Genomic DNA, 56,886 nt, shown 5'->3' with positions numbered 1-56,886 from the left:
GCAGGATTTAGGAATAAAACTCTTTGCCGTGCATCGGCTCGATACGCCGACCTCAGGGCTGTTACTGTTAGCCAAACATCCTGCGGCGGCGCGGCAGTTAACTGAGCTTTTTAGCGCCCATCAAGTACAGAAATACTATCTTGCGCTCGCCAAAGGCAAGCCGAAGAAGAAGCAAGGCTGGGTGATTGGCGATATGGCTAAATCCCGCCGCAGCATGTTTAAGTTGCTGCGAACCAAAGAAAATCCCGCAATAACCCAATTCTTCTCCACCAGTGTTGGCGAAGGGCTTAGGCTTTACTTACTCAAACCCCACTCGGGGAAAACCCACCAGTTAAGAGTCGCGCTTGCAAGCCTTGGGGTACCGATTTTAGGCGATGCCCTCTATGGCTCGGATGTCGCCGACCGCTGTTATCTGCACGCCTATTGTCTGCATTTTCGTTACCAACATGAGGATGGTCACTGGCAGGATTATGCGTATCTCGATATGCCCGAGCGGGGCGAGGTCTTTAGTATGCAGGGTGTGACTGAGGCGCTTAAACAGTGGCAAGCCCCTGAGTCACTAGACTGGCCCGAACGTTAGGCTTGTGGTGTTAGGGCTTGGCAGATCCTGTCTCGCCCCTCTGATTTGGCGCGATACATGGCATGGTCGGCTTCGATTAAGAGTTTGTCTGGCTCACAGCCTCGGTAAATGGTGGCGTAACCAATGCTGGCATAGAGTTGGATCTCCTGCCCTTGGCATTGCAGCGGATTTTCCCTCAACACCCTATGTAACTTATCTGCGACGGTTCTGGCGGCGGACGCGCTGGTGGCGGGCAGTAATACCAGAAATTCTTCTCCACCTTGGCGGCATAGGACGTCATGTTCCCTCAATACAGTGCTAAATAGTCTTGCAGCCGTAAGTAGGGCAAGATCGCCTACGGCGTGGCCATATTGATCGTTGATTTGTTTGAAATGATCGAGATCGAGCAGTATCAGGCTGTAGGGCTCAGCATTTTTTTGCCAGCGTTGATGGATAACCGTAAGCCGCTTTTGCATCGCCCGCCGATTCCATAGCCCAGTCAGTTGGTCTCGCTCGGCTAATACTCTGATTTTGCTGACAAGGCGTGTTATCGCATTGCCAATCATTACTATGTTGATGATAAGGGCGAGGACAACATAAAACCACAGCACGGGTGTTGCCTCCTCGCGATAGATGGCGATAAAGACATGGTTTTCGTTTGATGAAAGCAGGGCAATTAAGAAGCGAAGAGTGAAGATAATGACCATGGCGACTAATGGCAGCACCATTGCCGTGGCGACTTTGCTGCCAGCATCTGGCTTGATAGCAATAAAGTTATCTCGAGTCAGCATCACAAAGGTAAGGGCTGCATTGGCAGAAAACAGCATGGCCAGCACTGGCTCTGAGTGTGAGCTCGGGGGAACCGTTAACATCAATACTGCGGTGATAGTAAGAATGGTTAGATCGAACTTAGTGCTGTGCTTCAAGCGAAAGAGATACTGGGTCCCCCAACGCAGCATGATAAATCCCAACAAGATGATGATATCGGAGCAAAACCAATAGAGATAACTGTTTGATTCTGTCCGTTGGGTATTGAGTATGATGCCAAACAGCACAAAAAGGTTGGCGAGGGAAAACCGCATGCTGGCTAGGGTGGCGATTTTTAACGGTTGAGCGATTAATCCCCAAGCAATAGCGGCGGTGCCCGTGAGCAGGCAGATAAACTTAATCAGTAAAAGGGCTTGAGGATCCATGGTTAGGGTTCATTTTTTCCTTTAACTATAGATGGCTTTTTCAGTTTGTGCGGACGTATATACGACTCAAACAAAACTGTGGACGATGAAAAAGTTGCAAACCTGCACACTAACTGCGAAGTTAGTTAAAGATATGGTCAATTAAGGACAGCCTGCTATGGATACAAACAAATTACTCTTAGTCATCATTGCGATTCTATTACCTCCAGTCGCGGTATTTTTAAAGGCGGGTGCGGGCAAGGACTTATTAATCAACATAGTATTGTGTTTATTTTTCTGGTTCCCCGGTTTGTTACATGCACTCTGGGTGGTGACGAAAGATTAGTAAATCCTCAATAAAAAAGCGCAACCAAGGTTGCGCTTTTTTATACGGTAAATTGGGTGTGCTAATTAGAAAGCCACTGTATAACCGAGTGTTGCGGTGCGACCCATGCCTTTGAAATAACGATCATTAGTACCCATAGTTTGTGAGTAGTAGTTGAAATAATCCTTATTAAACAGGTTTTGTACGCCTAAGGTTAAGGTGCCAGTGTAGAGCGGCATTGAGAATGACGCATCGACAGTGGTGTAGCCATTAAACTCGGCATATTTCTCGCCTGTGGCATCTTCGAAATCACGGTCCATAAAGTAGTTTGCCTGTACGCGCGTCGACATTTCGTTATCGAAATTATGGGTCCAGAACAGGTTGATACGATTCGGTGAAATGTTGGCACCATCGAGATCGGTATCCGTTTTGTTGTCATCATTCGAATCATATTCACCGCGCTGAATCGCTAAATTCATGCCCAGATCGTCGTTGCTGGTCAGGTAGGCGGTGATATTGGCTTCGATACCGTCAATCACGCTCTTCTCACGTTTAACGTCGTAGAAACCGTCACTGTTTAAGGCTAAACGGGCGCCGTAATCGGTGGCCGAACGGTAGTAGGCAATCTTAGCGCTCAAGAATTCACCTTGGTAATCGGCGCCAAACTCCACGTTATCCGTCACAATTGGTGCAAGGGATAGAGAGTCGCTGATACTTGGGTTCGCTCCAGGGAAGCTGTTACCGTCGCGCAGAATGCGGCCGATATCCGGCATACCAAAGCCTTGGTTATAGCTAGTGTAAACGCGGATATCTGGAGTGATCTTGTAGGATACACCTATGTTGAATAGGGTCTCGTCGAAACTCGCTTCGCCCCCTTCAATTTGTTTATTTCCCGCGCCGTAGAGCGTCTTGTAGTCATCGACATTGAGCTTAGCGTGCTCGTAGCGTACGCCGGTCGATAGGGTTAGATCGGTAATTAAATCATAATCTAACTGCAAATAGGGCGCGAAGTTGTCATAGGTGCTTTCAGGCACCCACGACAGGCCCGTCTGTACTAAATCTTGCTCTGTGGTATCGCGGAACAGGTCGATACCATAGGCGGCGTCGATACCCGTATCGGCAATATTTTTGGCAATTAACGAGGTCTTTAATCCCCATTTGACCGAAGAGTTACGCGATTGCTCATAGTACCAACTCTCGCCTTTAGGGCCTTCGCATTGTACTAGGTTGTCGTTATTGGCAAATGCAGGATCGTAGAACGTCTTGTTACAGCCACCGCCATACACGGCCTCAAAATCTTGATTAAACAACTGAATACTCAGCTGTTGACCAGCAATATTCTCGTGAGTGTAAGTGAGGCTAGTCGTCGTGACTTGGTTGTTGGCCGCTTCCCAAGGTTGTTTTTCTTCGATTGCGCCCGTTGGTTTGCCAGTGGTGATATCGCCTTTCACTGGCATCCAATCGCCATTGTTCTCCATGTTGTAATGGTTAACCATCAGCTCTAAGCGCGACTCGGCAAAGTTATGGCCGAGTTTGATAAAGAAGTCTTTGCTCTGGCTGTCCATGGACTCGCCTTGAGTCGTGTCCACGCCAATCACATCGTGGTTTGCATCGTAGTACACGCCGTTATTGCGATAGCTCACCGAGCCCAACATATCGATCAGCTCGGATTCGCCCGAAAACGCATAGCTGGCACCAAAACTCACACCATTCGATTTGAGCGAGTCGGGCACAGTAACATCGAAACTGACGACGTGTTGGTTATCACCCGTTGGTTTTTTGGTGATGTAGTTGATGATACCGCCCTGTGCGCCTAAGCCGTGCATCGCATTGGCGCCGTGGATAATTTCAATACGCTCGATCATCGCAGGGTCGATAGTTTGTCCCGAACGACCACCACTACGCAGTGGGTTGGATTGGGGGACTCCATCGATCATTATTAATGGCGGACGGCCACGCAGGGTTTCGCCCGTGTTGCTCATCTTCTGGCGGCTGGGTGAAAAGCTAGGTGCTAAGTTGCCGATAATGGTCGATAAATCTTTAGTGGTGCGGAACTGCTCTTCGAGTTGCACGCGGTCGATAATGGTCACTGTATTGGGAATGGAGCTTGGCGATTTATCCATGCGGCTCGCGGTGACAGTGATTTTTTCGATGTCTTTATTCTTATTCGTTCCCGTATCTGGGGCTTCTTGAGCCACTGCGGATTGGGTGAGGGCGGCAAATACGGCGAGGGCAACAAACGAGGTTTTGAACGTCATATAACTTCCTGCTAAGGGCGAGTGAATTTGCTACACCGATATCCTTGGCATCAGACTATTCCGTTAAACAACATTGCAAATGATAACGATTTTTATTGCCGCTGATTTTAAGGAAGTGAATTGGGCTTGTCTAGTCGAGTTGTAAATAAAATGCGTGGAAAAAGTGGCACTTTCTTGAACTTGTGACTCGGTTATCAATATAGGTGCATTTAGATTAAGGGTTTGCACGTAGGCTGAACCGCCGATTTGTTGCCGAGTCGAAGGAAGAATATAATGGCGACCTTTTTCTCGCCTTGGTGCCGATATGAACCGTAAAAAGAAGATTAACCAAACGCTTAAACAGAAGGCGAAAAAAGCCAATGCCAAGTTGCATAGCAGCAATAAGCCTAAATACGTTTCTAAAGCCGAGCGGGCGGCGCAGACCATCGCGGCGGAAACCGAGGTGACTCAACCCGTTGAACAACCCGCTGAGCTCATTGCCAACGGGAATGCTTAACCGACCAACCTTTTACTTAGGGTCTAAATAGTCGATTGGATTTAAGTAAAACGCCTTTTTATATCCTTGGGTTGAAGTGTCGATTAACCAAGGTCTGGGTAGCATGCTTAAAATGGAATAGTGCAAATGGGGCGGTTTGCCTTGGGCGTTCCCCGTTGTGCCGACAGTACCTAGCACATCCCCGCGTCCCGCAAATAACCCTGTCGATGCGTTAAGGCTATCGAGGTGGGCAAAATAGTGGATTTGCCATTTTGGGCCAAGTCCTACCACCACCTTGCCACCCTTAAAAAACTCCCCTTTATACAGAAGTAACAACGGCGTTGGTGCGATTACGGGCGTATTGGCCGAGGCAAATATATCAATTCCTTTGTGGGTGCCTGAGCTGCCCCAGGGTTCATACCAAAAGGTTTGGCTATTCCAATCCTTATTGCTGGCGCCTTTGACTGGGATGATGGGCTGTTCTGGCACTAGGCATCCTGCAAGAATAAAAAGCAGCATGGCGAGCGTGATAAATTTGAGCTTCATTTTGACCTCCGTATAACGCTGCTAGTGGAACTCACTGAATTCATGCCAATTCGCGGGGTACTGACTGCGCTCGGCCTCACTGAGTGATAACCAGTAAGGCCGCCAAAACGTATCGCACCAAAACTCAATATTGCCCTGCAAACTACCGAGTGTATCAGGATCGACATGAGGAAAGCTTTCCCACGGTGCTGGTGGCGCGGCCTTAAAGCCGATTAGTCGTTGCAGCAGCGCGATATCATTGCTGATGAGTAGCACGCAGACTCCTGCAAAATCAGCATATTGATGTAGAAAAACATGGCTTGGTTCTTGGGCATGGTGCAACAGCTTACTCGATGCTGCATCCTTTTCAACAACAGGCGCGAATGCCATCTCGGCGAGCAGGGCATCGAGTCGTTGTTTATCTTGGTTACTCAACAAACAATGTATTTGATAGGCGGCGAGATCGGGCTGCATCGCGGGGGTGACGATGGGATAAACTTGATGGCTGGGCAAAAGCAGGTGAGGTAAGGGCTCATTAAAAATCGCTCGGAGATCCGCAGTCTGTGAGTCTGTATTCGCCTTAGGGCCGAGGTGTCGTTTTAGCCAGTCGAGTAGTCCCATTTTTGTTCTCCTAACCTTAGCGTTTAAGTGGAGTCGCTTGTTGGTTTGCTTGGGTATTTCCCTCAGTACTTCCTTCAACACTCTCCCCTACGCTCTCCTCAACCTCTCCCGCCACAATCATGGTCGCAGGAGCTTCCCAGCGTAGCCAACCCTTAGTGAGCGGGGCATCGATATACCACAGGCCTTCACGTTGCACTAAGGGGAAAACCTCCCGTGACGGCGCAAAAGGCCCGGGGTTTTGCTGGGCAATTTCGATACTGGTCTCAGTGACGCTGGCGACAATCGCGACATGGCCGTAGGGATTAAACATCCATGGCGCGAATACCAGTAAGTCGTCAGCCATAGGTTTGCTTTGGCTGCCATTGGTATATTGCCGTAGGGCGCGTTTTTCATTCCAGCTCGCATCGGGCAACAGGTCATTGAAGAAGTCTTTGGCATGACCGAAACTGTCGGGCATTTTGTGCTGATAACGCAGGTAAAAGTAACGTTTAACGAACTCTACGCATTGGTATTTGATACCCAGGTTATAGCCGTCGAGGGAGAGGTTGCGCCCCTCGTTAGTGTTGACGCCGCCGTTATAATAAATATCGACGCCATTGAGTGAGTCGAGCACATCACCCACTTGATAGTCCGTATTTAAGTTATAACGAGTTAGACCGTGGTAGCCGAGATAACCAAGGCCGCAGATTAGGCTCGCTGCGAGTATCAATAAACGAAAACCTTTCACCATCTTTAGTACGACATTCTCAAAAGATAAATTGATTCAGCAGGATACAAGGTCGGATTGTATGCTTATGTCGCTAAAAACGTCTAGGCGTACTGACTGCTTGCCGGGAGCTTAATGCTTTCGTTGTACTTAAACCTTAGCGGCGCACTGATTAAGCGCCGTTAAGGAGATACTTCTATGACTATTTGTTGGAGGCGAGCTTGACTGGAACCACTTCAAACTCGGGTCTGTCTTTGGGCAAGAATGACTTCCACCACCCTTGATTGAGCGCTGGGCTGTGGGCTAGCTCATTGAGGTTAATCCCCTGACCAAATTCAGGAGTCAGCAGGGGGACGGCATAGGCTTTCGCCGCCGCGGCAATCCGCTCTAAGGGTTCGTACCAACTGTGCAGCGCTAAGTCGAAACTGCTGTTATGGATAGGGATAAGGTATTGACCTTGAAGATCTAAATGTGCCCGCAGCGATTGCTCAGGTTGCATGTGGATATCGGCCCACATCTCATCGTAGGCGCCAGTTTCGACTAAGGTGAGGTCGAAGGGGCCCAGTTTATCGCCAATCTTTTTAAAACCATCAAAATAGCCTGAGTCGCCACTGAAAAAGATATTTAATTCAGGGGATTGAATAGCCCAAGAGGCCCACAGGGTTTGATTTCTGTCTTTCAGTCCTCGGCCCGAAAAATGTTGTGCGGGCGTGGCGGTAAAGCGCACACCTTGATGTTCGGTTGCTTGCCACCAGTTGAGGGCGACGATTTTTTCCTTCGGGATACCCCAAGCAATCAAATGGTTATCGACACCTAGTGGCACAATAAACTTCTGAGTGCGCGCAGCGAGCGCCACTACGCTTTGCTTGTCTAAGTGATCATAATGATCGTGGGACAAGATAATCCCAGCGAGTGGCGGAATGTTCTCGAGCTCAATGGGCAGAGCGTGAAAACGTTTTGGACCAAACCATTGGCTTGGTGAGGCGCGCTTTGAAAACACAGGATCGGTTAACCAATACTGGCCGTTTAGCTGTAACAGCACAGTCGAGTGGCTGATTTTATACAGCATAGGCGTTGCCCCCGCCGTAGCAGGCAGTTGCATGGGCTGAATAGGTAGCGCTTGGCTCGGAGTCTTATCGGGAATACGTTCAGTGACGTAACGCCATAAAATAGCAGGTAAATTACCTTCACCACTGTGAGCGTTTGGCGCTTCATTACGAAAGCGTTGATCCTGAGTTGGGGCAGTTTGAATGGTGTTGGGATCTAAGGTCATAATAACACTCCCGAGTAACAGTATGGCCAAGGTGATTTTGAGTCGCATCGTAAACTTGATAAAAGTAAACTACACAGTGTAGTTTACTCAAGGCTGTGCAAAAGTAAACTCAATAGTGTAAAATCTCGGCAAATATTTTGATGGCATACCACAATGGCAGAAAAAGCAGTAAAACTGACACATTCCCAACTGAAGCGTTTGGCGATCCTCGACGCGTCACAGGAAGAATTTATGGTCAATGGTTTTGCCGGCGCCAGCATGGATAGAATTGCCCAGCGTGCCAATGTCTCCAAGCGCACTGTTTACAATCATTTCCCCAGCAAAGAAGTGTTATTCGAGGCGACAACCGGTGACCTGTGGGCGCGCACTAAGGAAGCGGCGACCTTAGCATTTAATCCTGAGCAGAGCCTCGAATCACAATTGCAACAGATTGCACGCCGCTGCTGGGAGTTGTATCAGCAGCCGGATTTCCTGAGGGTGGCAAGGGTAGTGATGGCCGAGTTTATTCGTTCACCGATTCAAGCGACCGAGGCCATGGAACGATTAGCTAAGCAAGAAGGTGGATTAGAAGCGTGGCTTGCCGGGGCCGTGGCTCATAAGGCATTAAAAATCGATAATATTCCACTGGCGGCAACCCAGTTTTGGGGCATGTTTAAGGCCTTCGCCTTTTGGCCGAAATTGTTCCATTTGAAAAATCACGATGAGCAGCGGCAAGAGATCATTGATGCCAATATCCGCATGTTCCTCGCCATGTATCGCGCTTAACTTTCATTTATTTCTAGCATAAGGCCGATAATGTTCTCACGTTATCGGCCTTATGTGTTTTATCACTTCAAACCCTGCCTACAGTAAGGTGGTCGCCAGCAGGTAGCCGACGGTCGATGCTGTGCCCACGCCTATCAATCCTGGAATAATAAAGCTGTGGTTAATGATGAACTTACCAATTTTGGTGGTCCCTGTTCGGTCGAAGCCGATACAGGCCAAATCGCTTGGATAAGTGGGTAGCACAAAGTAACCATAGCTCGCGGGTAAAAAGGCAATCAACAACTTAGGATCGACGCCTAAGGCCAAGCCCATGGGCGCGATAGCCGTGAGCGCCGCCGCTTGGCTGTTGACCAGTTTTGAGATTAAAAACAGCACTAAGGCATAGGTCCAAGGTTGGTTTTGCACCACATGGGAGAGGTTTTCCTTCAGTACATCCATATGGCTGATAAAGTAAGTATCACTCATCCAAGCCACGCCAAATACCGAGAAAATCGCTACCATGCCAGCCTTAAATACTGGGCCGTTGGCAATTTCTGTGGGTTTGACTTTGCAGCTCATTAAGATAAAAGCACCAGCGATCAACATCATCATCTGGATCACTAAGTTCATCGATAGCGGCGCCAGTTTGCCCTTCACCTCAAACACAGGGCGCAGTTCGCTAAAGGAGCCGAGTAACACTACGGCGGCGATAGCGGTGAAGAAAATCCCCGTCGCCCAATAGGCTTCCTTAGGAAAGGTTTGATCCAGTAGAGTCTCGCTCTTGTCGTAGATAAACGCCCTTTGTTCGGGATCTTTAATTCGCGCCTGAAACTCTTCGTCCTTATCTAAATCTTTACCACGACGCAGGCTCCAGAGTGCCGCTACTAATACGCCGCAAAGAGAAGCTGGTACAGACACCATTAAAATTTCTAGCATGCTGTAGGCATGGCCGACACCATGCTGCGCCGCCAAAATCGATACCATAGAAACCACGGCGACCGATACCGGAGAAGCGCAAATCGCCATTTGCGAGGCGACTGATGCCACTGCCATCGGGCGTTCTGGGCGAATATTTTTCTTCAGGGCGATATCGGAGATGATCGGGAACATGGTGTAAACCACATGGCCAGTTCCGCATAAAAAGGTTAAGGTCCAGGTGGTGAGCGGCGCCAGAATGGTGATGTATTGTGGATGGCGGCGCAGTAAACGCTCGGCAAACTGCATCATCACATTTAAACCACCTGCGGTTTGTAACACCGAGGCACAGCCGATCACCGCAAGAATGGTGAGCATCACCTGTACGGGCGGTTTTCCGGGCGCGAGACCAAACACAAATGTCAGTAAAAATAAGCCAATACCACTTATCAGTCCTAGCCCCATACCGCCATAACGGGTACCGAGCAGTAAACAGCCGAGTACGACAATAAACTCCATTAAAATCATTTGATTCACCCCTGCGGAACCTGCCGCGCGATTTGCATTAGGACTAGCTTTATTTGGCGCTATTGTGCGAGGGGAATGGATTTGAGAACTTGCGCTGGCGCAAGGTGTAAATAAAAAGTGGCATTGGATTTTTCATAAATTTGAGCTAGCGCTAGAAACGCGCGAGTATAAGTTGCATTCTTGTTAACTCGGATACGCTAAAGACGCGAGTAGCCAAGTAAAAACGCGTCTATCAGTACTTGCTCCGGTAAAAATAACCATAACAATTTCCAAGGATGTCCAAGTGAAACCTGCCACCTATAACACCGAAGCTTTCGATGAGTGGATCCGCAGTCGCTTTGTGGAACTCAACTCCCAGCTCGAACAGCTTTATTACCAGCAGACCGATCGCGCCAATGTGCTAGATATCGGCACCGAGCTTAAGCAAACATTAGAAAGTGAAGGGCGTGAGCTGATTAAGGCGCTGCTCGATGAAGGTAATACTGATGAAGGCTTCGACAGTGCCTTCGATCTGCTAGGAAATGTCGGCCTGTATATGGCTGCCTGTCGTCGCCACGAGATTACCGAGCCTACGCGGGAAACCACTTCGCCACTGGTCGAGGCTTCGGCGCTCGCTATGCATATCGGCGCCTCCATCGGTGTGACGCCACGCTTTGCTACTGCTCATTTGACCACCCATAACCGTGCCCACAATGGTATCTACAAACGCTTTACCGATTTGTCCGACGAGAAGCTGTTTGTGGATTACAACACTAAGGGCATCTTGGCTTATAAGCGCGCCAGCGATGCCTTATTAAAAATTCAGCCCTTGGGGATCTCTCATCCTATTAGCCACGATTTACTGCGGGTGGCCAAGCAGGCATTGCAGGATGTGATTGAGTCAAACCAGCAGTTATTCAAGCGGTTAGATACCGACCGCTTCTTCTATTGTGTGCGCCCCTATTACAAACCCTATCGGGTTGGCTCAGTGGTGTATCGCGGCGCCAATGCTGGCGACTTTGCCGGAATTAACGTTATCGATTTAACCCTAGGTCTATGTTTTGCCAACGAATCGGCCTATTCGCAAATGCTGGTGGATAAGTTTTTATACATGATGCCAGAGGATCAACAAATCCTGCGGGAGTGTATGCGCCGTCCGAATTTGATGGATGACTTTTTACAGTCAAAGGCCAGCGTGCAGCAGGACTGGTATCAGGAAAACCTTAAGCTGTTTATCGAAGTCTGTGAATTGCATGGCGAAACCGCCATTCAACACCACAATGAGTTGGTGACTAAATACATTGCCGAGCCTTCGGTGAATATGGAGCAGCAACATTTAGCCAAGGTCACCGCCAGCGGCCCACCGTTGCATGTACTTCTCGGCTCCCTCGAGCGCTTAAGGGATAGACGCGCCGCGGTGTTGCGACACGATATTCGTACCCGTTATCACGATCTGAAAAAACTCAAAGACAGTTTAAGGTAAGGCCATGCTGCTAAACGTAAAACAAGACTTTTGCCTCGCAGGCCCAGGCTATCTGCTCAACCATTCAGTGGGGCGGCCACTCAAATCGACCGAGCAGGCGTTCAAGCAGGCATTTTTTGCGCCTTGGCAGGAGTCTGGCCGCGAGCCTTGGGGTCAATGGTTGGGCGTTATTGATAACTTTACCGCGGCGCTGGCGAGCCTATTTAATGGTCAGCCGCAGGACTTTTGCCCGCAGGTGAATCTATCGAGCGCTTTGACCAAAATTGTGATGTCCCTCGATAGATTAACGCGGGATGGCGGCGCCGTGGTGCTGATGAGCGAGATTGATTTTCCCAGCATGGGGTTTGCCCTGAAAAAGGCATTGCCCGCAAGCTGTGAACTGCGCTTTATTCCCAAGGGCTTAGATGTCACCGACCCCAATGTATGGGACGCGCATATTTGTGCCGATGTCGATGTAGTCTTTGTCAGCCATGCCTATTCTAATACTGGTCAGCAGGCGCCATTGGCGCAGATCATTCCCCTTGCCCGTGAGCGTGGCTGCTTGAGTCTCGTGGATGTAGCGCAATCGGCTGGGATTTTACCGCTGGATTTAGCCAAGCTACAGCCGGACTTTATGATTGGTTCGAGTGTGAAATGGTTATGCTCAGGCCCTGGGGCTGCGTATCTGTGGGTCAATCCGGCTATTTTGCCCCAGTGTCAGCCGCAGGATGTGGGTTGGTTTAGCCATGAGAATCCCTTCGAGTTTGATATCCATGATTTCCGCTATCACCCAACTGCGCTGCGGTTTTGGGGCGGTACGCCTTCTATCGCGCCCTATGCGATTGCTGCCCACAGCATTGAATATTTTGCCAATATTGGCTCGCAGGCGATGCGTGAACATAACTTGCAGTTGATGGAAAGTGTCGTCCAGACATTGGAGCATGAGTTGGTCTCGCCACGGGAAGCCGATAAGCGCAGTGGCACCTTGATCCTGCAATTTGGCGAGCGCCAAGCACCCATCATGGCGGCGTTGGCGGAGGCGAATATCAGTGTCGATGCCCGCAGTTTAGGAATACGCGTATCGCCGCATATCTATAACGATGAGGCCGATATCGCGAAGTTGCTAGAGGTGATAAAAGCCCATCGTTAACGGATTGAACAGGGCTTGCTCGAAGCGGCTACGAATGGGGTGCGCTAGGCGACCTAGTTGCACCCCTATGCCGATATGACATTACCCCTTAGCCTCACGGGTTGAGGCTAAGGTAATTTATGGCTGGCGAATATGTTTAAATACTGTAGTTATAGCGGCAGAACATAGACCGTGGGGTGCGAAGCTCTGGATTGCTTGGGGTGATCGCCAAATCGACGGGTAGCATCACTGCATCTACTACCAGTGAGCCGCCCATATCCACCAGTGTCAGTGGGACAGTAAACAGCAGTAGAGGCGGAGCGGATATCGCGGATATCACCACACACTCCTCGCCATTATCGACAGCTGTTTGCACACTCGAAAATGAGTGGCCCCAGGTTGAATCTGTTCCCATTCTCGATGTTACCGCTGCGCATCCACTGAGATACCCGCATACAACTAACCAAGCCAACCAACGCATAACCACTCCATTGTTTATGTTTGAAAAACCGCATCGCTTCCATGTGGCTGACTCGTTTGATCGACTCAGCGTTTTGGTATTGCGGATTTTACTCGGCACAAATGTGCTCTGTTTCAATGGTTTGGCATTCTAATCAGATGAGTTTCGTTGTCAATTATTCGGCAATTACAGCCCTATGGCTCAAGCCTTTTACGGTTGAGGCGTTCAACAATCTGGCTAGCATTTAGATCGTGGACGACGTTTATCACGGTGGAAGGTGCGTCGGTAATGGCGCCTATCACCACCAGAATGGGGATGGTTTCCATTGGTAATCCTAAGGTAGTGACGATAAAAATCTCCCCAAGGAAGGCGCCGCCCGGCACGCCACCAATGATGAAGGCGGATAGGACGGAGATGAGTATGGTTACCATAAACACATCGACCGTGAAATCTAAACCGAGCAGAGAGTAGATAAACACAATCTTCAGTGCGGTGATAATGGATGCGCCGCCCTTATTCAAATTCACCAGCAGCGGCAGGCTGATATCGGCGATTTCGGGTTTTATCCCCATCTTCAGGGCGGCCCTTAAGGTAACTGGCAGGGTTGCGAGGGAGGAAGTCGTACCTAATGCGGTCACTGCGGGTTCGAGGGCGTGGCGCCAAAATTGTCTAATTCCGTGCATGCCGCCGCCTAGCCAGGCATAAAAGGTGGAGCCGACGGTGAGGTAGATAAAACAGGCTACTAAAAATAATCCCACGGCGCGGGCAAAGGTCACCACAAGCTGCGGATCTTGACTCGCCATGGTGGAGGCAAAGTAAGCGCCAAGGCCGACGGGGGCGGCCAGCATAATAATGGCGACTATCTTCATGATGACGGTATTAAAACTGTCGAGCAGTGCCGAGACTTTACGGCCATCTTCACCCGATTGACCTATGGCGATTCCGGCAATCACCGACATGATAATAAGCGCCAAGATATTGGATTTGGAGAGTAATCCAGAAAAGTCATTGGTGGTCAGCAGCGCCACAAAATCCATCTTCCCCGAGGTGTCGCTAACGGTTTGATTAAGATCGAGGGTCACGCCTTGGGCTGGATCAAACATCAGTGCCAGTAAGGTGATGCCGACGGCGGGAATAATCGCCATCAGAATCGAGACGCCCATAATCGACACTAAAATCGCCCCAAGCTTTTTTAAGTCCGTCATGCGGGCAATCGATGAGGTTACGCTGATCGCCACTAAGGGCACGATAATCATAAACAACAGATTTAAAAAGATTTGCCCTAGGGGCTTGAGCTTGAGTGCCAAGGATGGCCAATAGATGCCGATCATGCCGCCAAGTAATAATGCACTGAGCAGCACAATTGAGTCTTGATAGGGTTTAAGTTTTTGCCACATAGCTAAGCGCCTATTGTTATTTTTATCATTGTGTTGGAGAGTCAGTAGGAACGCCCAAATGAGAGGAGTCAATCATGCAGCATGGACATGCTCAAGCTAGCGAGTCATTCGCATAAGCGCAAGAAGGGATTGGAAATAAACTCTTTTTTGGTTTGGGGTAACGGTTAACAAGCGTGCTTGAGCCTATTCAGCATCTGATTTCGGACGATGTGACTTTTGTTAACGCGACAGCTTCTGTTTAGGTGTATTAGCCGCACGGCGAAAGCACGTCAGTAGAAAGGTGTATTTACCTAGTTAGGCTCGTTTGTAACGTTGTGCCTCGTTCGTTTATTGATTAGCTTACGCAGTCTGGGTTTTATGCAAACACCCAAGGCCAAAATTACTAGTTAATCAGGATGAATCAAATGCTAAAAAAATGGATTGCGATATTGTTACCCGTTGCCGTATTAGGCTTGAGTGGCTGCGCCTCGGTCAGTGATACTGATACCGATTCGACGGTAGCAAGCAGCGCCGAGAAGAAAGTCAGCAAAAAAGATTGCAACAAAGTCATGACCACGGGGTCGCGCCTTGGTCGTTGCAGATAATTACTGTTTATCAATGCACTATGGGATTGTATTCATTATTTATTTTTAATGCTTAGAGAGCATTATACTCAGAACGATAGAAAGTGCTAAACAAGGTGCTTTCTATATTTTGTTCACTTTTTATTTTCATTTTTATAGCAAGCCAAACCCTGGAAATAACCATAGTGGATCCTAGAGTTCATAGGTTTTGTAGCGTGATTGGGATTGGTTAAGATATATTGCTGATTGAGTTTAGTGTATTAAATCTAATCGCGAAATTTTAAATGAATAGCTTTGTAATATTTTTATGAGTTACGTTGTTTAAGTAATCTATTAATATTCGTGTTAGTTGTTTTCATATGTCGCAAGTTAAGCTATTGCGTGTACAGTTTGATAACTCATGAGTGCTTTTATTCGATAGTGCACTACAAGCCGCACAGGTCATATGATCACGATAGTGTTGGTCAAAAAACGCAGTGGTTCTCGCCTCTAATGAATCAAAAAGCGCAAGGGTTAAGGGCTTTTGCCATTTGTATCGTTCCATCAGGTTTGCTAAATGTCGATAACAGGTTTCTCGGCGATTAGATAAATACTCAGGGGCTATGAGCTGACTTTCAAATTGTGTCAAAGATCCTGTCAAATAAAAGGTAATCCCTTGAACAAGTTCTTTTATTTCTAATGGGGTTGCGACTAACTCACCATTTTCAACCGCTAAATTTAATGCGTCTGTAAACCAACCCCAAAAGGCATTAATGCGTTTTTTAAACCGCTCCACTTTTTCATCACTCGCGAGTTTCCAAACCATTGTATTGACTGACACCGAACGCAGTGTAAAAAAGCTACTACTACGCTTAATGGTTTCAAAGGTAAAAAAAATGGGTAAGAGCACTTTCTCTTGTGCTGTTAAATCTGGATTCTTATGGATAAAAATGGGTAAGTGATTTGATGTCGCACTTCTTAAGAATAAACAAACCAACACATCTTCTTTACGTTCAAAAAACTTATATAAGGTTCCTGTAGAGCATCCAACCTCATGAGCAAGTTGAGAAAATTTAAAAGACACAACACCTTGTGACTCAATCAGCTTTTCTGCTGCATCCAATATCTGATTACAACGCAAAATAGATAGTGAGTCAGTGGGGCATTTCATTTACTTATTCCTGTATACCGAAAAGTAAATTATGGATTGCGCACAAATATGAGACATAGCCAATAAACGAATAATCGGGATTAAGCTCACATCACAGAGTTTTAAATTTTAATCTTTGTGATTTACTTCAAAATCACATTTAATCAACAGGAATTTGTCATAAGTTAAATTTTGTTCATTTAACCTGTATTACCTCCGGTCAATTCCCAAAGAAAAAATATTCACGAGATAACTCACGAATAAAATTGTCACTGAAAAAAAGTCGTGACTCACTTCTCCTTAGACGCCGTTCATAACCTCTATCTTGTTTGCAACAGACATAGAGGGTTAACAAAATGCATGATAGAAGAAGTTTTTTAAAGCTAGGTGCTGGTGCTGCGGTAGGCGGTATCGCAGCGGTATTGCCAAGTTCAGCATTAGCCACTGAATGCGCCTCAAACATTAAATGGGATGAAACTCGTGATGTTATTGTCGTGGGGTCAGGTTTTGCGGGGCTGTCATCCGCACTAAATGCTAAGCGACAAGGTCTAGGCTCGATACTGGTATTAGAAAAAATGCAGGTGATCGGTGGCAACTCAGCGATCAACGGGGGCTGGTTAGCTATCCCTAAAAACCCAATCCAATTAGCTCAAGGGATCAACGATGACTCACCCGAAGAGCTAGTAAAAGATCAAATTATCTCCGGCCGCGGTATGCAAAATACCGACATGCTACGACAAATCGCTAATCGTGCCCTAGATGCTTATCAGCTGTGTATTGATACAGGGGTAAAATTCCGTGAGGGCTTTAACCAACAAGTGGGCGGCCACAATAAAGCGCGAGCTATCCGTACTCTGCATGGCGTCGGTGGCGATATCACCACAAAACTCTATGAAGCTGGTAAAAAAGAAGGCGTTGAGTACCGTCTGCAACATTATGTTGAAGACTTCATCATGGATGGCCAAGAGATTGTTGGCTTGAAAGTGCGTCAAAATTATCGTTTCCCGGATCTCAAAACCGGTAAAACAATCTACATCAAAGCCAATAAGGCCGTTATCCTTGCCCACGGTGGTTTCTCACGTAACTTAGTACTACGTGAACTGGTCGACCCTGCATTAGATAAAACCTTAGATTGTACCAATGCCCTAGGCGCAACGGGTGAAGTCACACTAACGGCTATGGCCCACGGTGCTTTCCCGGTTCATATGAGCTTTATTCAAACAGGTCACTGGGGCTCGCCAGATGAAGGCGGCTTTGGCTGGTCAAATGCTCTGCTCTCGATTGGTTTCCATAAAGGAATTTCAGTCAATGTGTTAGACGGTAAGCGTTTTATGAATGAACGCGCCGATAGAAAAACCTGCTCCGACGCCATTATGAAAAATCGTAACCCTGATGGCTCACCCGCCTATCCTGTGGTGTTTTTTAACCATGACGATCATGTTGGTGCAGAAGAAGTGACCCGCGCAGTGCGTGACCAAATCGCTTGGAAAGTCGATAGCCTTGAGCAATTAGCTAAGCAATTCAATATTCCACTTGCACCGCTCAAACAAACTGTTGCCGAGTACAACAAGCAAGTGCCACAGCGCATTGACCCCTTGTTTGGCCGCATGATGGATACGGCTGTCGAGCTTAAACCGCCGTTTATTGTGTCGCGGATTTGGCCAAAAGTGCACTACTGCATGGGCGGTTTAAAAACCGATTTAGGCGCGAGAGTGCTGCATAGTCAAACCCTAGCTCCGATGAAAAATCTCTATGCCGTTGGTGAAGCAACTGGCGGTACTCACGGTGGAACCCGTTTAAGTTCAACAGCTTGCCTGGAGTGCTTAACGATGGGAATTATCGTTGCTGAAACCATCAAATCTGACATGCAGGCTTAAATCATGATGAAAACATTACTACTCACACTGGTTGTTGCAACACTGTTCACTGGCGCAGCCAATGCCGGAGACCTTGTCAAGATGAAAGGCAGCACCCAAGGCAGAACCAACCACGAATTTATCTACCAAGATGGCTGTAAAGGATGCCACCAAGGCTCGGGTAAACAAAATGCCACCGATGCAGCCTGCGTTGAATGTCATGGCGAAATCACCAGTATTCCGGTTGATGAGTCCAAACTTGCCATCCCTGAAGCCCATCCACATAAATCGCTGCACTACAACGAAGGCGCCAGCTGCTTAGCCTGCCACGGCGAGCATGAGAAAAAGGCTCCCGTGTGCGCTGAGTGTCACCGTACTTGGTTCAAAGAAATGTAATTTAATTTTATAATACAAAAACTTAAGAAAGGTAATGATGATGAAAAAATCCACCCGGTTTATGTTGTCCATGGTGGCAACCGCTATCGCACTATCTCAAACTAACGCCTTTGCCGCAGTGCAAGAAGATGGCATCAATATTGGCGGTGCTGTGCGCGTTAACTATGGCTATCGTGATTATGATGAAAAATCGAAGGATAAAGGCGGCGACTTTAACTTCGACATGGCGGCAATTAAATTCGATGGAAAAAAAGGCGATTTCGGTTTAGCGGCAGAATACCGTTTTACCTCAGGCACTAACTACATCAAGTATGGTTATGGCTACTACAACATTGACCCAGACTGGCAACTGCAATTTGGTATCAACAAAGTACCCTTTGGTAACCGCGAGTTTATCTCTAACAGTTGGTGGTTTGGTCTGCCTTACTATTTAGGCTTTGAAGATGACCACGACATCGGCTTAAAAGCGACCTATGAGAAAAACGGCTGGCACACCGATTTAGCGTTTTATAAAAATGCCGAATACGGCCCAACTGAAAACAAGCGTTATTCAACTGACTTGTATACCGGCACCATCAACGGCACGGAATACAATAACGAAGAAACAAACCAACTCAACGTGCGCCAAACCTACACCGCTGAATACGAAGGTGGCGCAACCACCTTTGGTGGCTCAGTACAGGTCGGCCAAATCTATAACAGCAAAACCGGCAATAATGGCGACCGCTATGCTGTAGCCCTGCATTTAGACAGCAGTTACAACGGCTGGAACCTACAAATGCAAGCCATGCAGTATGAATACAATGCTGCAGATGCTATCGACGACAACAAAATTGGCGTATCGGTGGTGAGCTGGCAATACGAAATCGCCTCAAAAGGCCAAGCCTATAACATCAACATTGCCAAAACCGTTAACACAGATTGGGGCAGCATTAAGTTTTATAACGACTTTGGTTTAATGACGCCTGATGTTGATGACGATAGCTACGACAACAGCATGCAAAACGTCACCGGTATGGCGATTTCTGCTGGCCCAACGTACACCATGATTGACTTTGTCATGGGTAAAAACATGACCTTCTCAACCGCCAATAACGACCACGTTGGCCTACCAGAAGTCGGTAACGATTGGGATAAACGTATCAACATCAACTTTGGTTACTACTTCTAGTATTTGCGCAGTTTAGGACGTCCATCCTCCCTGCCGTTTTAGACTGCTATACCTTTTTGGCCCTATTCGTTAGGGCTTTTTTTTTACGTTTTCCCCATAGAGTGAACGATGAAACTACAATCTTTACCTACACTTGCCGTTTATTTTATCTGTTCATCCTCCCTGTATGCTGCCGATGTACAGTTAGGCGGATTTATTAAGGCCAACACCCGCTTTGTTGAAGGCAACGTGGCCTTTCAAGACAGTTGGACAGGAGGAGGCGAGGTTGTCGAACACAGCAAACGCACCCAATTTGGCGCCCAAGAAAGCCGCTTTAACCTGTCGCTCAACACCGATGAAGCCAAAGCCTTTGCCGAAATCGATTTTGTCGGCTCCAGCCAAGGGAATCCGATTATCTCCAACTCCTACAGTCCACGGCTTAGGCATGCCTATATCAGTTATCAAGGCATCACCGCCGGACAAACTTGGTCAACCTTAGTCAATACCAGTACCTTTGCCGAAACTGCCGATTTAGGCGGGCCATTAGTTGGACAAGCCATGGTAAGACAAGCACTTATCCGCTATTGCACCGAACAATGGCAGTTCGCCCTCGAAAATCCCTACAGTTACGGCACCCAAGCCGAAACGGATGGGCAAACCAAGGCTACAACAGCAAAACCTAACTGGATTGATACCAGTCATGATTACATCCCAGACATGATTGCCCGCTACAACCAATCAGGCGAATGGGGCAATGTGTCTCTCTCTGGCTTAGTGCGTTATTTAGATCCAGCGGGCACGTCGCAATGGGCTGGTGGGCTCTCCCTTGCTGCCAAACTCTTTACCTTTGGCCAAGATGATCTACGCCTACAATTGCACTATGGTCACCTAGGTCGTTATGTTGGCACCGATGCCGCGCGCGATATCATCCAAGGAGAATTAGAAACCACGACGTCGGCCATGTTTGCCTACCGACATTTTTGGACTGACTACGCCCGCTCGACAATCTTTTTTGGGCGCACCAGTACAGAGAGGGAACAAACGGATCGCAGTCACTTTGGTGTGAATCTGTTTACCAACTTGACCCAAGCACTCACTCTAGGTATTGAAGTTGGCCGCTATCAAATTGAGGATAACAACAGCTCTGCCCATCCCAATGCGCAGCAGGGAAAGTCCAACTACGCGCAGTTAAGCATACAATTGCAGCTCTAAAACGGCTCGGACGGTAAGATTATTCGCGAGTAAAGTCACGAATAAGTTTGCCACTCAAAACATGCCGTGATCCAATTCACCTTTACCATTAACCAATCACTTTATTGTTAGTCACGTAACAACATAACCAACAGAATATCGCCATTAAGCGATGTAAAAATAGGATTGGAATGATGAAATTAAAAATGCTTTTCGGATTAGCCGCACTGACTTCAACAGCTGTTATGGCTCAAGGCCCACAATGTAATCACGCGCAACTACCCTATCAACAAATGACGCCAGTGCCGTACGACAGCACGCCCTATGTGCCGCAAAACACTATGCCAGAGCAATGCCGTAACCCCGAAATCGAGGCCTACATTGCCGATTGGGAAGCTGGCAAAATCGACTTTAACACCATCAAACCCAATGACAGCATTGCCGCAGACCAACGTTTTTGTAAAACTTTGGATGACCACGGTAACGTGCTCGAAGCCAAAAACTGCGATCCTAAAAACTCACCTGTGGGTTATATCTGGAAAGAGCTATCAGATAGCCCTGTCGTAATTGGTATCACTAATGGGTTGAAATCAGACCATGAGCCACATTTCCATGGTCAACCAGAGTGTTACTACGTAGTCAACGGCACCAGCAAGACACTGGCAAACAATAAATTTGAAACTCTGGCCAAAGGTCAATATTTCTATATTCCTGGTGCCCATATCCACAATACCCCAATCCTCAATAAAGAAGGTTTAGGTGTATTTTACTGGTATCCAAACAACGCCCACTTTGATGGATTTAAATACTACTGGCGTAAAGATGTTAAAAATCTACGGGTGGCCGAAGAAGCCTTTGACCGCGTAGATGCCATCCGTAAACGCGATTTAAACCTAGGCCCATACGGTACCAACGAACAATTTTTCAAAAACTAGTTAGCGTAATTCAACCTAAGCACAGATAAAAATGAATTTGTATTAACTCACGATTTGGTAGGTGTTGTTGAGTCGCGCTTAGCTGGCTTATCGTGATATTCACATCTGAAGCTTGATTGATTTTCCGAATAAAAAACGGTCCACTTGGGGACCGTTTTTTGTTTGTGGCATTTGCTCAACCCGCTTTAAGGGAAGGCTGACACAAGTGATTGATGCCTTTTAGCCTGTTATCACCAACTCAGTTGATAATTGAGGGCAAAGGTGCGACCGCGGCCATGGTAGTCGAACATAGACTCAGGACCGTAGGTCGGACTGTAGAAGTACATCGCTCTTTGGCCCCACAGGGTGCTGTAGTCTTTATCGAGCAGGTTTTCGATGCCGTAGCTCAAGGTGCCGACCGGTAAATCGATAGAGCCCAGTAAATCCAGCGTCGTGTAGCTATCAAGCTCACTCGCTAGGCCATCGTTGGTTTTGAAGCGATAGTCAGATTCGGCGCTGAAACTGTGCTCAGCCTGTAAACGGATCTTCTGTGTGTCGCCGCGCCAGCCAATAAAGGCGGTGGCCTTAGAGGGCGAGGCATAAGTGACGGTTTCATCGATCCAGTTATTCTCATCCTTCACTTCACTGCGCACCAGATGCAGATTGGTGCCGACTTGCCAGTCGGAGCTGATATCAAAGTTCAGTTGTGCCTCTAGGCCATAGCTGCGCTTGTCTTGGTCTTTGACATTGATGGTCAGATCTTTGCTGTTGACCTCAATGACCTTGTCAGACACGGCATAATAGACGCTGGCTTGCGCCTGCCAACGGTCTGCAAGATAACGCCATCCCAGCTCCATGGAGTCGGTCTTGATCCCATCAAGGCGAGTATCATTGATATTGATGCTGTTTTGCAACTGTAAGTAACCGTCGGCATCGGCCTTGTAGGTGCCGCGGCCATAGTATTTCGATAGGTCTGGCAGTTCAAAGCCTTGGGAATAGGCAAGCCAGAGTTGTTGGTCTTGGCTTAACTTAGCCACCAAGCCGAGGTTGATTAAACCTATGTTATAGTCGGTGCTGCCGCCTTTAATGGCATCGGCTCCTGTGGCTTTGCCAGAGGCGATCGCCACCTGTTGGTTATAACCGATAAAATCATCAACACTGTTTTCCATGTGTTGATAACGATAGCCTGCGTTTAGCACCAAAAAGCTATTCATCTCCCAACTGCTTTGGACAAATGCAGCAATGGATTCGACCGAAAAGTCGACATAACGGCCGGTAGTGAACAGCTCGCGCATCACTAAGCCGCCGTGTTGGTTGGCGGCATCGAGGTCGAAGCTCATTTGGCTCGAATCAAAACTTTCTTTATCCCAATCCAGTCCCCAAGTGAGCGTGAGGCTATCGACGGGCTTGGATTCAACGACCGCCTTCAAACCATAGATGCTGGTGTTTTGGGCCGATGCTGAGAAGTTGTAGACGCCGCTGGTTTCATTGACATAGGGGAACGGGTGGAAGTCCAGATTCTCTTTGCGATAAAAGCCTTGTAAATACAGGGTTTGACCAAGAAACTCATTCTGTGAGTAGGACAGATTCAGCAAAGTGCGCTCGGTGGCGGGGCTGCGGTCAGCGTCTAATCCCTTACGGGTTTCGAGCACTGAGGCATCGCCAGTGACGCCGGAGAAGTTCTCACCCATATACAGACCATGTTCATCGTCTGAACCGTTGCGATAGTATTGCGCCATGGCGCTGAGGTTAGCGTCATTGGCAAGCTGCCAATCCATATTCGCCATTAAATCATAACCTTGGGTGTACTGCATTCCGGTTTGGGTAATGTCCAGCATCACAGGGTTGCTGCTGCCATCAAACCATTGGCCGTTTTCCTGCCAAGCGGCACTGAAGCGCCCTTTAAGCGAATCGCTGCCTCCGGTCACCGCCAGCGCGGTGCGGTAATCTACATCCTCACTGCTATTAAAGCCGGACTTGAATCCCGCTTCGGCTTCGAAGGTATCACTGCTGTCAGCTGCTTTTTTAGTGACAATATTTATGGCACCGCCCAGTGCGCCACCGCCATAGATAGCCGACGCGCCAGCAAGCACTTCGATGCGGGCAATATTGAATGGATCGATACTGTCGAGCTGGCGGCTGATACTGCGGGAGGTGTTCATCGACACGCCATCGATTAGGACCACCATGGCGCGACCGCGAATATTCTGGCCAAAGTTGGTGCGCCCTTGGCTGGATACATCCATCGACGGCACTAAGGCGGCGAGCATTTCCTTAATACCTTTGCCGCTATCGGTTTGCTCGCGAATGCTGGCTTCATCAATGATCCACACAGTGCTGGAGAGATCGCTGATTTGGGTCGGTGAGCGGGTGGCGGAGACCACCATGCGCTCCATATCGTTTTCAGCGGCTGTTGCCACATTAACAAGCCCCAGTTGGCAGATAACTGCGGCGGCGACTAGGTTTATCGGCCCCATAGACTTAGGCATAGTATTCTCCATCAAAAACAACAGGTACATGAGAAGCCAAAAGGACTGCACTGTGGTGCCATTTCCTCGCGACCCAGAAAGCGTTTTTAATGGTTTGAATTCAATGCGCTAACTGAATATGAATGGAGAGTATTCCGTGTTTGGCTCCAAAAAAGACGCATTATTATAGTTGCAATCGAGAATCGTTCTTAATTGAATTTACAAAGCCTTTACTTTTTTACGCACCCCAAATCACGAGGCGACAACAAATGGACAGATACAACGAGAGGTCGGGGTTTATGGTTGTAGAGGGGTTGAATAGGCAGGGGAATACTTGGGAGTCACAGAGCGATAGAGACAAAACAGCCCCGACAGAAGACCGTCGGGGCTGTTAGATTTTGTGCTGCTAATCGATGCCGTTAGCCATTACAGGCTGTAGTACATCTCGAACTCTAATGGGTGAGTTGTACGGCTTACACGCTCAGCTTCTGCAGATTTCAGTGCAATGTAAGATTGGATGAAATCTTCGCTGAATACACCGCCGCGAGTTAAGAACTCGTGGTCAGCTTGCAGGTTTTCAAGCGCGTTTTCTAATGAAGTCGCTACTTGTGGGATTTCAGCCGCTTCTTCAGCTGGCAGATCGTACAAGTCTTTATCCATAGCTTCGCCTGGATGGATCTTGTTTTGGATACCATCGATACCCGCCATCAGCAGCGCTGCGAAACCTAAGTATGGGTTTGCATGTGGATCTGGGAAGCGAGTTTCGATACGACGGCCTTTAGGGCTTGGTACCACTGGAATACGAATTGAAGCGCTGCGGTTACGTGCTGAGTAAGCTAACATCACTGGCGCTTCAAAGTGTGGTACTAAACGCTTGTAAGAGTTAGTGCTTGGGTTAGTGAAAGCGTTCAGCGCGCGAGCGTGCTTGATGATACCACCGATGTAGTACAGTGCAGTTTCACTTAAACCAGCGTATTTGTCGCCTGCGAACAGGTTCACACCGTCTTTAGACAGAGATTGGTGAACGTGCATACCGCTACCGTTGTCGCCAACGATTGGCTTAGGCATGAAAGTCGCAGTCTTACCGTAGGCGTGAGCCATGTTGTGTACTACGTACTTCAGAATTTGGATTTCGTCCGCTTTCTTAGTCAGAGTGTTGAAGCGAGTTGCGATTTCGTTTTGACCCGCAGTCGCCACTTCGTGGTGGTGAGCTTCAACGACTTGACCCATTTCTTCGAGCACTAAACACATAGCGCTACGTAAGTCTTGTGATGAGTCAACAGGAGCTACTGGGAAATAACCGCCTTTCACGAATGGACGGTGACCAGTGTTGCCACCTTCGTAGCTAGTGCCAGAGTTCCATGCCGCTTCTTTAGCGTCGATTTTCACGAAACAACCAGACATGTCAGTACCGAAACGTACGTCGTCGAACAGGAAGAATTCTGGTTCTGGTCCAACTAATACAGTGTCAGCGATACCGGTAGAGCGTAAGTATTCTTCCGCTTTTTTCGCGATAGAACGTGGGTCGCGGTCATAACCAGTCATAGTGCCTGGCTCGAGAATGTCACAGCGGATCAGTGCAGTGGTTTCTTCGGTGAATGGGTCTAATACAAACGTGGTTGGGTCTGGCATCAGCACCATGTCTGATTCGTTAATGCCTTTCCAGCCAGCGATTGACGAACCGTCAAACATTTTGCCGTCTTCGAAGAAATCAGCGTCTACCTGATGAGCAGGGATAGATACGTGCTGCTCTTTACCTTTGGTGTCGGTAAAACGTAAATCAACAAACTTAACTTCTAATTCTTCAAGTTGCTTTAAAACTGATTCAACTGACATTCTCAAGTCTCCGGTAGGGTAAAGGGATGTCCCTTCTATAATCTTTTAACTCAAGTCGCGCTTGAGCCAAACTTACAAGCTATGTAGCGATATCTATGCCAACAATTTAAGGTGTTGATAATAAAAGGCTATATATTTTAGTGCACAACAATTTATATCTTGCTGCACTATGTTGGTGCGTTTGCATGTGGCATTTTGGTGCATTAATCCATTTTGGTGCGCACCGTTACAACACCATTTTAGTGCAAGCAACTTGAGTGCAATCTCGCAACGCCCATTTATCCCGAACTCGTCGGCCCATTAAGCTCAGAGGCAAGCCGGATTGATATCTCAATTCTGGCTTTTGACAAGATTCGAAACCAAACAAAGCACAACGAATTTAGCACATTAGTGAGGCGAGATAACCGTACAAGCTCACTATTTCAATCGCCCGTAATAATGTCACAAAACTGTGGCAACCTAAGCTGTTTTTCGCGGGGCGGTTATTGCTGGAAATATTGAATAGTGCTTAATTTTCATGGCGTTAATGTCGTTGTTCACAATGTGGAATAGAGTTTGTTGAAACTGAGGCCAAAGTCATCCGCAGAAACCGCTAATTGATGCCTGAGGCGCTTATTTTTATGGCTCACTCTGGCGCATCACGGCTTGATGGCGTGGATTGACTATACTTATGGCGGCTTTGGGCTGGGCAGCAAAAGCTGCACTGAGTGAAAAACAGTGAATTCAGCTGCTTAGCTTAGTTGATGACAAGATAAACTGGCGAATCGCCTGCGCATTAACGGTGCATTTAGGCTATTTGACTTGGGCAAGAGAGTACCTTTTGAGCACTGTGCTCAAAAAATTGTTTTATAAGTGTTCAAAAATAATCCTGTGCGGCGAGGCCGCTCTGGAGTAGAATGTCACGCTTTTTTATGGCGACTCAACGTAGATTGCTATAACGAATATTGAAATATCCCTATTTTTGTTTGATGGTAAGAGGTTTATCCGTGCTAGAGAATTTACGTAACATCGCCATTATTGCGCACGTTGACCATGGCAAAACGACCCTGGTTGACAAGCTGCTGTCGCAATCAGGAACCCTTGCAACCCGGGGAGAAGCTACTGAGCGGGTGATGGACTCCAACGATCTTGAAAAGGAGCGTGGGATCACGATTCTGGCAAAGAATACTGCCATCAAGTGGAATGACTACCGCATTAACATCGTAGACACCCCAGGCCACGCCGACTTCGGTGGTGAGGTTGAGCGCGTATTGTCTATGGTGGACTCAGTATTACTGCTGGTTGACGCCGTTGACGGTCCAATGCCACAGACTCGCTTCGTAACCAAGAAAGCGTTCGCTCAAGGTTTAAAGCCAATCGTTGTGATCAACAAGATTGACCGTCCTGGTGCTCGCCCTGATTGGGTTATCGACCAAGTATTCGACCTGTTCGACAACTTAGGCGCGACCGATGAGCAATTAGATTTCCCAATCGTTTATGCCTCGGCATTAAACGGTTTTGCAACTTTAGATCCGGATGAAGTGAGCGCAGATATGACGCCACTGTTCCAAACTATCGTTGAAAAAGTTTCTCCACCTGCAGCTGACGCTGAAGGTCCATTCCAGATGCAAATTTCTCAGCTCGATTACAACTCTTATGTGGGTGTTATCGGCGTGGGTCGCATCAAGCGTGGTAGCATCAAAGCAAACCAACAGGTGAGCGTGATCGGTGCCGACGGTAAAGTGCGTAACGGCAAAATGGGCCAAGTATTAGGTTACATGGGCTTAGATCGTACCGAAGTTGACGTAGCTAACGCTGGCGACATCGTTGCTATTACCGGTTTAGGCGAGCTGAAAATCTCTGATACTGTGTGTGCTGCCGGTAGCGTTGAAGCACTGCCTGCACTGTCAGTTGATGAGCCAACGCTGACCATGACTTTCCAAGTCAACACTTCACCTTTCGCAGGTAAAGAAGGTAAGTACGTCACTTCACGTAACATTCTTGAGCGTCTGCAACAGGAATTAGTGCACAACGTGGCACTGCGTGTTGAAGAAACTGACAGCCCAGACCGTTTCGCGGTATCTGGCCGTGGTGAATTACACTTATCTATCCTGATCGAAAACATGCGTCGTGAAGGTTACGAATTAGCAGTTTCTCGCCCAGAAGTTATCTTAAAAACCATCGATGGCGAACTGTGTGAGCCATACGAAACCCTGACCGTTGACGTTGAAGAAGAACATCAAGGTACAGTGATTGAGAAACTGGGTATCCGTAAAGCCGAAATGAAAGACATGCAGCTTGACGGTAAAGGTCGCGTTCGCGTTGACTTTATCATCCCAAGCCGTGGCTTAATCGGTTTCCAAACTGAGTTCTTAACTGCTACTTCTGGTACTGGTCTGATTTACCACTCATTCGATCACTACGGTCCTCACAAAGGTGGCGATATCGGTCAACGCGCTAACGGCGTATTGATCTCTAACGCGACCGGTAAGGCGCTGACATTCGCACTGTTCGGTCTGCAGGACCGCGGTCGTCTGTTTATCGGCCACGCTGCCGAAGTTTACGAAGGTCAAGTAGTGGGTATCCACTCACGTTCTAACGACCTGACAGTTAACTGTCTGAAAGGTAAGCAGCTGACTAACATGCGTGCTTCTGGTACTGACGAAGCTCAAGTACTGACTACGCCAATCACCTTAACTCTTGAGCAAGCGCTTGAGTTTATCGATGATGACGAATTAGTTGAAGTAACACCTAAGAGCATCCGTGTTCGTAAGAAACACTTAACTGAAAACGACCGTAAGCGCGCTAGCCGCGGCTAATGGTGGTTGTGTGGTCGCGTAAAGTGACTGCCCAGTGAATGAATAAGGCCCCGCTAAGGCAACTTAGCGGGGCTTTTTTATGCTGTATTTGAGCGGAGTTGTTAGGATTTTCTTTTTAGTGCGTGGCGCAAAATGGCAACGCCGCAGATGGTGCTTGAGATCAGTAAAATAAACTCTCGATAATGATTCTCTGTGGATATGATTGAAGAATAGGCGGCACCAGCGAGTAAATAACCCACATTAAATAGCCCTAGCATAATTAAAATGGGGCCAAGAATTAGCCCGAACCAAAACCAAAAATCCTTTCGCTTGTGCATATGTTTTCCTAACAATTTGGCTGCGATTTAAGTAACTTAACAGCCTACGCTACGCGCTTCAATCCTCAATTTGTCCCTTACGATACTGCAGTTGCCATTGCTTAGGGGAAAATCCTGTCCAAGTTTTAAAGTGGCGACTAAATACGGCGACTTCGGCATACCCGAGTTGCAGTGCGAGTTCGGTGATGGTTTGCGTGCCATAACTGAGTTGCTGCTGGGCGATGTTTTGCCTGACATCCTGTAGCAAGTGGCGATAGCTTTGACCCGTTTCTTTCAGCCTCGTTTGTAGGGTGCGTTCGTGTAAACCCAGCGCCGTCGATACTCGTTCGATACAACACTCTCCCGTGGGGAGCAACCGATGGATTAAGTCCCGTGCTTGGTCGGCAAGGTTGTCGGGGTAGCGGCTCTGTAAATATTGTAGATGTGACTGGAGGTGGCGGTTAAGTGCCTCTTCATCGTGATAGTTACGCCCCAAGAGTTGTGAGGTTTTGAGCACCACGCCATCAAAGGCTTCGCGAAAACGCACTGGCTGGATAAAGCGTTGTGGCTCTGGGCCGCTAGGTTTGTTTTGGCACAAATACAAAGGAATGTTGCTGATATTCATATTGAGCAGGCTCGAGACAAACATCGCCAGCTGCGCCACGCTCATTTGCATCAGTTGTTCTATGCCACTTGGGCTGTGGACATTGATCGACAGTGCCAGTCGCACGATGTCAGTCTGTGGCTGTAGCTGCAATGACACCCCAGAGGCGTGTAAATACAGATAGTCATTCACTCGGGCAAGGGCATCGGCCACTGTGGCCGTGTGCGACACCAACATCGGCAGATCCCCTAGTACATGCAAGGTTTGCCGCTGCGCCAGCATTAAGCCAAACAAGGGCTGCTGGCAGCGCTGGGCGGCAATTTCCAATAATTCGGCTAAGCGTATATAGGCGATATAGGTGTTAGGATCGCGAAACTGCGCCTGCCGCAGCCCCGCTTGCTGGATCATTTCGATGGGGTTTTGCCCCAATTCTAGGACTAATTGCTCAAATTGAGCGACGGCACCACTTCGGACTAGGTACATGGGACGCTTAGTTCACTTTGTTATAAGACTCGTAAAATATCAAATTTGGCTCGTAAAAAGTCAAGATGCTGAGTAATTAAGCGTCTAAATTAACATCGTCTTAATAATTAAATGAATAAATACAAACAGAGGACAGCTATGCGTTTATTACATAAAACCGCCGTGGTGACGGGGGCTGCCGGGGGCATAGGGCAGGCCATTATTCGTAAACTGCTCGCCGAAGGGGCTAGGGTTGTCGCCGCCGATTTGTCTGCCGATGCGCTCAAGGTGTTTAACGATGTTCCCAGCGACAAGCTCGCTACTTTTAGTGTCGATGTGACTGATTACAACCAAGTGGAGGCCATGGTCAAGCAGGCGGCCAAGCAGTTTGGCCAGCTCGATATTCTGATCAATAACGCCGGCATCGGTTTGGCTAAGCCGCTGTTACAGCATGATCCTATTAATGATTTTGAACCTGTCACCAATGTGAACCAAAAAGGCGTGTACCACGGCATCCTCGCCGGTGGCCGTCAATTCCAAGCCCAAGGTACTCGGGGCGTGATTTTAAATACCTCGTCAGTTTACGCGCAGCTCGCCTCAGAAATGACCTTCACCTACAACGTCAGTAAAGCGGCCGTCGACATGATGACCAAATGCGCCGCGCTGGAGTATGCGCCGCTTGGTGTGCGGGTCTGCGCCGTGGCGCCGGGCCGCGTCGATACGCCTATGCTGCGCCAATACGAAGCGCTCGGGCTGTGGGAACACATTCGTAAAGAACAAATGCGCCAAGAATTTACCCAACCGAATGAGATTGCCGATGTGGTGGCATTTCTCGTCAGTGACGAAGCCAACTGCATCAATGGTTGCACAGTGAACGCCTCCGACGGTTTTGAAAACTTTAAATATCCACTGCTGGGGTAGTGGTAGCTCGACCCATAAACACTATAACAACAATGAGGAATGCAAACATGGCTCTACCAGAAGTGATTAATCATCAAGACTTTTTATTAACCCTCAATACCAACGAAGAACAGATCATCAAAGATGCCCTACCTGGCGTCGATGTGTACCCGTTATTTTTAGACCCTGAAAATGGAATTTGGGTGATCCGTGCCAAGTTTAAGCCGGGCATCACCTTGCCAAAGCATTTTCACACGGGTGTGGTGCATTTCTATACTCTAGCGGGGCGCTGGAACTATGTTGAATACCCAGACCAACCGCAAACAGCGGGCAGCTACTTGTATGAGCCAGGCGGTTCAATCCACACTTTCCATTGCCCCGCGGATTCTGAGGGGGCCGATGGGGTGATGGTGATTACTGGGGCGAATATTAACTTTGATGATGATGGTAACTTAATGTTTATTATGGATTCAGGTTGGATTGAGCAGGCGCTCTTGGCGGCTGCAAAAGCGCAGGGGATTAATCCACGCTACATCAAGCCCGGAGCCTTAGCCCGCATGAGCGATGCAGAATAGGAGCCCGCTATGAGCATGATGAATGCCATTGTGATGCAGGATGGTGACGTCAGCCTGCAACGGGTCGAGCAACCTAAGCCGCAGGCGGGCCAAGTGTTAGTGCGTAGCCTCGCCTGTGGGATCTGTGGCTCGGACATTCATATCACTCGTCACTACAGCGAAGTGTTTGATTTTTATCGTAAGCTTGGGGTCATGCCCGAAGGTGTTGATAATCATGCCGCTGTGATGCTTGGCCATGAGTTTTGTGCCGAAATTGTCGAGTTTGGTCCACAGACCCAACAGGCCTTAGCGCTTGGCACTCGGGTGACGTCTGTTCCCATTCTGATGAGCCAAAATGGTGCGGGAGTAGGAGTCACTCCTGGGGTGAATGGGGCCTATTCTGAATATTTTATTCTCGATGAAGCCCTATTGATGCCTGTGCCTGAACATTTACCGCCGGAGGCCGTGGCACTGACTGAACCCTTAGCCGTGGGATTGCATGCGGTGAATCGGGGTGATATGCAGGCCGAGGATGTGGCGCTGGTTGTGGGCTGCGGCCCTATTGGTCTGGCGGCGATCTCCGCGCTGCACTTACAAGGCGTGACAAAGATAGTGGCGGCGGATTTACAGGGCGATAAATTGCAATTAGCCCGTGAATTTGGGGCGACTCATACGGTGAACCCCAGTGAGCAGGACGAAGTCGCCTTCGCCGCCGAGCTTGCGGCGGGTAAGCGATTGGTGATATTCGAATGTGTCGGGATCCATAGGCTTATCGAAGGCTTTGTGCAGCGTGCACCCGCCAAGGCGACGATAGTGGTGACGGGCATTCACACTGCCAATGCTAATATCAATTACGCCTATGCCACGGTCAAAGAATTGGATATGCGCTTCTCCTACTATTATCAGCCGGCGGAATTTGCCGCCTGTTTAGCGGAACTAGCCCAAGGCACTATTCCTTGGCGTAAGCTGCTCACGGGTAAAGTGGGTATGGATGGGGTATCGGGGGCATTCAAGCAATTAATGCAATCGAATCCACATATTAAAGTTGTGATAGAGCCTTGGCGAAATGGCGAGCTAGAGACGCTCAGCTAATTGCTCGACACTTAATCAAATAAAGCCGCACATTAATGTGCGGTTTTTTTGTTCATTATTAGCATTTTTGATATCCTCAATTGGCTAATTTTTAATCCTGCATGGGCTCACAAAATGGTGACTTTTAGCCGATTTCGATTGTGTTTTAGCGAATGTAGCCTAGGGTTAATTGTTAGGCCAATCCCTAGTGATGGCATTGTCTTTGTTACCAAATTTGTCTTTTCTGCTGTCACAAGATTGCCAATAAGCCTTGGCAAACTGTGAAGGCTCTCGTTTCGACCGTAGTGTGTCTAGCAAGAGTTTTAGGGCGCGCTACTCCCGTTAGTGCAAGCTAAGTAAAGGAATATTCAATGGACAAGACTCAAAGCTCCCAAGGTAAATGCCCCGTGATGCATGGGGCAAATTCAGCGGTCGCCAGCAACAATATGGATTGGTGGCCTAAGGCACTTAACCTCGATATTTTGCATCAGCACGATAAGAAGACGGATCCTATGGATCCTAAGTTTAACTATCGCGAAGCCTTCAACAGCTTAGATCTCGCCGCAGTGAAGCGCGACCTCAATGCCTTAATGACCGACAGTCAAGATTGGTGGCCCGCCGACTGGGGACACTATGGCGGTCTGATGATCCGTATGGCATGGCACTCGGCCGGGACCTATAGAGTTGCCGATGGCCGTGGCGGCGCGGGAACGGGCAATCAACGCTTTGCTCCACTCAATAGCTGGCCCGATAACGCCAACTTAGACAAGGCGCGCCGTTTACTCTGGCCGATTAAGAAAAAATACGGCAACAAGCTCTCGTGGGCGGATTTGATGATCCTCGCGGGCAATGTGGCCTACGAGTCTATGGGTCTAAAAACCTATGGTTTTGCCGGTGGCCGTGAGGATATTTGGCACCCAGAGAAGGACATTTATTGGGGCTCTGAAAAACAATGGTTGGCGCCGACGGAAAATCCCAACAGCCGTTATTCGGGTGAGCGTGACCTTGAAAACCCCTTGGCCGCCGTGATGATGGGGCTGATCTATGTGAATCCAGAAGGGGTTGATGGCAAACCCGATCCCCTGCGCACCGCCCAAGATGTGCGTGTCACCTTTGCGCGAATGGCGATGAATGATGAAGAGACAGTGGCCTTAACCGCGGGTGGCCACACTGTGGGTAAGTGCCACGGTAATGGCAAGGCACAGGATCTTGGCCCAGAGCCTGAGGGCGAAGATCTTGAGGCTCAAGGTTTGGGCTGGCTCAACAAAAAAGGCCCAGGCATTGGCGCAAATGCCGTGACCAGTGGCCTCGAAGGCGCTTGGACGACTCATCCCACTCAATGGGATAACGGTTATTTTCATCTACTGTTAAATTACGATTGGGAATTGAAAAAAAGCCCTGCGGGCGCCTCGCAGTGGGAACCGATTAATATCAAAGAGGAAGATAAAGTCGTCTCTGTAGGCGATCCCAATCGCAAGTTTAATCCCATCATGACGGATGCGGATATGGCGATGAAGATGGACCCCGAGTATCGCAAAATCTCTGAGAAGTTTTATCAAGACCCCGCCTATTTCTCCGAGGTTTTTGCCCGCGCTTGGTTTAAGTTAACCCATCGCGATCTGGGTCCGAAGAGCCGCTACTTGGGGCCAGAAGTGCCGAATGAGGATTTGCTTTGGCAAGACCCGATCCCAAGCGTGGATTATCGCTTAGATGCCAGTGAGATTGTCGACCTGAAGGCGAAATTATTAGCCTCGGGACTCAGAGTATCCGAGTTAGTGGCAACGGCGTGGGACAGTGCCCGCACCTTCCGTGGCTCGGATTTCCGTGGCGGCGCCAATGGCGCGCGGATCCGCTTAGCACCGCAAAAGGATTGGCAGGCTAACGAACCCGAGCGGCTGCAAAAGGTGCTTAAAGTATTGACTGAGTTGCAGGCAGGCCTGAGTAAAAAAGTCAGCATCGCCGACTTAATTGTGCTGGGTGGCGCCGCTGCGATTGAAAAGGCCGCCCACGAGGCGGGAGTGAAAGTGACTGTGCCCTTTATCCCCGGCCGTGGCGATGCGACGCAGGACATGACCGATGTGGAATTCTTTGCCGTGCTTGAGCCCTTGCATGATGCGTATCGTAACTGGCAGAAAAAGGATTATGTGGTTCAGCCTGAGGAGATGATGCTCGATCGTACTCAACTGATGGGACTAACCGCCCATGAGATGACAGTGCTGGTTGGAGGTATGCGGGTGTTAGGCACTAACTATGGCGGCACGCATCATGGCGTGTTTACCGACAAAGTAGGTGTGTTAACCAATGATTTCTTTGTGAATCTGACCGACATGGCCTACAACTGGAAGCCTGCGGGCAGCAATCTTTATCAGATAGTCGAGCGCAAAACTGGCGCGGTAAAGTGGACCGCTACCCGCGTCGATCTGGTGTTTGGTTCTAACTCGATTTTGCGTGCCTATGCCGAGGTCTATGCGCAGGATGATGCCAAAGAGAAGTTTGTGCATGATTTTGTGGCCGCTTGGACTAAGGTGATGAATGCCGATAGGTTCGATCTTGCCTAATCACTAGCGTTTAAGCTTATTGTGAACATAAAAGGTGCAGCTTGGGCAGCACCTTTTTTATGTCTACTTATCAACAAATAAGATAGTTAATGGCCGACTCGGTCAATCACTTGGATAAGCTCCATGCGGATACTGTCCGGTGTTTGGCTGTGCCAGAATCCGGCTAAATAGGCGCCGAGTGGCAGGGCAAAGAGTGCCAATAATAACAAGACTAACAAGTCCTTATGGCTAACGCTGTGGCCAGATTTTAGGCTAAAACCGAGCGCCGCCGATTTAGGGCAGGCGGCGACGCAGCGCATACAGGCTTGGCACTCGTCGCTGCGTACCGTGGTTTTGGTGTGCACTATGATGTTGGCTGGGCAGGCGCGGGTACATTTGTCGCACTTCATGCCTTTAGCTTCGATCAGGCAATGTTGAGTATTGCGGCGGATCTTGAGCGGGCTGGCAAAACTTAAGATCCCAAGCATGGCGCCATAGGGACACAAGTAGCGGCAAAATCCTTGGCGACGCCACGCCGCTAAGGCGAGGATAAGCGCAAAGCAGGCTAAGGTGATGAGGCCAGGCGTGACAAAAAACAGCGCCATCTTAAGGTCGGCAATCTTGTGGTAGTTGCCCTGCAGATAATAGGGAATCGATTCGCTAGGCATACCGATAACGATGTAAAACAGCCCCAGCAGCAATAAGTATTTCAGCATCCGCAGTGGCCAGTCTAACCATGCGGGTGGCGCCAGTTCGGCCTTGATAAAGCGCTTGCGTAAGGCGTAGAGATATTCGCCGGCAAGCCCTAATGGACAGGCCCAGCCACAAAAGGCGCGTTTACAGAGTAAGCCTGTGAGTAGCACGGCGGCGAGCATTACGGCTGCGGCGGGATGGGTTTGGTCCCACAGGTTGAGCGTCACTATGGCTTTTAGCTCAATCCCGCCCGCGATAGGTAAGAAGGCATCGACGACATCGGGGCGCATCAACCAAGGCACTATGCCTTGTTTAAGTTGGATAGCATTGATGCAGTATTGGATGGCGACGATAAACAGTGAGAGCGCGAGCAGATGTTGGCAGCCTTCACGTAGGGTGTTGATTTTTATCTCGCCCTTTAATTCCTCTGGGGCAAATTTGTTGGCAATTAGGCACAGCGGCAAGGCAATGGCTAGGGCGAGCGCCAAAGGCCAGTAGAGGCTAATCGACACGGCGCCAGCACTCAGGAGTAAGGTGGCCACCGCCCCCCATTTTTTACCGCTCCAATAGCTTAGGGATGCGATATACATCAGGGCCAACATCAGGGTAAGAGATTCAATAAAAGTCATGTTAATACTGCAAATAGAATACACGTATTCAGTCTGAGTCGAACTGACGGGATAAGTTTTTGAGCTAAAAGCGAAATTGTGCGGCAGATCCGATATTTACAGTATGCCGTGATAAAAGCGAGCGATAGCTCACAAAGCCGCTGGTTTACCCTATAGACCGAGTGAGCTTTGTAGAGTAGGTGATCTTGTTAGCTCTAGCTGCACAGGGTCAGTTGATACCTTCTTGCATCTCCAACAGATTGATTTTGCAGGATTGCACATTGTTGCGGCCCTGATGTTTGGCGCGATACAGGGCATCATCCGCCCGTTTGATTGTGTGTTCTAGGGGATGGGCAAAATCAACGGCCGCCACCCCAAGACTGAGGGTGACAGTAAAGACTTCTTGCGTCTCTGCCGTAAAGTTTAACGCGGCGACGGCGGTGCGGATCCGCTCGGCACATTGGTGTGCCTCAGTGAGGGATACGTCATGCAGCAACATAATAAATTCTTCACCACCATAACGCGCCACAAGATCGCACTTACGCGCATGCTGTTTGAGGGTGGTGGCAATCTCGATAATGACCTGGTCCCCCATGAGGTGGCCGTATTGGTCGTTGACCCGTTTGAAGAGGTCGATATCACAGATCATCACCGCCATCGGCTGTTTGGCAATGCAGGCCTGCATGTAGACCCGCTGCGCTTCTTTATGGAAATGGCCCCGATTAAATAGCTGGGTGAGCGAATCTGTCGCCGCTTGATGTTTAAGCTCTTCCTGCGAGGCTTTAATTTCTTCGAGCAAACGAATGCGATAGGCGATGATGAGGGCAAGCACTAGCGCCTCGAGCATAATGCCCACACCGACACCGTGACTGGATAAATAATTAAACTCGGCGCGCCCTTTGTAAAACATCACTGCGAGACCACTAAAGCCGACGAACAGGCTGTGGCCTAAAAGAAAATATTTAGCGATGGGATGCCGTTTTATCACCAGCGAAATCGTGACCGAGAGGGTGGTAAACATCATCAAGGCTGCTAAGCTGCTGGAGTAATGCAACGCGCTTGTGATATCGATTACCCCATAACAAAACTCGGCCACTAACAGGGCGAGCACAAACACGAGGGCGTAATGCTCAAACCGATAATGTTGCCGGGTCTCGAAAATATCCATCATAAATAAAATCAAAAAGATGGGCATAGTCATCAGGGTAAGGTGCCAATACAGGCTCGCCGAGCCATAAAACTCGAATACTTCGGCGACCAGCCCGTAGGAAAGTGCAATCCAGATCCCACCCGAGATTAAGTAACAGGCGTAAAACAGGTTGTCCCGCTGGCGGGAATACATAAATAACAATAGGTTGTAGATAATCAGTGCCAGTAGCATGCCCACCATAACCGCAATATCGGTAAAGCTACCCAGCAGCGCCCGTTGTGAGTGTTCCTTGTTGTATAAATCGATAGAAAACCATTGGTGAGAAAAGGATACGCTCTCGACGTATAAGGTTTTCTTTTGCTGTGGCGCGAGCGTGACCTCAAACACCGCTGCGCCGCCATAGAGCCAGCCATAGGTGCTGGGGTCGTCGAGGTCGAGTATTCGCCGCTGCGTTTCTTGACCATCGACCATCTCGTACAGGCCAACCTGGCGGTTATGATAGGCGTAAGGATGGTGCAGATACAGGGTTTGCGGGCTATCGCTGGTGTTGACTAAGGGGATTTTGGCCCAAGTTTTGATGGCCGCCGTACCGAGGGATACGCTATTGGGTGAGTCGATAAAGGGTTGTTGAATCACTTCGGCAAAGGGCATGTTCTCCGAGGTATCGATAAAATACCCCATACGAAACTGAGTAAGACTGGCCGTATTCTCTTGCCATTCAATCTGGGTCGGCAGCGCCTTGACTGTGAATGTCACCCAAGTGAGCAGTAAGGCCCCCAATGTGATTAAACGCATCCATGTCCCACGGCCCATACTGATTCTCTTTATTAACCTTGAGCTAACAAGTATGCCATAAAGTATCAGTGGCGTGCCGATAATGAAAAAAAATCAGCGAGGTTAGGGGATGTTATAGGGTTGAATAAAGCGGGATCTGATGGCGATGGATAAGAGTGGAAGTCGTGGCAAAGTAAGCGGTCAACAGCAGGCGTAATGGAAGGTTTAAGAGGGTATCGACCTTGCCAGCCTTTGGGGCTGACAAGGCAAGATGACGGCGAGCGTTAGCCTTTCGAGTTTTCGAGGGCCTCGATAAACTTGGTCGATTCGTTGATCGACTTGTTCATCTCTTTGATAAGCCCTGAGATATCCGTCTGTAGGCTCGCAAATTCTCCTTTAATCGCGCCAATCGCTTGAGCATTCAAGTTATGCTTTAAATACAGCATGTTGTCTTTCATGGCGGTGAGAATGGGCGGCATTTTAGATTCGGCGCGGCGCATGGTTTTCATCAGTTGCTGGTAGGAACGGCGGGTTTCCTTGAGCTTGGTTTCACTGTTGCGGCGCAGGCTAGCTTTGCTGATCTCGCCGATTTCGGCTTGCCATTCATCGAATAGCGCCTCGGCGACATCTTCGACTTTATTGATGCGATTACTCACGTCATCGGCGGCAGTTTGGGCTGACTCGTATTCATCTTTGGCCTTGTTATAGGCCTTTTCGAGGTTGCCACCATCGTGGTTGAGCAGGGCTTGCATCTCCTCGAGTGCTGAACTGAACTCTTTTTGGGCATCCTCTTGGGATTCTTTTGCGGCCTTCACTCTGTCGACCATGATGTCGCGCTTGTGGTAGCCCACTTTTTCCATGGCGCCGTAATAGGCACTCTGGCAGCCCGTCAGCAATAGCGTTGCCGCCATCAGGCTTGAGGTGATCAATCTTTTCATTAGGTATTCCGTCACTGAGTCAAATGAAGTTAGTCGGCCTTAAAACGTGCAGCATCGATAATGCTCCAGAGGTGAAAGATAGCACCTATTACAGCAGGGACAACTAACCACCAGAGGGCATAGCCAACCACAGTGACCACGAAAAACAGCAATGCAGCCAAAATTCGTCCCTGAACCAGTTGACCTAGGCCGGGAAAGAACAGACTAGCGATAGCGGCGATAACATTGCCCGCAGATCCTTGTTGTGACATCAATTCACTCCTTAGACTTGTAAATTAAGTGTTTATTGTACGAAGATAACGAGTCAATACCAACAGAATCAAGAGAAACCCGTGACTAAGAAGATAGAACTGGCACAAATTCAAGTCTTATTCCTCGGGATCTGGCGCTTCCTGCTGCATTTACGTCAGCGTTTAGTGGAAGATCAAATCAATATTCGCGCCGGCCACTTGGCCTATGTCACCCTGTTATCCCTTGTGCCTATGGTAGCTGTGACTATGTCGATGCTGTCCGCTTTCCCTGTTTTTAAGGGGATCCGTGGCCAAATCGAAGCCTTCGTGTACGAGAATTTTCTGCCCGCGGCGGGCGATACGGTACAAGTCTATATTAATGAATTTGTTGGCAATGCCTCTAAGGGCACGGCGGTTGGGATCGCGGCTCTGGTCGTGGTGGCGATTATGCTGATCTCCGCCATCGATAAATCGCTGAATAATATTTGGCGTACTAAGGAAAAGCGTTCTGTGGTGGTGGCCTTTTCCATGTATTGGATGGTGATTACCTTAGGCCCAGTGCTGGTAGGCGCGAGCCTAGTGGCGACTTCCTACGTGGTGTCATTAAAATTGTTTGAGGGCGACGCCTTATCTGGGGTGATGCCATTGTTTATCGAGCGCTTGCCTATGCTGTTTTCGGTGGCGGCGTTTTTACTGCTCTATATGGTGGTGCCGAATCAAAAGGTGAAGTTTTGGCATGCGCTATTAGGCGCGGTTGTGGCGGCCTTACTGTTCGAGTTGGGGAAAAAAGGTTTTGCCCTGTATGTGACTAAATTCCCAAGTTATGAGGCCATTTACGGCGCTCTGGCGACCATTCCTATTCTGTTCGTTTGGGTGTATTTATCTTGGATGATAGTACTGCTGGGCGCCGAAATTACTGCAGCCATGCCCGAGTATTTGGACTATGAGTCCAGTAGCGATATCAACGAAACTAACCTCGATGGTCAGCCTTTAGCTGCGCAGGATACACCCGCCGCGCAGCCAGAAACCACATCCGCCCAATCAAGCCAAGTGCTTGAGACGACAGGCGAACTCGCTGCAACCGTGTCGCAATCGTCTACACTGGATAAGCCATAGCTAAGTTGTAGTCATAGCTAAGTTGTCATCCGCCAAGACATTCAACGAGCCTTATCCCACCTATGATCACTGACGCCCATCAGCTTGCCCCTTTTATCCGCCGTGATTGGCTGATGATGGGCAATGGGCAGCAGTTGCATCTTGCTCAATATGGTAATCCGCAGGGGATTCCGCTGCTGTATTTGCATGGTGGTCCAGGGGCAGGGGCTTCGGTCAGTGAACTGAGTTTATTTAACCCCGAGCAGTATTGGATTTTACTGTTAGATCAACGTGGTGCGGGACAATCACTGCCTGCTGGCGAGTTGGAACATAACCATTTAAATGGGCTTATCTGTGATATTGAGGCGATTCGCATTCACTTAGGCATAGAGCATTGGTGCCTAGCGGGTGGCTCATTTGGCGCCACCTTAGCCTTAATTTACAGTGGCTTATTTCCCCATCGAGTGATTGCCCAAGTGCTGTGGGCAATATTTATTCCCTCCAAGGCGGGTATTGAATGGCTCTATGGCCCATCTGGCGCGGCGCAGTTATATCCGCAGGCTTACCGTGAATTTGCTGCACCTTCTATTGGATTGGCGGATTTATTTACGCACTATCAGCTAGGATTGAACGCCCAAGATGAAGCAACCCGTCATGAATTTGCCCGCCGTTGGATCCAATGGGAATTAACCTTAGCGGGCGTACCAACTGGTCTACCTAAGCGGCTTACAACGCCGTTATTGGCCTTAGCTCAAATCGAGCTGCACTATGCAAAAAACGATTACTTCAATATGTTCAGCGTATTACAACGGGTGACATCTCAAGTCGCAGCGCGTACCCTGCTATTACAAGGCACGCAGGATGCTGTCTGTCCGGCACGCTTATTAGCCGCATTTTTGGCAAAAATCGACAACCCTAGGATACAAATTCATACCATTGTCGATGGTGGGCATTCGCTGAATAGTGACATACTCTCACTTGCCGTCACACTCGAGATCCAAGCCATGTGGACTTGGATAAAGCGACAGGAGCTAGCATGAAATTAGCCGTTATTATTGCCGCCATTTTGGGATTAACAGCCTGCGCGGCCACCTCATCCTCTACCCCAGAATCTCAATCCTCTTCTTCTGTGGTCGAATCTACCGAGGCGCGCGCTCCCGTGGCGCCTAAAGTGGTGCAATTGGCCGGAATGACCAACGAGGCCGCCGCCGATACCTTGTATCAGGCTTTAATCGATGCCAACTATTTAGCCACCAAAGTTGGGGCGGATAAGGTTGCGGTGCAATTTGGCAATAATGATTTTATGCTCGAACCCAGTATGAATGCTGCGGGGATTGACCGTATTCTGATGAACCGTTTTTATGCGGTGCATCCGCAGTTGCAGGCCAATCCTGAACTGCCCGCTGTGATTGGCGAGCTGAATGCCAAGCTCAATTTTGCTAAATTCGTGCTACGTGAGCAGGGCGCGGTGATCCAAATCCAAGGCACTGTGACCTTTGCCGATAAGGTCGAAATCGAGGAACTTCGCCGCTTTATGTTATGGACCGATGGCGGCTTAGCTGAAATTGCCCAGTCATTACCCGAAGGTGTGGAGCAGTATCTGCGTCCTATCCCCTTGATGCCCCTCGTTAAGTCTTAATTTAAAGGAAAAGTTGTGATCGCTTTAATTCAAAGAGTGAGCCGCGCCAGCGTCGTGGTGGACAATCAAACCATAGGTGCAATCGATAAGGGCTTGTTAGTTTTACTTGGGGTTGAGCGGGAAGATAACCGCGAGAAGATGGAAAAATTAGCCACTAAAGTGATGAGTTATCGAGTGTTTTCCGATGAAAATGGCAAGATGAATCTCAACTTAACTCAGGCGGGGGGCTCGCTTTTAGTGGTGTCGCAATTTACCTTGGCCGCCGACACTGGCCGTGGCCTGCGCCCGAGCTTTTCGGGGGCGGGTACTCCTGAGCAAGCGCTTGGCCTGTATGAAGAATTTGTCGCCTTTTGCCGTGCGCAGGGTGTGACTACAGAAACGGGACAATTTGGCGCCGACATGAAGGTCGAGCTGGTCAACGATGGCCCAGTGACCTTCAATTTGCAGGTATAACCCACAGGAAATGTGCCAACGGCAGTAAGGACATGCACATGGACGAATTATTGAACCAATTGCGCCAGACCTGGCATAGCACCATTCCCGTTAGCGAGTTTATGCAGATAGCGCCAGTTTCCTTCGCCGAAGGGGAGCTACGCGTGAGTGCGCCACTGACGCCGAATATCAACCTGCATAACACTATGTTTGCGGGCAGTATTTATACCCTTATGACCCTCACAGGCTGGGGCATGGTGTGGCTGCAACAGCAGCTTCAACGGGTGGATGGCGACATAGTGTTAGCCGATGCCCATATCCGTTACATGGCGCCCGTGACCTGTGCGCCCGAGGTCAAAGTGCGTTGGCCTGAAACGGATTTAAGCCCGCTGCAACGGGGGCGTAAAGCCAAGGTAAAACTCGAAGTACAACTTTTTTGTGACGACAAACTCTGCGCACAATTCGATGGTTTGTATGTCAGTGTGCCTAAAATGTAAAACCTTTCTATAAAATCGAAATTAATCTCAAATTTTATCCGCTTTTTTTCTTTTTTATGGGCTAATAAACTAAGCCCATAGAGTCGAGAGCAAGTTGAAAGACTCTCAAGAATTTCAATTTTCGGAGCAGATTATGTCTAAAGTCCTAGTGTTAAAATCCAGTATTCTTGGCGGTTATTCACAATCTGCCTTGTTAGTTGACCACCTGATCGGTAAATGGGAAGACCAAGGCGCGACCATCACAGTTCGCGATTTAGCGGGTAAAGATGTGTTGCCAATGGTTGATGGTGAAATTGCCTCTGGCCTGCGTGGCGGCGCTGAGTTAACTGCACGTCAGCAAGAGATGCTCGACCTGTCTAACGCCTTAGTTGAAGAGTTAAAAGCAAACGACACTATCGTGATCACTGCGCCTATGTACAACTTCAACATTCCAACTCAGCTGAAAAACTGGATTGATTTTGTGGCCCGTGCCGGTGTGACTTTCACTTATACCGAAAACGGTCCTAAAGGCTTAGTGGAAGGTAAACGCGCCGTGTTGATAACCACCCGTGGTGGTGCTCATAAAGATGGTCCAACGGATCACATTGTACCTTTCTTAAAAACCTTCCTCGGTTTTATCGGTATCACCGACGTGGAAGTGGTTTATGGCGAAGCGCTGAACATGGGTCCAGAAGCCAACCAAAAAGGGATCAGCGAAGCTAAAGCCAGTATCGATAAGCTAGCGGTTTAATCGTAAAAATAATAAAAATGCCAGCATCTTAGCTGGCATTTTTGTTTATGCAGAACACAATTATTCGCACAGTTTGCAGCCAAGGGACATAGCGCTGGTTTCGATATAACGCACTTTGGCGCTCGCTTGGCCACGATTACGGCTCACGCTGTAGCAGGTTTCGCGAACCACTTTGGGCAGAGGCGGTTGTTCGCCGCTAGGTGGGCGCGGGCACTTTGTTGTCATCTGCACCTCTTCACGCATCGTTGTTTGGCTTAGGCCTTAGCTTGGCTGGCAGCACACTAAATCTTTTAGCGAGCCACCATTGACCACACATTCAAAACCATTGGCCCTTAAAATATCGCAGCCCTTTTGGGCACGAATGCCTGCGCCGCAGTAAAGCACAAAGGGATGCTGTTTATTTTCGACCTGATGCAACCATTGGTCGAGTGTTGGCAGCGGTACGTTAATGGCCTGAGGCAAATGACCCGAGGCAAACTCCTCCGGTGAGCGCACATCGATAACGCGCGCACCTTGATCAATCAATTGCCAACATTTTTCACCGTTGCTGCTGCCAGATAATTTAGCCAGTAAAGATTGAAACATAGCTTTGCCTCTATGATTAGAAAATTTTAAATAAGTTTATTCTAATGGATTGGCGGGCGCAAGCGGCAATCTGTTGGGCGCTTGGCTTGTCGGCGTTATTCGGTGGCGGGCGCTTCCCTGTGATAGTGGATAAGATCATGAAACACCACGGGGTGATCGCTCAAGTTGCGGTAACCGTGGGGTTTATCGGCGGCAAAGCGCACGGCCTCGCCCTGCTGTAATGGCTGCCACTGGCCATCGACTAACACTTCCATGGTGCCGCTCAGTACAATCACATGCTCGGTCACGCCCGCCTCATGGGGCTCGGAAAGGCGTTCATAGTGCGGCAATAGAGTGAGTTCAAACATCTCAAAACCAAAGCGTGGCTCAAAGGGAAATAGCGACGCCACTAACATGCCGTCGGTTGCAGGCTTTTGGCGTAATGCATCGGCGTTACGAAAGACCGCGCCTTGGCTCTCGGGCGTTGGCTCCAGAAAAGTTGAGAGTGAGATATTAAAACCGCTAGCGATTTTCCACAGGGTAGCAATGGTGGGGCTAGATTCGCCGCGCTCAATCTGGCCTATCATGGCCTTGCTTACGCCTGTCTCGAGTGCCGCTTTATCTAAACTCCAACCCTTTTGGCTGCGCAGTTGTTTTAGGGTCGCGGCAAGATAGCTGTTGATGGTCTGCATTAGGTTATGACGCTTAAAAAAATTATTTGTACGTTATAACGCACAGGTGCTATCTTGTCCATCTCGTGCGTTATAGCGCACAAGTAATTAATGATGTGATGATCAAGGCAAAGGTAGGAGTAGGGATGATGTGGCGCGAGGCTTTGGGACTATCAAAAATATCGGCGGGCTTTATTGCTGTGCTGGTGGGTTATAGCAGTTCGGCGGTGATTATCCTGCAGGCGGCGGATGCCGTGGGCGCGACATCGGCACAGATGAGTTCATGGCTGTGGGCCTTAGGTGTCGGCATGGGGCTCACCAGTATTGGCCTGTCTCTCTACTATAAAAATCCGGTACTTACGGCATGGTCGACCCCCGGGGCGGCGCTGATGGTTAGCAGCCTTGCGGGATTAAGTATCCACGAAGCCGTTGGTGCCTTCCTGATCAGCTCTTTGTTGATCACTCTATGCGGCTTGGCGGGCTGGATGGATAAGCTTATTCGTATCATGCCGCAGTCAGTCGCTTCGGCCATGTTAGCGGGGATTTTACTGCAGTTTGGTTTAGGACTGTTTCAAGCCATGCAGACTCAACTGAGCTTAATCCTATTGATGTTATTAGTATTTGTTGTGCTTAAGCCCTGGGCGCCGCGTTACATTATGTTACTCACCCTCGTTGCGGGGATAGGGATGAGTTATCAATTGGATCTACTGCAACTCGATAAGCTTGAGTTGCAATTCGCGGCTCCCGTATGGATAGCGCCTGCGTTTTCTGTCACCAGCGTAGTGGGTGTGGCGCTGCCCTTATTTGTGGTGACTATGGCCTCACAAAATATGCCTGGCGTCGCCGCGCTGCACGGTCATGGTTATCGCCCGCCTATCTCGCCATTAATTACCGTGACGGGTCTGATGGGCGTATTGTTTGCCCCCCTTGGCGGTTTTGCCTTTAACTTATCCGCCATTACAGCGGCGATTTGTATGGGTAAAGAGGCTGACCCAAATCCCGCGACCCGTTACTGGGCTGCTGTGTGGGGCGGTGTTTTTTATTTGATGACAGGTCTACTCGGCGCCACTGTAGTGGGGCTCTTCGCCGCGTTTCCGAAGGAGTTGGTACTCGCGATTGCAGGATTAGCCCTGCTTGGCACCATAGGTAACAGTCTGACAGCTGCGCTTGCGGATAACGACGAGCGAGAAGTGGCGGTGATTACGTTTCTCGTCACCGCATCGGGTGTGAGTGTATTGGGGATTGGCAGCGCCTTCTGGGGATTATTACTCGGATTTTTAATGCATTACTGGCACAAGCATCGCGCCTTAACCACAACTAAACAGGCAAAAGCTTAGCTGTGGCTAGGTCTAGACTGAGGTTTGCTACCTTAGTGAATTGATGTGTGCAGAGGCCTAGAGCTTTTTGGTCATAAACAGGCTATTGGGGTTGAGCACGTAATCGGCAAAGGGGCCGCACAGCTCGAAACCAAATTTAGCATACAGGTTACGAGCTGGCTGGAAAAAGGCCATCGAACCTGTCTCTAGGCTCAGGCGCTGCACACCTGCGGCTTTGGCATCATTGATCAAGTGCTGCAATACCTTAGAAGCGATCCCTTGTTGTTTGTAGGTGGTGGCGGTACGCATCGATTTGATCTCCGCATGCTCGGCATCTAACCATTTTAGTGCACCGCAGCCTGCCAGATTGCGGCCATCCCACAGTGTCCAAAAGCGAATATTGGGTTGGCGCAGGCCATCAAGGTCTAATGCGTGCACACTTTCTGGTGGCGAGGTTGCCCGCATATCTTCAAGGTGCTCAGTTAAAAGTGCTGCAATTTCAGGCCCTTTTAGATCATCTAGTATTATTTTCATTGTTGCTCTCAAGATTAAAATTCCCTGTGTTGTCGCTTATCCATCATAGCGTTATCGCGTCTGGTTGTTTTTAGGGTTAACACGCTGCGGTGACTAAGCAAAGGGTAGGCCAACATTTAGGGAAGAGGTTAATATCAGTCTTTATAGCAAGAGAAATAACTTCCTGTTTTATTTTGTTTTCTTTCTATGGAGCCTAGTAAATGCTAGAAAAGTCGCCACTAGATCTTTCCCAACTTAGTTTGGATTTTTAGATAAAATCAAAGTCGTGGGGCTTCACCCCACACCCGACCAAGGAGGACTGCTCGTCCTATCCTCCTTGGATGCTCCAAGACGCCCCTAACGGAGTTGAAAGCCCCTTGTGCTCATAGCCAAATTTGCTATCGCTTCCGAAGGATGCGTCCCTGCACCTGCGAAAGCTAGCTCGCCATCCATGGCGAGACTCACGCAATTTGTCTATTAGCCCTGCGGCAACTCCGAGGGGATGGTGTATTCCTTAGGCTCAGGTGTTATTGGTCGAATTTTAATGAATAAAGTTATGTCAGTCTGATCTTTTACACCCAACTCGGTGTTGTATGTAGGGGACTGGAGGCTAAATACCCCCGGCGACTCGATTATATGTCGTTACTCATACGCTTCTTCACACAGCAACAAAATAGCTGAAGCGGTAGCATTAATAGAGTATTGAGCTACATGTTCAGGAACGGATTTATTTTCGTTGCCTGCGCCATGTGAATAACTTAATCGGTTGCGTATTGTAGCTATCAATATTAACGGCTGTTCCCAAAACGAATCCAGCTCCGAGTTGGAAATAATTGTATTCAATAAAGGGGCGGCAGTTAGTTTTTCAGTGTAGGTGTAACCACGCCTTTTACAAATTACCTTCATTACACTTTCGAATGAACTACAACATTTACTAACACAGTCCTTGTAATCACCTTTTTTGAAGTCTTGTAAAGCAAGCATAAATTCTTCATTAGCATTCAGTAGGTCAGGCTTACGCAATAACGAAAGTGCAGGTTCTATTGCATTATCATGAATTAAGTCTGAATCTTTTCGAATGACTTTGGGATATTCTCGAATTTGTTTACTGGTTGCAGGGGAACCGTGAAAATAAGTTTGAACTTCTTCCCATACTGTTTTTGTTAAATAGTAAGGAAGATCGTCAACGGCTAGAAACTCGTTGATTTGAACAATCAGTTCTTCTTCTCTATTTCTTTCATTCCAAGTCATAACTTGGAATGTATATTCAATTACGTCTAGCAAGTGCTTATCTTCACATACCATTATAAAATTTAAGACTTCATCTGCTTGAGACATTCCCCTATACGCATTGTCGACTAATTGGTATTTGCCGTGTAGAAAACACAGTTTTTTATGAATTTCAGTTAATGCAGTAAATGTATTATCAGAAAAAAATTCTTCAAAAATCATGAAATAACGATTTCGGAAGGTTTTAGCGATAGGTTTTACTTTTTTCTCGTGGGAGTGTTTTCTCCTTGAGAAAACATCAAATATATTTCCTAACACAGGCATTTCCTAGTCAAATAATCACACACAAATTCACCCTTTGCATTTGGTAAAGCAAGCAGCTGATTTAAAAATTTGATTTCTACAATAGCAAAAATAATTCTGGGTATAAAGTGCGCATTATTTAAGTATTCTCTATGTCAAATGTTATCGTAATAAATTGATATTTATTAATAAAATGCTCAATACCGATAATGTTGACTATCAACTATAACTACTTCGTTTTGATAGTGTGAATGTGACACTAGTCTTTTAAGCTTTCAGATGTTGTCTGTGCTCGAAAGGCAAACCATGGTGATTGGTGAGACGACCGTCCGCCCCATGGACGGGGCGGTCGAGCATCCAGGGATGGACTAGCTGCGTGTCGTCGAGCCAGTACCATGGCTGGCCTCACTCTGAACAATATCTATGTTTAACTGCCTGTCCACCTTCCATAGCTCTCGTTTACCAACTTAGAGTCCACGGCTTCTTTTACAGTGTCGTAAGGCTATTTCAGATGATTTTGGGGGAGTTGTGGTTGACCTAACAGGCAACGATAAGGATAAAGTCGGCTTCTTTGGTGAAGTAGGCGGTGTGTTTACCTATAGGAAAGTAGAAACCGTTGGGATAAATATCGTTGCAGCTTCTGCCTAATCCGGGGTTATTGGCTAACATTTGCAAACCGGAGATAAGGCTTTCTTTATATTTGTGCCACTGTGACTCAGAAAAGTGTTGAAGAGTGTAGTCTTTAATCTGTTGTAGGTGAGTCTGAGCTAACCTACTAAGTTTATAGCGTTTATTATCCATGTGAGTGGCTACAGGGCGTTAAGAAAATCTTCACCATCAACCACATTGCCCTTCGCTAAATCTTCTTTGGCAGCGTTGAAACAGTGCTTCAGATAGTCGGCTTTCATCGCCTCAAGCTGTTCGTAATCGTGGATAGACATGACCACAACCGCATCTTTACTGTTTTTGCTGATCTTGATGGGTTCACGTTGAGCGTTTAGCAGCAACTCACCAAAATTTCGTTTGGCGTCATTAGCGGTTAAGGTTTGCATGAGTTAAGCCCCGTTTTGGAAATACAGTGGCAGTATAGTTTATTGAGCGAAATGGTCAAAATGATTAAATCGTGCGATTTGTGCTAAAGATGGGTTCACTTGATGATGACTTGCCTACAAAAGAGAGCAATAAGCCGAGATGATTCTCGGCTTATTGTTAACGCTTTTACGAATCCAAAGGGATTAGTAGTACTTCTTCAGGTAGCTCTCGGCGTAGCTTTTCAGCTTTTTGTTTGGGTTGTTGTTGGCAATATTTTCAATGACTTCGCGGTATTGGGTATTGCCCGATGCGGCGAGGGCCTTGGCCATATTGGCGTAGGTATCGATGGCTAACTTGTCGTTGCTCATTAGGCGTGGATTTTTAAGTTCAACGCTCAGACGCTCTAAGAGAAAATCATCGTAGTTTTGATCGTCCATCATGCGTTTAGCGGCAAGGCGCATCAACTCTAAATCGTCGCTCTTTAATGCATTGGCATAGGCATTGTTTTTAGGACTTTGTTCGGCCACATATTGGCTCTTGTCCGCTAAAATGGCGTTCCATTTTTTGTATTTATCTAGGTTCTCAAGTGCTTGGGTCGCGTACTTTTTCAGTTTCTTATGAAAGTTGCCACGCACTATGCTGTTGATAGTTTCGCTGTACTTATCGTTACCCGAGTAGGCTAAGCCTTTGACTAACCAAGCGCTGTAGTCGATGGCATTTTTCTCGGTGGCGAGGGGCAGCGATTCGATCAATTTGGCCTCTAACACATCGTAAATAGCGGGATCGGATAATCCGGCAATCGTCAGGGCTTCGATGGCTTGTTTTTGCTTAAATTGATTGTCGCCTTTAAAAATTTCTTGATAGGTTTCAACCGTGTATTCCTCTGCCCATAGGGGAGAGCTAAATAAGCTGATGCCGAGTAATATGCTTGCTACTAGTGGTTTCATTGGTATGTCCTTATGTCGTTTTCCAGCGTTTAAAAATCAGTGAGGTGTTGATGCCGCCAAAGGCGAAGTTATTGCTCATCACATAGTCGGTGTCGAGCGCACGTGGCTCGCCGCGAATGTAATCGAGTGCGGCACATTCTGGGTCGATATTGTCGAGATTGAGCGTGGGAGCAAACCAGCCCGCATTCATCATCTCGATACTCACCCAAGCTTCTAACGCGCCGCAGGCGCCTAAGGTATGGCCTGTGTAGCTTTTAAGGGATGAAATCGGCATATCCGCACCGAAGACGGCATGGGTCGCATGGGTTTCGGCAACATCACCGCGGTCGGTCGCTGTGCCGTGGGCATTTACATAGCCAATGGCATCGGGCGTGAGCGCAGCATCCTTAAGGGCTAAGCGAATGGCGATTTCCATGGTATCGCTATTGGGCTGAGTCACATGCTGACCATCGGAGTTAGTGCCAAAACCGACGATCTCGGCGTAAATTTTCGCGCCGCGCGCCATGGCGTGTTCTAACTCTTCGAGTACCAGCGTACAAGCGCCTTCACCAATCACTAAACCGTCGCGATGGGCATCGAAGGGGCGAGGCGTTAACTCAGGGGTGGCATTTTTAGTGCTGGTGGCAAACAGGGTGTCGAATACCACGGCCTCGGTCGGGCAGAGTTCTTCACCGCCGCCCGCGAGCATTAAGGTCTGTTGCCCGTATTTGATGGCCTCATAGGCGTAACCTATGCCTTGGCTGCCCGAAGTACAGGCGCTGCTGGTGGTATGAATGCGTCCCTTAAGACCAAAGAATACCCCCACGTTTACCGCAGTGGTGTGTGCCATCATGCGGATATAGCTGGTGGCGGTGACGCCTGACATATCGCCATTTTTGAGCATATCGCCAAAGGCGACCAGCGGATCAGTACTGCCAGTGGAGGAACCATAGGCAATGCCCATTTCCCCCGAGGTGACGATAGGGTCGTCCAAGAGCCCCGCATCCATCAGCGCAAGTTCGCTGGCGCGAGTCGCCATAATCGAGACGCGTCCCATGGAGCGGATCTTTTTGCGGGAATAGTGGCTAGGCACCTCAAAGTCAGTAATGGGTGCAGCAAGGCGGGTGTTTAGTCCGTCGTATTTGTCCCATTTGGCCATCGTCACGACACAGTTTTTTTGTGCCTTAAGGCTGCTTGCGATACTTGGCCAGTCATGGCCTAGGGCGCTGATACCGCCGATACCGGTAACGACGACACGTCTGCCTAGGGGATTGCGCTGCGTCATTTAGATCATGCCTCCATTCACCGAAATCACTTGGCGCGTAATATAGGCGGCATCGTCCGACATTAAAAAGGCGGCTAACGCTGCGATTTCATTGGGTTTACCCATGCGGCGCATCGGCACTAACTGCTCGACCATATCCTTAGGAATATCCGCCACCATATCGGTTTCGATCAAACCTGGGGCGATACAGTTGACGGTGATCTTACGTTTAGCCAGCTCTAGGGACAGCGCCTTAGTGGCGCCAATCAATCCGGCCTTAGAAGCGCTGTAATTGACCTGTCCACGGTTGCCCGCTATACCTGAGACTGAGGCCAAGGTGATGATTCGTCCACCCTTACGGCCTTGTACCATGGGCATAACACAGGGATGAATCACATTGTAAAAACCATCGAGGTTAGTGTGGATCACGCTGTCCCACTCGGTTTCGCTCATCGCTGGGAAGGCATTGTCACGGTTAATGCCCGCATTGAGTATCACGCCATAATAGGCGCCATTGGCCTCAATATCGGCTTCTATGGCGGCTTTTACGGCGGCGCGGTCGGCAACATCAAACTTTAATAGGCTGACGTTCACCCCAAGGGCGCTAAGTTCTGCGGCGCTGGCATCGGCTGCGGCCTGATTGCTGTGATAATGCAGGGCGATATCGTAGCCCGCTGCGGCCAGTTTAAGGGCGATGGCTTTGCCAATACCGCGGCTCGAACCTGTGACTAATACTCTGTTATTCATCTTTATTTCTCCACCCGTGATGCTTGATGATGAGTTGTTTATGCATCAAAGGGCTAAATCCTTTTGTAGTGCGACTGACGTTGCGTCGGTTTAAAGCTTGGCGCTTGTGAGCGCTAGGCCAGACATTAAGCCTGACTGGAGGCGATATACGCTTGGGTGTCCTGGGGTTGGAACACGTTCACATTGGCCTCGGCCACAAGTTGTGGTGTTTGCTCCGCTCCAGCCTCGGGCAACAGATAAATCTGGCAATCGAATACCGCCAGTCCCGACTCTTCTTGATAGAGGCGTTTAACCTGAGTGCGGTAGCGGCGGTTGAGCTCGTACTGCGCTGTGTGCAAGGCTAATTTACGCGATCCCAATAAAAAACCCACTCGGATTTTATCGTGGCGCAGTTTGGCCTCTACACCGGCGAGGGCGGCGATGCTCTGCGCCATGTATTCGATGCCTACATAATTGGGGACGGCCTGACGTTGCTCGTCAAAATAAGCACTCTGAGGGCTGATCTGCACTTCGGTTTCGAGCGCATCCTGCTGATGGCGAATGATCTTATCAATCAAGATCATTGGCGCACGATGCGGAATAAAATCGGCAATATTCTGCTCGGCTAATTGTTGCAGCCACATCGGCTCGGCGGGTGCCATTGCAGTGTCAGTAGAACTGGACATAAAACTTAAGCCCCTTTACGGCAAAAAATCAGGCTGGCATTGCTGCCACCAAAGGCGAAGGAGTTGCTCATCACATAGTTAAGCTTGCCATGCTCGGCGCATTGTTTGGGCGCGACTAAGGCTATGCTGGGATCCTGTGGATCTGGCTGCCCATCATACCTATGGGGAGGCAGGGCAAAATGGTGATTATGGGGTGAGAGCAATAAATAACAAAATGCGGCTTCAATCGCGCCCGCGGCACCTAAGGTATGGCCAACCAGCGGTTTGGTTGAGCTTGCGGGTGGTGGCGTGTCACCAAATACCGAGAGTACGGCGCGGCTTTCCATCGCATCATTTTTAGGCGTTGCTGTGCCATGTAAGTTTATATAATCAATCTGTTGCGCCGAAATCTGTGCATCATCAAGCGCGGCCTGCATGGCGGCAATCGCCCCCGCACCTTCGGGATGCGGCGCCGACATATGATGCGCATCGCTCGACTCGCCAATGCCTGCAAGCAAAACGCAGGCTTCATTTGCTATGTTGTCTGTCGCTAAGGTCAGGGTAAATAGCGCGGCGCCTTCACCGATATTGATGCCATCACGATTGGCGCTGAAGGGATTGCAATGTCCCTTGGAAACCGATTCTAAGGCGTGAAACCCGTTGACTGTCAGTTGGCACAGGCTGTCAATGCCGCCAACGATCACCATGTCGCACAGCTTGGCCTCGAGTAGGCGTTTGGCGCTGGCAAATACCTTAGCGCTGGATGAGCAGGCGGTCGAAATGGTGTAGCAGGGGCCTTGGAGCGCAAATAACTGGCGTAAAAAATCGCTGGTGCTGCCCAATTCCTGTTGGAAGTAATGGTAATCGGCGGGGAAGTGGCCGTGTTGATTGCGATAGGCCAAGGCGGCTTCGCCCTTCGAAATCCCCGAGGTGCTGGTGCCTAAGACTACGCCGATGCGGTCGGCACCAAAGTCACTTTTAGCTTGCTCTACGGCATCGCGAATTTGCAGTGCGGCAGCAAGGAGTAATTGATTATTGCGACAATCGAATTGCACCAGTGCGGCAGGTATCGTCGGTAACGGCTCAGTGACGGGCGCGACCAGTGTCGACTCCCCAAATAGCAGGGTGTCACTGGTTTGCATGGCACTGGTATCGCCTGCAATCAAGCGGGCTAACACCTGTTCGGGCGTTTGCCCTAACGGGGTACACAATCCAATCTGTGTAATGGCGACTCTGTTGTTCATTGCTGCTTGCTATACCTATGGCCTTTGATGCGAGCAATGCTAAAAGCTCATATCGATTGGCTGTTAACGGGTGCCTATGGCATGGTCAAAAGACGATTAAATGGGTTGTATCTCTAACTCAAACTTTGCCTGTGGCATGGTCAAATTAATGTGCGCCTGCCAGAGAGCATCATCGCTCTGTTGCTGATAACGAATTTGTATCACTTGAGTCTGATTATCACTGCGACTGATCAGCGTGTCTTGGCTATAAAACTGGCGACAGGGAATAGCGTCACACAGTCCTGTCACTAACTCGCCGCCCTCTAAATGGCTTTTAATACTCTGCTCCGGCCAATAGATGAGTTGAATCATCGCCATCAGGTATTCGGCCTTAAACTCATCCCCTAGCAAGAGACTCTGTTCACTGCTGAGTGTATTCCCATCGTAAACCAAGGTAAACAATGCCTGACCTAGGGGCGCGAGCCCGACCAGTGTCATCCGTTCTCCTTCGAGTTCGAGCTGGGTGAGTAGCTCGTGGGTATTATCGCCCACCTTAATGCTCACCTTTTGACTAAAGGACTGGGGTGAGGATACTCCAGCCTTGCTGTCACCTTGCTGACTATTGCCTTGAATTTTAGGGTCATTCGTCAGCGGCTTGGTGAGCGGTTTATCTGTTGCAGGGCCGAAATCACGGGGGAGTGGCGCTAAGCAATAACGCATATCTTTCGCCAAGCCAACACAGGTTTGCCGATAGAGCAGTTCGCTGCATCCCATCAAACCTAGGCTGATAAGGAGCAGGGAAAAGGTTGCTATCGCTTTGGGGCGACCTTTGGCTTTAAGGCTTAAGTGCATCGAATTACACCTCGGCTAATTCGCTAACGTCAGGTTCGGCGCTGAGTTCGGCTTGTTGCCGACATAGCTCTACCACCATGTTTAGACGTCGCTCGGATTCTTTAACAAAGGGATTTTGCACATCCCAAGCATAGCCAGCCAAAATCGAGCAGATCATCTGTTTGATTTTAGGATTCGGATTTTCGTAAAAAATCACATCTTGGAAGCGACCATCGTACCAAGCCTGCACGTAAGTGCGGAAGGTGTTCACCCCTTGCATTAACGGCGCCGAGTACTCGGCGGGCCAATCGACGGTATCGCCATTAAGCTGTTTAAGCACGTATTTCGCCGCCATGGATGCCGACTGCATGGCGATAGTTACGCCCGATGAAAACACCGGATCGAGGAACTCGCCCGCGTTGCCCAGCAGGGCAAACTTGTCGGTGGCGAGGCGCGATACGTTGGCGGAGTAGCCCTTGAGTGTTGCACAGGGCTGAGCGACTTTAGCATTGGCCAGCAATGCTTTCAGGCCGGGTTCTTCTTTAACTATGGTCAGCAGCTGCTGCTCTAAATCGCCTTCGAGGCGCGCGAGTAATTGCGGTTCTGCCACGACGCCGAGCGAGCAACGGCCGTTGCTGAAGGGAATTAACCAGTACCAAATATCCTGATGCTGCGGATGAACACTAATTAAAATCTTATTCCGGTCGAAGTCGGGATCGCTGATGTTATCTTCCACATGGGTGAAGATAGCGCTGCGGGTCGGCAGCGACGACGGCGTTTCGAGGTTGAGTAGTCGTGGCAATACTCGGCCAAAACCGCTGGCATCGAGCACATATTGCGCCTCAACTTGGTACAGCTCACCTTGCTCGTTACGCACGCTTAAGCGCGGGTTGGCGCTTAAATCGATTGCCTCAACGGTTTCACCGTAACGGATCTCTACCCCAAAGCTTGCTGCGGTATCGGCGAGCAATTTGTCGAAGTTTGCCCGTTGCACTTGGAAGGTTGTGCCCGGTCCTGGGGTAAATTTGTCGGTAAAGTCAAAGGTGGTATACACCCCATCGCGACGGAAGGCGGCGCCATTTTTATACTGGAATCCCGCCGCATTCAGCGCCTCTAACATGCCCGCTTCTTCAATAAATTGCATACAGCAGGGCAGCAGGCTCTCGCCGATAGAAAAGCGTGGAAAGTGTTGTTTTTCTAGCACTAATACCCGTTTGCCTTGCTTATGCAATAGGCTAGCGGCAATCGAGCCCGAGGGGCCTGCGCCAATAATGGCCACATCGACGGAAAGGGAGTGGGACTGTGCGGAGCTTGCAGCGGTAGATGTGGACATTTAAATAACATTCCTTGTAGGTATCGAGACCTTGTTGGTGGTTAAAACCTGACTGGTGGTCAAAATCAATGGCGAAAGTACAAAGGTAAACCCTATGCCGAGGGACAGGGTTAATCCAAAATAATGAATAGCTTGGGTTTGGCTAAAGGCGAGTAAGCCAAAGGCCAATAGGGTCGAACAGGCGGACATAAACACCGCCATCATCACTGCCTTGCCATGTTGCTGGGCAGAGGCAAAGAACAAACTGTAA

At 48.9% G+C, this 56,886-nt stretch carries 57 protein-coding genes (2 of these 57 running past the window's edge); 24 read left to right on the top strand and 33 right to left on the bottom strand.

The features are described 5' to 3' along the window. Window positions 1-580, top strand: the 3' portion of a protein-coding gene (locus tag L2713_RS15360) for a TIGR01621 family pseudouridine synthase (RefSeq protein ID WP_248968473.1). 107 nt of this gene lie to the left of the window's left edge; 580 of the gene's 687 nt are visible here — the last part of the coding sequence; its start codon lies beyond the left edge, outside the window; its stop codon occupies window positions 578-580. Here L2713_RS15360 and L2713_RS15355 read toward each other — a convergent pair. After that, window positions 577-1,752, bottom strand: a complete 1,176-nt coding sequence (locus tag L2713_RS15355; RefSeq protein WP_248968472.1) for a GGDEF domain-containing protein — start codon at window positions 1,750-1,752, stop codon at window positions 577-579. The genes L2713_RS15360 and L2713_RS15355 overlap by 4 nt on opposite strands. A gap of 157 nt (window positions 1,753-1,909) precedes the next feature. Between L2713_RS15355 and L2713_RS15350 the strand changes: the two genes are divergently transcribed. Beyond that, window positions 1,910-2,077 carry a YqaE/Pmp3 family membrane protein gene (locus L2713_RS15350; protein ID WP_011787651.1) on the top strand — a complete coding sequence of 56 codons (168 nt, stop codon included), beginning with the start codon at window positions 1,910-1,912 and terminating at the stop codon, window positions 2,075-2,077. A 65-nt stretch (window positions 2,078-2,142) separates the two neighbouring features. Here the strand turns inward: L2713_RS15350 and L2713_RS15345 are convergent, their stop codons facing one another. After that, the gene (locus L2713_RS15345; RefSeq protein ID WP_248968471.1) at window positions 2,143-4,314 is read right to left on the bottom strand and encodes a TonB-dependent receptor; all 2,172 of its coding nucleotides are present in this window, start codon (window positions 4,312-4,314) and stop codon (window positions 2,143-2,145) included. A 304-nt stretch (window positions 4,315-4,618) separates the two neighbouring features. Here L2713_RS15345 and L2713_RS15340 point away from each other — a divergent pair, with 304 nt between their 5' ends. Beyond that, window positions 4,619-4,810 carry a DUF2986 domain-containing protein gene (locus tag L2713_RS15340; RefSeq protein WP_248968470.1) on the top strand — a complete coding sequence of 64 codons (192 nt, stop codon included), beginning with the start codon at window positions 4,619-4,621 and terminating at the stop codon, window positions 4,808-4,810. Between the two features lie 12 nt (window positions 4,811-4,822). On the opposite strand, the gene L2713_RS15335 is transcribed toward L2713_RS15340, so the two are convergent. The 4 genes from L2713_RS15335 to L2713_RS15320 all read right to left on the bottom strand — a co-directional run bounded on the left by L2713_RS15335 (window position 4,823) and on the right by L2713_RS15320 (window position 7,914). Further along, on the bottom strand, window positions 4,823-5,335 hold the full coding sequence (locus tag L2713_RS15335; protein ID WP_248968469.1) for a M23 family metallopeptidase: 513 nt from the start codon (window positions 5,333-5,335) through the stop codon (window positions 4,823-4,825). A 21-nt stretch (window positions 5,336-5,356) separates the two neighbouring features. Next, the gene (locus tag L2713_RS15330; RefSeq protein ID WP_248968468.1) at window positions 5,357-5,935 is read right to left on the bottom strand and encodes a hypothetical protein; all 579 of its coding nucleotides are present in this window, start codon (window positions 5,933-5,935) and stop codon (window positions 5,357-5,359) included. Between the two features lie 16 nt (window positions 5,936-5,951). Further along, window positions 5,952-6,665, bottom strand: a complete 714-nt coding sequence (locus L2713_RS15325) for a CHAP domain-containing protein (RefSeq protein ID WP_248968467.1) — start codon at window positions 6,663-6,665, stop codon at window positions 5,952-5,954. Window positions 6,666-6,843: 178 nt separating this feature from the next. Further along, window positions 6,844-7,914, bottom strand: coding sequence for an MBL fold metallo-hydrolase (locus L2713_RS15320; RefSeq protein WP_248968466.1), 1,071 nt, complete (start codon window positions 7,912-7,914; stop codon window positions 6,844-6,846). A gap of 153 nt (window positions 7,915-8,067) precedes the next feature. Between L2713_RS15320 and L2713_RS15315 the strand changes: the two genes are divergently transcribed. Beyond that, complete coding sequence (locus tag L2713_RS15315) at window positions 8,068-8,679, top strand: TetR/AcrR family transcriptional regulator (RefSeq protein ID WP_248968465.1); 612 nt, start codon at window positions 8,068-8,070, stop codon at window positions 8,677-8,679. Window positions 8,680-8,757: 78 nt separating this feature from the next. Here the strand turns inward: L2713_RS15315 and L2713_RS15310 are convergent, their stop codons facing one another. Continuing rightward, complete coding sequence (locus L2713_RS15310) at window positions 8,758-10,101, bottom strand: anaerobic C4-dicarboxylate transporter (RefSeq protein ID WP_248968509.1); 1,344 nt, start codon at window positions 10,099-10,101, stop codon at window positions 8,758-8,760. A gap of 283 nt (window positions 10,102-10,384) precedes the next feature. On the opposite strand from L2713_RS15310, the gene L2713_RS15305 reads away from it, so the two are divergent. Both L2713_RS15305 and L2713_RS15300 read left to right on the top strand, forming a co-directional pair. Beyond that, entirely contained in the window at window positions 10,385-11,563 is a 1,179-nt protein-coding gene (locus L2713_RS15305) for a PrnB family protein (RefSeq protein WP_248968464.1), read from the top strand. 4 nt (window positions 11,564-11,567) lie between these two features. Continuing rightward, window positions 11,568-12,692, top strand: a complete 1,125-nt coding sequence (locus L2713_RS15300; RefSeq protein WP_248968463.1) for an aminotransferase class V-fold PLP-dependent enzyme — start codon at window positions 11,568-11,570, stop codon at window positions 12,690-12,692. 136 nt (window positions 12,693-12,828) lie between these two features. On the opposite strand, the gene L2713_RS15295 is transcribed toward L2713_RS15300, so the two are convergent. Continuing rightward, entirely contained in the window at window positions 12,829-13,086 is a 258-nt protein-coding gene (locus tag L2713_RS15295) for a YceK/YidQ family lipoprotein (RefSeq protein ID WP_262251483.1), read from the bottom strand. Window positions 13,087-13,325: 239 nt separating this feature from the next. Further along, window positions 13,326-14,528 carry a dicarboxylate/amino acid:cation symporter gene (locus L2713_RS15290; RefSeq protein ID WP_086903237.1) on the bottom strand — a complete coding sequence of 401 codons (1,203 nt, stop codon included), beginning with the start codon at window positions 14,526-14,528 and terminating at the stop codon, window positions 13,326-13,328. A 404-nt stretch (window positions 14,529-14,932) separates the two neighbouring features. On the opposite strand from L2713_RS15290, the gene L2713_RS15285 reads away from it, so the two are divergent. Further along, a complete protein-coding gene (locus L2713_RS15285; protein ID WP_181382208.1) occupies window positions 14,933-15,112 on the top strand; it encodes a hypothetical protein in 180 nt (59 codons plus the stop codon). A 334-nt stretch (window positions 15,113-15,446) separates the two neighbouring features. Here L2713_RS15285 and L2713_RS15280 read toward each other — a convergent pair whose 3' ends face one another. Then, entirely contained in the window at window positions 15,447-16,241 is a 795-nt protein-coding gene (locus L2713_RS15280) for a TetR/AcrR family transcriptional regulator (RefSeq protein WP_248968461.1), read from the bottom strand. Between the two features lie 335 nt (window positions 16,242-16,576). On the opposite strand from L2713_RS15280, the gene L2713_RS15275 reads away from it, so the two are divergent. The 5 genes from L2713_RS15275 (at window position 16,577) to L2713_RS15255 (ending at window position 21,748) form a co-directional block, all read left to right on the top strand. After that, complete coding sequence (locus tag L2713_RS15275; protein WP_248968460.1) at window positions 16,577-18,097, top strand: flavocytochrome c; 1,521 nt, start codon at window positions 16,577-16,579, stop codon at window positions 18,095-18,097. Between the two features lie 3 nt (window positions 18,098-18,100). Further along, entirely contained in the window at window positions 18,101-18,472 is a 372-nt protein-coding gene (locus L2713_RS15270) for a cytochrome c3 family protein (protein ID WP_014609639.1), read from the top strand. Window positions 18,473-18,509: 37 nt separating this feature from the next. After that, window positions 18,510-19,643 (top strand): hypothetical protein, encoded by a 1,134-nt coding sequence (locus L2713_RS15265; protein ID WP_248968459.1) that lies wholly within the window; start codon window positions 18,510-18,512, stop codon window positions 19,641-19,643. 108 nt (window positions 19,644-19,751) lie between these two features. Continuing rightward, complete coding sequence (locus L2713_RS15260; protein WP_248968458.1) at window positions 19,752-20,834, top strand: hypothetical protein; 1,083 nt, start codon at window positions 19,752-19,754, stop codon at window positions 20,832-20,834. Window positions 20,835-21,004: 170 nt separating this feature from the next. After that, on the top strand, window positions 21,005-21,748 hold the full coding sequence (locus tag L2713_RS15255) for a cupin domain-containing protein (protein WP_011621109.1): 744 nt from the start codon (window positions 21,005-21,007) through the stop codon (window positions 21,746-21,748). 230 nt (window positions 21,749-21,978) lie between these two features. On the opposite strand, the gene L2713_RS15250 is transcribed toward L2713_RS15255, so the two are convergent. Further along, window positions 21,979-24,216, bottom strand: coding sequence for a TonB-dependent receptor (locus L2713_RS15250; RefSeq protein ID WP_248968456.1), 2,238 nt, complete (start codon window positions 24,214-24,216; stop codon window positions 21,979-21,981). Between the two features lie 405 nt (window positions 24,217-24,621). Then, entirely contained in the window at window positions 24,622-26,031 is a 1,410-nt protein-coding gene (gene glnA / locus L2713_RS15245) for a glutamate--ammonia ligase (RefSeq protein ID WP_011715534.1), read from the bottom strand. A 986-nt stretch (window positions 26,032-27,017) separates the two neighbouring features. Here glnA and typA point away from each other — a divergent pair. Continuing rightward, the gene (typA, locus tag L2713_RS15240) at window positions 27,018-28,829 is read left to right on the top strand and encodes a translational GTPase TypA (RefSeq protein ID WP_011621112.1); all 1,812 of its coding nucleotides are present in this window, start codon (window positions 27,018-27,020) and stop codon (window positions 28,827-28,829) included. A gap of 101 nt (window positions 28,830-28,930) precedes the next feature. Here typA and L2713_RS15235 read toward each other — a convergent pair whose 3' ends face one another. Both L2713_RS15235 and L2713_RS15230 read right to left on the bottom strand, forming a co-directional pair. Further along, on the bottom strand, window positions 28,931-29,146 hold the full coding sequence (locus L2713_RS15235) for a hypothetical protein (protein ID WP_248968455.1): 216 nt from the start codon (window positions 29,144-29,146) through the stop codon (window positions 28,931-28,933). Between the two features lie 58 nt (window positions 29,147-29,204). Beyond that, the gene (locus tag L2713_RS15230) at window positions 29,205-30,212 is read right to left on the bottom strand and encodes an AraC family transcriptional regulator (RefSeq protein ID WP_248968454.1); all 1,008 of its coding nucleotides are present in this window, start codon (window positions 30,210-30,212) and stop codon (window positions 29,205-29,207) included. 138 nt (window positions 30,213-30,350) lie between these two features. Between L2713_RS15230 and L2713_RS15225 the strand changes: the two genes are divergently transcribed. From L2713_RS15225 to katG, 4 genes are all read left to right on the top strand, one after another. After that, on the top strand, window positions 30,351-31,112 hold the full coding sequence (locus L2713_RS15225) for an SDR family NAD(P)-dependent oxidoreductase (RefSeq protein WP_248968453.1): 762 nt from the start codon (window positions 30,351-30,353) through the stop codon (window positions 31,110-31,112). Between the two features lie 47 nt (window positions 31,113-31,159). Further along, window positions 31,160-31,666: a 2,4'-dihydroxyacetophenone dioxygenase family protein gene (locus L2713_RS15220; RefSeq protein WP_248968452.1), complete on the top strand. Its 507-nt coding sequence runs from the start codon at window positions 31,160-31,162 to the stop codon at window positions 31,664-31,666. A gap of 9 nt (window positions 31,667-31,675) precedes the next feature. After that, entirely contained in the window at window positions 31,676-32,737 is a 1,062-nt protein-coding gene (locus L2713_RS15215; protein ID WP_248968451.1) for a zinc-binding dehydrogenase, read from the top strand. 350 nt (window positions 32,738-33,087) lie between these two features. Next, window positions 33,088-35,274 (top strand): catalase/peroxidase HPI, encoded by a 2,187-nt coding sequence (katG, locus tag L2713_RS15210; protein ID WP_248968450.1) that lies wholly within the window; start codon window positions 33,088-33,090, stop codon window positions 35,272-35,274. A gap of 86 nt (window positions 35,275-35,360) precedes the next feature. On the opposite strand, the gene L2713_RS15205 is transcribed toward katG, so the two are convergent. From L2713_RS15205 to L2713_RS15190, 4 genes are all read right to left on the bottom strand, one after another. After that, window positions 35,361-36,575, bottom strand: coding sequence for a 4Fe-4S binding protein (locus L2713_RS15205; protein WP_248968449.1), 1,215 nt, complete (start codon window positions 36,573-36,575; stop codon window positions 35,361-35,363). A 208-nt stretch (window positions 36,576-36,783) separates the two neighbouring features. Beyond that, window positions 36,784-38,517 (bottom strand): sensor domain-containing diguanylate cyclase, encoded by a 1,734-nt coding sequence (locus L2713_RS15200; RefSeq protein ID WP_248968448.1) that lies wholly within the window; start codon window positions 38,515-38,517, stop codon window positions 36,784-36,786. Window positions 38,518-38,762: 245 nt separating this feature from the next. After that, window positions 38,763-39,416 (bottom strand): DUF2959 domain-containing protein, encoded by a 654-nt coding sequence (locus L2713_RS15195; protein WP_248968447.1) that lies wholly within the window; start codon window positions 39,414-39,416, stop codon window positions 38,763-38,765. 29 nt (window positions 39,417-39,445) lie between these two features. Then, the gene (locus tag L2713_RS15190) at window positions 39,446-39,667 is read right to left on the bottom strand and encodes a hypothetical protein (RefSeq protein ID WP_011627464.1); all 222 of its coding nucleotides are present in this window, start codon (window positions 39,665-39,667) and stop codon (window positions 39,446-39,448) included. Between the two features lie 81 nt (window positions 39,668-39,748). Between L2713_RS15190 and L2713_RS15185 the strand changes: the two genes are divergently transcribed. The 6 genes from L2713_RS15185 (at window position 39,749) to azoR (ending at window position 44,039) form a co-directional block, all read left to right on the top strand. Further along, a complete protein-coding gene (locus L2713_RS15185; protein WP_248968446.1) occupies window positions 39,749-40,762 on the top strand; it encodes a virulence factor BrkB family protein in 1,014 nt (337 codons plus the stop codon). A 62-nt stretch (window positions 40,763-40,824) separates the two neighbouring features. Then, window positions 40,825-41,781: an alpha/beta fold hydrolase gene (locus L2713_RS15180; RefSeq protein WP_248968445.1), complete on the top strand. Its 957-nt coding sequence runs from the start codon at window positions 40,825-40,827 to the stop codon at window positions 41,779-41,781. Further along, entirely contained in the window at window positions 41,778-42,380 is a 603-nt protein-coding gene (locus tag L2713_RS15175) for a hypothetical protein (RefSeq protein ID WP_248968444.1), read from the top strand. The genes L2713_RS15180 and L2713_RS15175 overlap by 4 nt, the downstream gene beginning before the upstream one ends. 15 nt (window positions 42,381-42,395) lie before the next feature. After that, window positions 42,396-42,833, top strand: coding sequence for a D-aminoacyl-tRNA deacylase (gene dtd, locus L2713_RS15170; protein ID WP_011621125.1), 438 nt, complete (start codon window positions 42,396-42,398; stop codon window positions 42,831-42,833). 38 nt (window positions 42,834-42,871) lie between these two features. Then, the gene (locus tag L2713_RS15165; protein ID WP_248968443.1) at window positions 42,872-43,309 is read left to right on the top strand and encodes a thioesterase domain-containing protein; all 438 of its coding nucleotides are present in this window, start codon (window positions 42,872-42,874) and stop codon (window positions 43,307-43,309) included. Window positions 43,310-43,442: 133 nt separating this feature from the next. Next, on the top strand, window positions 43,443-44,039 hold the full coding sequence (gene azoR, locus L2713_RS15160; RefSeq protein WP_109287123.1) for an FMN-dependent NADH-azoreductase: 597 nt from the start codon (window positions 43,443-43,445) through the stop codon (window positions 44,037-44,039). 60 nt (window positions 44,040-44,099) lie between these two features. Here azoR and L2713_RS15155 read toward each other — a convergent pair whose 3' ends face one another. The 3 genes from L2713_RS15155 to L2713_RS15145 all read right to left on the bottom strand — a co-directional run bounded on the left by L2713_RS15155 (window position 44,100) and on the right by L2713_RS15145 (window position 45,295). Continuing rightward, complete coding sequence (locus tag L2713_RS15155) at window positions 44,100-44,264, bottom strand: hypothetical protein (protein WP_248968442.1); 165 nt, start codon at window positions 44,262-44,264, stop codon at window positions 44,100-44,102. A 36-nt stretch (window positions 44,265-44,300) separates the two neighbouring features. Then, window positions 44,301-44,624 carry a rhodanese-like domain-containing protein gene (locus L2713_RS15150; RefSeq protein ID WP_011627458.1) on the bottom strand — a complete coding sequence of 108 codons (324 nt, stop codon included), beginning with the start codon at window positions 44,622-44,624 and terminating at the stop codon, window positions 44,301-44,303. 95 nt (window positions 44,625-44,719) lie between these two features. After that, a complete protein-coding gene (locus L2713_RS15145; protein WP_248968441.1) occupies window positions 44,720-45,295 on the bottom strand; it encodes a helix-turn-helix domain-containing protein in 576 nt (191 codons plus the stop codon). 128 nt (window positions 45,296-45,423) lie between these two features. On the opposite strand from L2713_RS15145, the gene L2713_RS15140 reads away from it, so the two are divergent. Continuing rightward, window positions 45,424-46,611 (top strand): benzoate/H(+) symporter BenE family transporter, encoded by a 1,188-nt coding sequence (locus L2713_RS15140; RefSeq protein ID WP_248968508.1) that lies wholly within the window; start codon window positions 45,424-45,426, stop codon window positions 46,609-46,611. A gap of 57 nt (window positions 46,612-46,668) precedes the next feature. On the opposite strand, the gene L2713_RS15135 is transcribed toward L2713_RS15140, so the two are convergent. From L2713_RS15135 to L2713_RS15080, 12 genes are all read right to left on the bottom strand, one after another. After that, complete coding sequence (locus L2713_RS15135; protein WP_248968440.1) at window positions 46,669-47,124, bottom strand: GNAT family N-acetyltransferase; 456 nt, start codon at window positions 47,122-47,124, stop codon at window positions 46,669-46,671. 621 nt (window positions 47,125-47,745) lie between these two features. Further along, window positions 47,746-48,651, bottom strand: coding sequence for an abortive infection family protein (locus L2713_RS15130; RefSeq protein ID WP_144345217.1), 906 nt, complete (start codon window positions 48,649-48,651; stop codon window positions 47,746-47,748). A 522-nt stretch (window positions 48,652-49,173) separates the two neighbouring features. Next, a complete protein-coding gene (locus L2713_RS15125; RefSeq protein ID WP_346347597.1) occupies window positions 49,174-49,437 on the bottom strand; it encodes a type II toxin-antitoxin system RelE/ParE family toxin in 264 nt (87 codons plus the stop codon). A gap of 8 nt (window positions 49,438-49,445) precedes the next feature. After that, window positions 49,446-49,688 carry a type II toxin-antitoxin system Phd/YefM family antitoxin gene (locus L2713_RS15120; protein ID WP_011621139.1) on the bottom strand — a complete coding sequence of 81 codons (243 nt, stop codon included), beginning with the start codon at window positions 49,686-49,688 and terminating at the stop codon, window positions 49,446-49,448. A 183-nt stretch (window positions 49,689-49,871) separates the two neighbouring features. Continuing rightward, entirely contained in the window at window positions 49,872-50,615 is a 744-nt protein-coding gene (locus L2713_RS15115; protein WP_086903214.1) for a hypothetical protein, read from the bottom strand. Between the two features lie 10 nt (window positions 50,616-50,625). After that, entirely contained in the window at window positions 50,626-51,879 is a 1,254-nt protein-coding gene (locus L2713_RS15110) for a beta-ketoacyl-ACP synthase (RefSeq protein ID WP_248968439.1), read from the bottom strand. Then, a complete protein-coding gene (locus L2713_RS15105; RefSeq protein ID WP_011627449.1) occupies window positions 51,880-52,605 on the bottom strand; it encodes a 3-ketoacyl-ACP reductase FabG2 in 726 nt (241 codons plus the stop codon). A gap of 125 nt (window positions 52,606-52,730) precedes the next feature. Next, window positions 52,731-53,270 carry a hotdog family protein gene (locus tag L2713_RS15100; RefSeq protein ID WP_086903211.1) on the bottom strand — a complete coding sequence of 180 codons (540 nt, stop codon included), beginning with the start codon at window positions 53,268-53,270 and terminating at the stop codon, window positions 52,731-52,733. Window positions 53,271-53,275: 5 nt separating this feature from the next. Beyond that, window positions 53,276-54,493, bottom strand: a complete 1,218-nt coding sequence (locus tag L2713_RS15095; protein WP_248968438.1) for a beta-ketoacyl-[acyl-carrier-protein] synthase family protein — start codon at window positions 54,491-54,493, stop codon at window positions 53,276-53,278. A gap of 96 nt (window positions 54,494-54,589) precedes the next feature. Next, on the bottom strand, window positions 54,590-55,324 hold the full coding sequence (locus L2713_RS15090) for a DUF3261 domain-containing protein (RefSeq protein WP_248968437.1): 735 nt from the start codon (window positions 55,322-55,324) through the stop codon (window positions 54,590-54,592). A 4-nt stretch (window positions 55,325-55,328) separates the two neighbouring features. After that, window positions 55,329-56,636 carry an NAD(P)/FAD-dependent oxidoreductase gene (locus tag L2713_RS15085; protein WP_248968436.1) on the bottom strand — a complete coding sequence of 436 codons (1,308 nt, stop codon included), beginning with the start codon at window positions 56,634-56,636 and terminating at the stop codon, window positions 55,329-55,331. Next, window positions 56,637-56,886 carry the 3' end of an MMPL family transporter gene (locus L2713_RS15080; protein WP_248968435.1) on the bottom strand. Its footprint extends 2,273 nt past the window's final position, so 250 of the gene's 2,523 nt are visible here — the last part of the coding sequence; its start codon lies off the right edge, out of view; it ends in the stop codon at window positions 56,637-56,639.

Source organism: Shewanella seohaensis (assembly GCF_023283775.1).
In the GTDB taxonomy this organism is placed as follows: Bacteria; Pseudomonadota; Gammaproteobacteria; order Enterobacterales; family Shewanellaceae; genus Shewanella; species Shewanella seohaensis.
This window is presented reverse-complemented; position numbering and strand designations above follow the sequence as displayed.

What these genes read in the sequence shown, in the direction of transcription:
- L2713_RS15230 (WP_248968454.1), bottom strand. Translation starts at nt 30,212, where the DNA reads ATGTACCTAGTCCGAAGTGGTGCCGTCGCTCAATTTGAGCAATTAGTC.
- katG (WP_248968450.1), top strand. Translation starts at nt 33,088, where the DNA reads ATGGACAAGACTCAAAGCTCCCAAGGTAAATGCCCCGTGATGCATGGG.
- L2713_RS15215 (WP_248968451.1), top strand. Translation starts at nt 31,676, where the DNA reads ATGAGCATGATGAATGCCATTGTGATGCAGGATGGTGACGTCAGCCTG.
- L2713_RS15290 (WP_086903237.1), bottom strand. Translation starts at nt 14,528, where the DNA reads ATGTGGCAAAAACTTAAACCCTATCAAGACTCAATTGTGCTGCTCAGT.
- L2713_RS15280 (WP_248968461.1), bottom strand. Translation starts at nt 16,241, where the DNA reads ATGAAATGCCCCACTGACTCACTATCTATTTTGCGTTGTAATCAGATA.
- L2713_RS15135 (WP_248968440.1), bottom strand. Translation starts at nt 47,124, where the DNA reads ATGAAAATAATACTAGATGATCTAAAAGGGCCTGAAATTGCAGCACTT.
- L2713_RS15265 (WP_248968459.1), top strand. Translation starts at nt 18,510, where the DNA reads ATGATGAAAAAATCCACCCGGTTTATGTTGTCCATGGTGGCAACCGCT.
- L2713_RS15155 (WP_248968442.1), bottom strand. Translation starts at nt 44,264, where the DNA reads ATGACAACAAAGTGCCCGCGCCCACCTAGCGGCGAACAACCGCCTCTG.
- L2713_RS15285 (WP_181382208.1), top strand. Translation starts at nt 14,933, where the DNA reads ATGCTAAAAAAATGGATTGCGATATTGTTACCCGTTGCCGTATTAGGC.
- L2713_RS15330 (WP_248968468.1), bottom strand. Translation starts at nt 5,935, where the DNA reads ATGGGACTACTCGACTGGCTAAAACGACACCTCGGCCCTAAGGCGAAT.
- L2713_RS15090 (WP_248968437.1), bottom strand. Translation starts at nt 55,324, where the DNA reads ATGCACTTAAGCCTTAAAGCCAAAGGTCGCCCCAAAGCGATAGCAACC.
- L2713_RS15190 (WP_011627464.1), bottom strand. Translation starts at nt 39,667, where the DNA reads ATGTCACAACAAGGATCTGCGGGCAATGTTATCGCCGCTATCGCTAGT.
- L2713_RS15350 (WP_011787651.1), top strand. Translation starts at nt 1,910, where the DNA reads ATGGATACAAACAAATTACTCTTAGTCATCATTGCGATTCTATTACCT.
- L2713_RS15275 (WP_248968460.1), top strand. Translation starts at nt 16,577, where the DNA reads ATGCATGATAGAAGAAGTTTTTTAAAGCTAGGTGCTGGTGCTGCGGTA.
- L2713_RS15220 (WP_248968452.1), top strand. Translation starts at nt 31,160, where the DNA reads ATGGCTCTACCAGAAGTGATTAATCATCAAGACTTTTTATTAACCCTC.
- L2713_RS15310 (WP_248968509.1), bottom strand. Translation starts at nt 10,101, where the DNA reads ATGATTTTAATGGAGTTTATTGTCGTACTCGGCTGTTTACTGCTCGGT.
- L2713_RS15125 (WP_346347597.1), bottom strand. Translation starts at nt 49,437, where the DNA reads ATGGATAATAAACGCTATAAACTTAGTAGGTTAGCTCAGACTCACCTA.
- L2713_RS15110 (WP_248968439.1), bottom strand. Translation starts at nt 51,879, where the DNA reads ATGACGCAGCGCAATCCCCTAGGCAGACGTGTCGTCGTTACCGGTATC.
- L2713_RS15195 (WP_248968447.1), bottom strand. Translation starts at nt 39,416, where the DNA reads ATGAAAAGATTGATCACCTCAAGCCTGATGGCGGCAACGCTATTGCTG.
- L2713_RS15300 (WP_248968463.1), top strand. Translation starts at nt 11,568, where the DNA reads ATGCTGCTAAACGTAAAACAAGACTTTTGCCTCGCAGGCCCAGGCTAT.
- L2713_RS15205 (WP_248968449.1), bottom strand. Translation starts at nt 36,575, where the DNA reads ATGACTTTTATTGAATCTCTTACCCTGATGTTGGCCCTGATGTATATC.
- L2713_RS15085 (WP_248968436.1), bottom strand. Translation starts at nt 56,636, where the DNA reads ATGTCCACATCTACCGCTGCAAGCTCCGCACAGTCCCACTCCCTTTCC.
- L2713_RS15255 (WP_011621109.1), top strand. Translation starts at nt 21,005, where the DNA reads ATGATGAAATTAAAAATGCTTTTCGGATTAGCCGCACTGACTTCAACA.
- L2713_RS15115 (WP_086903214.1), bottom strand. Translation starts at nt 50,615, where the DNA reads ATGAAACCACTAGTAGCAAGCATATTACTCGGCATCAGCTTATTTAGC.
- L2713_RS15335 (WP_248968469.1), bottom strand. Translation starts at nt 5,335, where the DNA reads ATGAAGCTCAAATTTATCACGCTCGCCATGCTGCTTTTTATTCTTGCA.
- L2713_RS15345 (WP_248968471.1), bottom strand. Translation starts at nt 4,314, where the DNA reads ATGACGTTCAAAACCTCGTTTGTTGCCCTCGCCGTATTTGCCGCCCTC.
- L2713_RS15105 (WP_011627449.1), bottom strand. Translation starts at nt 52,605, where the DNA reads ATGAATAACAGAGTATTAGTCACAGGTTCGAGCCGCGGTATTGGCAAA.
- glnA (WP_011715534.1), bottom strand. Translation starts at nt 26,031, where the DNA reads ATGTCAGTTGAATCAGTTTTAAAGCAACTTGAAGAATTAGAAGTTAAG.
- L2713_RS15175 (WP_248968444.1), top strand. Translation starts at nt 41,778, where the DNA reads ATGAAATTAGCCGTTATTATTGCCGCCATTTTGGGATTAACAGCCTGC.
- L2713_RS15145 (WP_248968441.1), bottom strand. Translation starts at nt 45,295, where the DNA reads ATGCAGACCATCAACAGCTATCTTGCCGCGACCCTAAAACAACTGCGC.
- L2713_RS15295 (WP_262251483.1), bottom strand. Translation starts at nt 13,086, where the DNA reads ATGGGAACAGATTCAACCTGGGGCCACTCATTTTCGAGTGTGCAAACA.
- L2713_RS15270 (WP_014609639.1), top strand. Translation starts at nt 18,101, where the DNA reads ATGATGAAAACATTACTACTCACACTGGTTGTTGCAACACTGTTCACT.
- L2713_RS15120 (WP_011621139.1), bottom strand. Translation starts at nt 49,688, where the DNA reads ATGCAAACCTTAACCGCTAATGACGCCAAACGAAATTTTGGTGAGTTG.
- L2713_RS15340 (WP_248968470.1), top strand. Translation starts at nt 4,619, where the DNA reads ATGAACCGTAAAAAGAAGATTAACCAAACGCTTAAACAGAAGGCGAAA.
- L2713_RS15140 (WP_248968508.1), top strand. Translation starts at nt 45,424, where the DNA reads ATGTGGCGCGAGGCTTTGGGACTATCAAAAATATCGGCGGGCTTTATT.
- L2713_RS15150 (WP_011627458.1), bottom strand. Translation starts at nt 44,624, where the DNA reads ATGTTTCAATCTTTACTGGCTAAATTATCTGGCAGCAGCAACGGTGAA.
- L2713_RS15165 (WP_248968443.1), top strand. Translation starts at nt 42,872, where the DNA reads ATGGACGAATTATTGAACCAATTGCGCCAGACCTGGCATAGCACCATT.
- L2713_RS15355 (WP_248968472.1), bottom strand. Translation starts at nt 1,752, where the DNA reads ATGGATCCTCAAGCCCTTTTACTGATTAAGTTTATCTGCCTGCTCACG.
- L2713_RS15235 (WP_248968455.1), bottom strand. Translation starts at nt 29,146, where the DNA reads ATGCACAAGCGAAAGGATTTTTGGTTTTGGTTCGGGCTAATTCTTGGC.
- L2713_RS15315 (WP_248968465.1), top strand. Translation starts at nt 8,068, where the DNA reads ATGGCAGAAAAAGCAGTAAAACTGACACATTCCCAACTGAAGCGTTTG.
- L2713_RS15100 (WP_086903211.1), bottom strand. Translation starts at nt 53,270, where the DNA reads ATGTCCAGTTCTACTGACACTGCAATGGCACCCGCCGAGCCGATGTGG.
- L2713_RS15325 (WP_248968467.1), bottom strand. Translation starts at nt 6,665, where the DNA reads ATGGTGAAAGGTTTTCGTTTATTGATACTCGCAGCGAGCCTAATCTGC.
- L2713_RS15320 (WP_248968466.1), bottom strand. Translation starts at nt 7,914, where the DNA reads ATGACCTTAGATCCCAACACCATTCAAACTGCCCCAACTCAGGATCAA.
- L2713_RS15180 (WP_248968445.1), top strand. Translation starts at nt 40,825, where the DNA reads ATGATCACTGACGCCCATCAGCTTGCCCCTTTTATCCGCCGTGATTGG.
- azoR (WP_109287123.1), top strand. Translation starts at nt 43,443, where the DNA reads ATGTCTAAAGTCCTAGTGTTAAAATCCAGTATTCTTGGCGGTTATTCA.
- L2713_RS15095 (WP_248968438.1), bottom strand. Translation starts at nt 54,493, where the DNA reads ATGAACAACAGAGTCGCCATTACACAGATTGGATTGTGTACCCCGTTA.
- L2713_RS15250 (WP_248968456.1), bottom strand. Translation starts at nt 24,216, where the DNA reads ATGCCTAAGTCTATGGGGCCGATAAACCTAGTCGCCGCCGCAGTTATC.
- L2713_RS15225 (WP_248968453.1), top strand. Translation starts at nt 30,351, where the DNA reads ATGCGTTTATTACATAAAACCGCCGTGGTGACGGGGGCTGCCGGGGGC.
- L2713_RS15260 (WP_248968458.1), top strand. Translation starts at nt 19,752, where the DNA reads ATGAAACTACAATCTTTACCTACACTTGCCGTTTATTTTATCTGTTCA.
- L2713_RS15200 (WP_248968448.1), bottom strand. Translation starts at nt 38,517, where the DNA reads ATGGGCCGTGGGACATGGATGCGTTTAATCACATTGGGGGCCTTACTG.